The organism is Promicromonospora panici (genome assembly GCF_900608595.1).
GTDB classification, from domain to species: Bacteria; Actinomycetota; Actinomycetes; order Actinomycetales; family Cellulomonadaceae; genus Promicromonospora; species Promicromonospora panici.
In genome coordinates, this window is record NZ_UWYY01000006.1 from 227168 (window position 1) to 282941 (window position 55774).

Annotated in this window: 52 protein-coding genes and 1 pseudogene (1 of these 53 only partly in view); 21 read left to right on the top strand and 32 right to left on the bottom strand. The window is 71.8% G+C overall.

All coding sequences use genetic code 11. The annotated features are described in order from the left end of the window. On the top strand, positions 1-452 hold the end of the coding sequence (locus EW117_RS08915; protein ID WP_207211810.1) for a glycosyltransferase family 4 protein. Its footprint begins 901 nt before the window's first position; the window shows 452 of its 1353 coding nt (coding positions 902-1353); its start codon lies beyond the left edge, outside the window; the stop codon is at positions 450-452. Here the strand turns inward: EW117_RS08915 and EW117_RS08920 are convergent. Together EW117_RS08920 and EW117_RS08925 are read right to left on the bottom strand one after the other, a co-directional pair. Next, complete coding sequence (locus EW117_RS08920) at positions 418-837, bottom strand: molybdenum cofactor biosynthesis protein MoaE (protein ID WP_129785928.1); 420 nt, start codon at positions 835-837, stop codon at positions 418-420. The genes EW117_RS08915 and EW117_RS08920 overlap by 35 nt on opposite strands. 44 nt (positions 838-881) lie before the next feature. Further along, entirely contained in the window at positions 882-2120 is a 1239-nt protein-coding gene (locus tag EW117_RS08925; RefSeq protein WP_129785781.1) for a molybdopterin molybdotransferase MoeA, read from the bottom strand. 102 nt (positions 2121-2222) lie between these two features. Here EW117_RS08925 and EW117_RS08930 point away from each other — a divergent pair, with 102 nt between their 5' ends. After that, a complete protein-coding gene (locus tag EW117_RS08930) occupies positions 2223-2861 on the top strand; it encodes a hypothetical protein (RefSeq protein WP_129785783.1) in 639 nt (212 codons plus the stop codon). A gap of 49 nt (positions 2862-2910) precedes the next feature. Here the strand turns inward: EW117_RS08930 and EW117_RS08935 are convergent, their stop codons facing one another. Continuing rightward, a complete protein-coding gene (locus tag EW117_RS08935; RefSeq protein WP_165362601.1) occupies positions 2911-3399 on the bottom strand; it encodes a dsRBD fold-containing protein in 489 nt (162 codons plus the stop codon). A gap of 175 nt (positions 3400-3574) precedes the next feature. On the opposite strand from EW117_RS08935, the gene EW117_RS08940 reads away from it, so the two are divergent. After that, positions 3575-4870, top strand: a complete 1296-nt coding sequence (locus tag EW117_RS08940) for an XdhC family protein (protein WP_129785785.1) — start codon at positions 3575-3577, stop codon at positions 4868-4870. A gap of 123 nt (positions 4871-4993) precedes the next feature. On the opposite strand, the gene EW117_RS08945 is transcribed toward EW117_RS08940, so the two are convergent. Further along, positions 4994-5347, bottom strand: coding sequence for a VOC family protein (locus EW117_RS08945; RefSeq protein WP_129785787.1), 354 nt, complete (start codon positions 5345-5347; stop codon positions 4994-4996). Positions 5348-5406: 59 nt separating this feature from the next. On the opposite strand from EW117_RS08945, the gene EW117_RS08950 reads away from it, so the two are divergent. The 3 genes from EW117_RS08950 (at position 5407) to EW117_RS08960 (ending at position 8508) form a co-directional block, all read left to right on the top strand. Beyond that, the gene (locus EW117_RS08950; RefSeq protein ID WP_207211811.1) at positions 5407-6408 is read left to right on the top strand and encodes a S66 family peptidase; all 1002 of its coding nucleotides are present in this window, start codon (positions 5407-5409) and stop codon (positions 6406-6408) included. 90 nt (positions 6409-6498) lie between these two features. Then, positions 6499-6918: an Hsp20/alpha crystallin family protein gene (locus EW117_RS08955; RefSeq protein ID WP_129785788.1), complete on the top strand. Its 420-nt coding sequence runs from the start codon at positions 6499-6501 to the stop codon at positions 6916-6918. A 264-nt stretch (positions 6919-7182) separates the two neighbouring features. Continuing rightward, a complete protein-coding gene (locus tag EW117_RS08960) occupies positions 7183-8508 on the top strand; it encodes a family 16 glycosylhydrolase (RefSeq protein ID WP_129785789.1) in 1326 nt (441 codons plus the stop codon). A gap of 62 nt (positions 8509-8570) precedes the next feature. On the opposite strand, the gene EW117_RS08965 is transcribed toward EW117_RS08960, so the two are convergent. From EW117_RS08965 to EW117_RS08985, 5 genes are read right to left on the bottom strand one after another with little or no spacing between them, the layout of a single operon-like run. Continuing rightward, positions 8571-9506 (bottom strand): ROK family protein, encoded by a 936-nt coding sequence (locus tag EW117_RS08965; RefSeq protein ID WP_129785791.1) that lies wholly within the window; start codon positions 9504-9506, stop codon positions 8571-8573. Continuing rightward, positions 9506-11284 (bottom strand): dipeptide ABC transporter ATP-binding protein, encoded by a 1779-nt coding sequence (locus EW117_RS08970; RefSeq protein WP_129785793.1) that lies wholly within the window; start codon positions 11282-11284, stop codon positions 9506-9508. Before EW117_RS08970 ends, EW117_RS08965 begins: the two co-directional genes overlap by 1 nt. Continuing rightward, entirely contained in the window at positions 11281-12117 is an 837-nt protein-coding gene (locus tag EW117_RS08975; protein ID WP_129785795.1) for an ABC transporter permease, read from the bottom strand. Before EW117_RS08975 ends, EW117_RS08970 begins: the two co-directional genes overlap by 4 nt. Further along, positions 12114-13094: an ABC transporter permease gene (locus EW117_RS08980; protein ID WP_165362603.1), complete on the bottom strand. Its 981-nt coding sequence runs from the start codon at positions 13092-13094 to the stop codon at positions 12114-12116. Before EW117_RS08980 ends, EW117_RS08975 begins: the two co-directional genes overlap by 4 nt. Before the next feature lie 58 nt (positions 13095-13152). Then, positions 13153-14961 (bottom strand): peptide ABC transporter substrate-binding protein, encoded by a 1809-nt coding sequence (locus tag EW117_RS08985; protein ID WP_129785799.1) that lies wholly within the window; start codon positions 14959-14961, stop codon positions 13153-13155. A gap of 297 nt (positions 14962-15258) precedes the next feature. Between EW117_RS08985 and EW117_RS08990 the strand changes: the two genes are divergently transcribed. Beyond that, a complete protein-coding gene (locus tag EW117_RS08990) occupies positions 15259-16467 on the top strand; it encodes an ROK family transcriptional regulator (RefSeq protein ID WP_242504175.1) in 1209 nt (402 codons plus the stop codon). A gap of 72 nt (positions 16468-16539) precedes the next feature. Next, on the top strand, positions 16540-18042 hold the full coding sequence (locus tag EW117_RS08995) for a M81 family metallopeptidase (RefSeq protein WP_129785804.1): 1503 nt from the start codon (positions 16540-16542) through the stop codon (positions 18040-18042). A 79-nt stretch (positions 18043-18121) separates the two neighbouring features. Here the strand turns inward: EW117_RS08995 and EW117_RS09000 are convergent, their stop codons facing one another. Together EW117_RS09000 and ddaH are read right to left on the bottom strand one after the other, a co-directional pair. Beyond that, positions 18122-19150 (bottom strand): ornithine cyclodeaminase, encoded by a 1029-nt coding sequence (locus EW117_RS09000; RefSeq protein ID WP_129785806.1) that lies wholly within the window; start codon positions 19148-19150, stop codon positions 18122-18124. Further along, positions 19147-20085: a dimethylargininase gene (gene ddaH / locus EW117_RS09005; protein WP_129785808.1), complete on the bottom strand. Its 939-nt coding sequence runs from the start codon at positions 20083-20085 to the stop codon at positions 19147-19149. Before ddaH ends, EW117_RS09000 begins: the two co-directional genes overlap by 4 nt. Positions 20086-20187: 102 nt before the next feature. On the opposite strand from ddaH, the gene EW117_RS09010 reads away from it, so the two are divergent. The 3 genes from EW117_RS09010 (at position 20188) to EW117_RS09020 (ending at position 22733) form a co-directional block, all read left to right on the top strand. Next, a complete protein-coding gene (locus tag EW117_RS09010; protein WP_129785810.1) occupies positions 20188-20625 on the top strand; it encodes an Lrp/AsnC family transcriptional regulator in 438 nt (145 codons plus the stop codon). 87 nt (positions 20626-20712) lie between these two features. Beyond that, positions 20713-21360, top strand: a complete 648-nt coding sequence (locus EW117_RS09015; RefSeq protein ID WP_207211812.1) for a DedA family protein — start codon at positions 20713-20715, stop codon at positions 21358-21360. 149 nt (positions 21361-21509) lie between these two features. Next, on the top strand, positions 21510-22733 hold the full coding sequence (locus tag EW117_RS09020; RefSeq protein ID WP_129785812.1) for an MFS transporter: 1224 nt from the start codon (positions 21510-21512) through the stop codon (positions 22731-22733). Here EW117_RS09020 and EW117_RS09025 read toward each other — a convergent pair. Continuing rightward, a complete protein-coding gene (locus EW117_RS09025) occupies positions 22632-23549 on the bottom strand; it encodes an AraC family transcriptional regulator (RefSeq protein WP_165362604.1) in 918 nt (305 codons plus the stop codon). The genes EW117_RS09020 and EW117_RS09025 overlap by 102 nt on opposite strands. Before the next feature lie 156 nt (positions 23550-23705). On the opposite strand from EW117_RS09025, the gene EW117_RS09030 reads away from it, so the two are divergent. Then, positions 23706-24092, top strand: a complete 387-nt coding sequence (locus EW117_RS09030) for a DUF1304 domain-containing protein (RefSeq protein ID WP_129785816.1) — start codon at positions 23706-23708, stop codon at positions 24090-24092. A 151-nt stretch (positions 24093-24243) separates the two neighbouring features. Here the strand turns inward: EW117_RS09030 and EW117_RS09035 are convergent, their stop codons facing one another. The 3 genes from EW117_RS09035 to EW117_RS09045 all read right to left on the bottom strand — a co-directional run bounded on the left by EW117_RS09035 (position 24244) and on the right by EW117_RS09045 (position 26245). After that, positions 24244-25191, bottom strand: a complete 948-nt coding sequence (locus tag EW117_RS09035; protein WP_129785818.1) for a GlxA family transcriptional regulator — start codon at positions 25189-25191, stop codon at positions 24244-24246. Next, positions 25188-25790 carry a cysteine hydrolase family protein gene (locus tag EW117_RS09040; protein ID WP_129785820.1) on the bottom strand — a complete coding sequence of 201 codons (603 nt, stop codon included), beginning with the start codon at positions 25788-25790 and terminating at the stop codon, positions 25188-25190. Before EW117_RS09040 ends, EW117_RS09035 begins: the two co-directional genes overlap by 4 nt. 68 nt (positions 25791-25858) lie before the next feature. Continuing rightward, entirely contained in the window at positions 25859-26245 is a 387-nt protein-coding gene (locus tag EW117_RS09045; RefSeq protein WP_129785822.1) for a cupin domain-containing protein, read from the bottom strand. A 49-nt stretch (positions 26246-26294) separates the two neighbouring features. On the opposite strand from EW117_RS09045, the gene EW117_RS09050 reads away from it, so the two are divergent. After that, entirely contained in the window at positions 26295-27125 is an 831-nt protein-coding gene (locus tag EW117_RS09050; RefSeq protein ID WP_129785824.1) for a helix-turn-helix transcriptional regulator, read from the top strand. A 6-nt stretch (positions 27126-27131) separates the two neighbouring features. Here the strand turns inward: EW117_RS09050 and EW117_RS09055 are convergent, their stop codons facing one another. Then, positions 27132-27974: an NAD(P)H-binding protein gene (locus tag EW117_RS09055; protein WP_129785826.1), complete on the bottom strand. Its 843-nt coding sequence runs from the start codon at positions 27972-27974 to the stop codon at positions 27132-27134. A gap of 126 nt (positions 27975-28100) precedes the next feature. Between EW117_RS09055 and EW117_RS09060 the strand changes: the two genes are divergently transcribed. Continuing rightward, positions 28101-28490 (top strand): winged helix-turn-helix transcriptional regulator, encoded by a 390-nt coding sequence (locus EW117_RS09060; RefSeq protein ID WP_129785828.1) that lies wholly within the window; start codon positions 28101-28103, stop codon positions 28488-28490. Positions 28491-28530: 40 nt separating this feature from the next. Here the strand turns inward: EW117_RS09060 and EW117_RS09065 are convergent, their stop codons facing one another. Further along, positions 28531-29373 (bottom strand): alpha/beta fold hydrolase, encoded by an 843-nt coding sequence (locus EW117_RS09065; protein ID WP_129785830.1) that lies wholly within the window; start codon positions 29371-29373, stop codon positions 28531-28533. A 121-nt stretch (positions 29374-29494) separates the two neighbouring features. On the opposite strand from EW117_RS09065, the gene EW117_RS09070 reads away from it, so the two are divergent. Both EW117_RS09070 and EW117_RS09075 read left to right on the top strand, forming a co-directional pair. Beyond that, on the top strand, positions 29495-30064 hold the full coding sequence (locus EW117_RS09070) for a TetR/AcrR family transcriptional regulator (RefSeq protein WP_129785832.1): 570 nt from the start codon (positions 29495-29497) through the stop codon (positions 30062-30064). A gap of 77 nt (positions 30065-30141) precedes the next feature. Beyond that, complete coding sequence (locus tag EW117_RS09075; protein WP_129785834.1) at positions 30142-30738, top strand: DsbA family protein; 597 nt, start codon at positions 30142-30144, stop codon at positions 30736-30738. A gap of 4 nt (positions 30739-30742) precedes the next feature. Here EW117_RS09075 and EW117_RS09080 read toward each other — a convergent pair whose 3' ends face one another. Beyond that, positions 30743-31618: an alpha/beta fold hydrolase gene (locus EW117_RS09080; RefSeq protein ID WP_129785836.1), complete on the bottom strand. Its 876-nt coding sequence runs from the start codon at positions 31616-31618 to the stop codon at positions 30743-30745. A 33-nt stretch (positions 31619-31651) separates the two neighbouring features. Here EW117_RS09080 and EW117_RS09085 point away from each other — a divergent pair, with 33 nt between their 5' ends. Next, positions 31652-33628, top strand: coding sequence for an ATP-binding protein (locus tag EW117_RS09085; RefSeq protein WP_129785838.1), 1977 nt, complete (start codon positions 31652-31654; stop codon positions 33626-33628). Between the two features lie 254 nt (positions 33629-33882). Here EW117_RS09085 and nhaA read toward each other — a convergent pair whose 3' ends face one another. Continuing rightward, positions 33883-35283, bottom strand: coding sequence for a Na+/H+ antiporter NhaA (gene nhaA / locus EW117_RS09090; protein ID WP_242504177.1), 1401 nt, complete (start codon positions 35281-35283; stop codon positions 33883-33885). Positions 35284-35404: 121 nt separating this feature from the next. On the opposite strand from nhaA, the gene EW117_RS09095 reads away from it, so the two are divergent. Beyond that, positions 35405-36250 (top strand): rhamnogalacturonan acetylesterase, encoded by an 846-nt coding sequence (locus EW117_RS09095; RefSeq protein WP_129785840.1) that lies wholly within the window; start codon positions 35405-35407, stop codon positions 36248-36250. 543 nt (positions 36251-36793) lie between these two features. Here EW117_RS09095 and EW117_RS09100 read toward each other — a convergent pair. The 4 genes from EW117_RS09100 to EW117_RS09110 form a co-directional block, all read right to left on the bottom strand. Then, entirely contained in the window at positions 36794-37204 is a 411-nt protein-coding gene (locus tag EW117_RS09100) for a hypothetical protein (RefSeq protein WP_129785842.1), read from the bottom strand. Positions 37205-37278: 74 nt separating this feature from the next. After that, positions 37279-37632, bottom strand: a complete 354-nt coding sequence (locus EW117_RS30885) for a DUF7957 family protein (RefSeq protein WP_479725109.1) — start codon at positions 37630-37632, stop codon at positions 37279-37281. Positions 37633-38227: 595 nt separating this feature from the next. Next, a complete protein-coding gene (locus tag EW117_RS09105) occupies positions 38228-38746 on the bottom strand; it encodes a hypothetical protein (protein WP_129785844.1) in 519 nt (172 codons plus the stop codon). Between the two features lie 205 nt (positions 38747-38951). Then, complete coding sequence (locus EW117_RS09110) at positions 38952-39779, bottom strand: helix-turn-helix transcriptional regulator (RefSeq protein ID WP_129785846.1); 828 nt, start codon at positions 39777-39779, stop codon at positions 38952-38954. Positions 39780-39879: 100 nt separating this feature from the next. On the opposite strand from EW117_RS09110, the gene EW117_RS09115 reads away from it, so the two are divergent. Both EW117_RS09115 and EW117_RS09120 read left to right on the top strand, forming a co-directional pair. Next, positions 39880-40632, top strand: a complete 753-nt coding sequence (locus EW117_RS09115) for an SDR family oxidoreductase (protein WP_129785848.1) — start codon at positions 39880-39882, stop codon at positions 40630-40632. After that, entirely contained in the window at positions 40629-41495 is an 867-nt protein-coding gene (locus EW117_RS09120) for an oxidoreductase (RefSeq protein ID WP_129785850.1), read from the top strand. Before EW117_RS09115 ends, EW117_RS09120 begins: the two co-directional genes overlap by 4 nt. Before the next feature lie 89 nt (positions 41496-41584). Here the strand turns inward: EW117_RS09120 and EW117_RS09125 are convergent, their stop codons facing one another. The 9 genes and pseudogenes from EW117_RS09125 to EW117_RS09165 all read right to left on the bottom strand — a co-directional run bounded on the left by EW117_RS09125 (position 41585) and on the right by EW117_RS09165 (position 54306). After that, positions 41585-42748, bottom strand: a complete 1164-nt coding sequence (locus tag EW117_RS09125) for an MFS transporter (RefSeq protein WP_129785852.1) — start codon at positions 42746-42748, stop codon at positions 41585-41587. A gap of 1187 nt (positions 42749-43935) precedes the next feature. Continuing rightward, positions 43936-44718 (bottom strand): annotated as a pseudogene (locus tag EW117_RS30775) (GTP-binding protein); the annotation flags it as partial. Between the two features lie 303 nt (positions 44719-45021). Beyond that, the gene (locus EW117_RS09135; protein WP_129785854.1) at positions 45022-46161 is read right to left on the bottom strand and encodes an FAD-dependent monooxygenase; all 1140 of its coding nucleotides are present in this window, start codon (positions 46159-46161) and stop codon (positions 45022-45024) included. Between the two features lie 27 nt (positions 46162-46188). Continuing rightward, positions 46189-46692, bottom strand: coding sequence for a hypothetical protein (locus tag EW117_RS09140; RefSeq protein WP_129785855.1), 504 nt, complete (start codon positions 46690-46692; stop codon positions 46189-46191). Between the two features lie 78 nt (positions 46693-46770). After that, entirely contained in the window at positions 46771-47916 is a 1146-nt protein-coding gene (gene solA, locus EW117_RS09145; RefSeq protein WP_129785856.1) for an N-methyl-L-tryptophan oxidase, read from the bottom strand. A gap of 29 nt (positions 47917-47945) precedes the next feature. Further along, the gene (locus EW117_RS09150; RefSeq protein ID WP_242504178.1) at positions 47946-50036 is read right to left on the bottom strand and encodes an MSCRAMM family protein; all 2091 of its coding nucleotides are present in this window, start codon (positions 50034-50036) and stop codon (positions 47946-47948) included. A gap of 185 nt (positions 50037-50221) precedes the next feature. Then, positions 50222-51913: an NAD(P)/FAD-dependent oxidoreductase gene (locus EW117_RS09155; protein ID WP_129785857.1), complete on the bottom strand. Its 1692-nt coding sequence runs from the start codon at positions 51911-51913 to the stop codon at positions 50222-50224. A gap of 48 nt (positions 51914-51961) precedes the next feature. After that, positions 51962-53869 carry a heavy metal translocating P-type ATPase gene (locus tag EW117_RS09160; protein WP_207211813.1) on the bottom strand — a complete coding sequence of 636 codons (1908 nt, stop codon included), beginning with the start codon at positions 53867-53869 and terminating at the stop codon, positions 51962-51964. Further along, positions 53866-54306, bottom strand: coding sequence for an ArsR/SmtB family transcription factor (locus tag EW117_RS09165; protein WP_129785859.1), 441 nt, complete (start codon positions 54304-54306; stop codon positions 53866-53868). The genes EW117_RS09160 and EW117_RS09165 overlap by 4 nt, the downstream gene beginning before the upstream one ends. A 55-nt stretch (positions 54307-54361) precedes the next feature. Between EW117_RS09165 and EW117_RS09170 the strand changes: the two genes are divergently transcribed. Next, positions 54362-55717 (top strand): sulfatase family protein, encoded by a 1356-nt coding sequence (locus tag EW117_RS09170; RefSeq protein WP_129785861.1) that lies wholly within the window; start codon positions 54362-54364, stop codon positions 55715-55717. Positions 55718-55774 lie beyond the last annotated feature (57 nt).

Here is a 55774-nt window from a genome sequence, read left to right on the forward strand (position 1 = left end):
TCATCCCGGGGTCCCGCGCGGGCGCCGTCGACGACGACCTGCGGGCCGCGTGCCTCGCCGCGCTCGACTGCTCCCGCGAGGACACCCGCCGGTACGCCGAGCACTTCTCGTGGCGCGCGTGCGCCGAGACGTTCTACGCGCAGCTCGACGTGCCGCCCCCGCCGGTCCGGGAACGTATCTGGCGGCGCGGGATCCAGCGGCTACCGAGCATCAGCCTGAGCATGCCGACCCTGACGATGCCCAGCTTCACCGTGACGGGCCTGTCGCGGCCCGGCCTGTCGAGGCCGAGCCTGACGCTCCCGCGGGCGCGGGAGCTGACCCAGCGGATGCACCCGGCACGACTCCCGGAGCTGTTGCCGGGCCGCATCCCCGGCACGGGCACGGTGCGCCGGGCGGCCACCCGGGTGCACCGGCTGGTTACAGACCGACCCACTCGGACTCGCCGTCGGTGAACTGCTGCTTCTTCCAGATCGGCACCTCGGCCTTGATGCGCTCCACCAGCAGGGAGCACGCCTCGAACGCCTCCTTGCGGTGCCCGGCCGACGCCGCGGCCACGAGCGCGACGTCCCCGACCTCGAGGTGCCCGTACCGGTGCGTGGCGGCGACTCGCAGGCCGGTCTCGGCGGCCACGGCCTGGCACACTTTTTGCAGGACGTCGGTAGCGGAGGGGTGCGCCTCGTAGTCGAGGCTCGTCACGGCGCGGGCGCCGTCCTCGTCGCGGACCACGCCCCGGAACGTGACCACGGCCCCGCACTCGGGCGCGGCGACCGCGGCCTCGACGGCCCGCCCGACGGCGTCGTCGAGCACCTCCTGCGTCACGCGCACGACCTCGTCCACCGGCACTCCCTCGTCGTCCGTCGATCTGTCCGTCGGGTGCGGCATCACAGCGGCCACGTGGTCACCTCGGCACCCGGTGTGAGCGTAGTCGTGGCCGCGGGGACGTCGATCAGCACGTCCGCCGCCGCCATCGATGCCACGAGGTGCGACCCCGGCCCGCCGACGATGGCGACCCGCGAGCGCTGCCCGTTCTCCCGCAGCCAGCGCCCGCGCAGGAGCTGCCGCTTCCCGGCCGGTGAGCTGACGGCGCCGTCGAGCACCGCCGGGACCTGCTCGACCGGCGGCAGGCCGCCCGCCCCGCGCAGGACGTCGCGCAGGAACACCACGAACGAGACCTGCGCGCTCACGGGGTTCCCGGGGAAGGCGAGCACCGGCGTGCCCACCACGCGGCCGAGACCCTGCGGCCCGCCGGGCTGCATGGCCACGGAGCGGAACGTCACCTCCGGCAGCGCATCCTTGACCACCTCGTAGGCGCCCTGGCTGACGCCCCCGGTGGTCAGCACGAGGTCGCACAGCGCCGCCGCACGCTCCAGGGCCACGCGCACGAGCTCCGGGTCGTCGGGGACGGTCAGGCGCAGGTCGACCCGCCCGCCCGCGGCCCGGACGGCGGCCACCAGCGCCGGCCCGTTGGCGTCCCAGATCTGGCCGGGACCCGGTTCGCCGTCCGGCGGGACGAGCTCGCTGCCCGTGGACACCACGGCCACCGAGACCGGCACGAGGACCGTCAGCCGCCCGATGCCGCACGCGGCGGCGGCCGCCACATGGTGCGGCGCGAGCACGGTGCCGGCGCGCAGCACGACGTCGCCCGCCGCGACGTCGGACCCCGGCTCCCGGACGAACTCCCCAGCGGTCCGTCCTCGCGCCACCTCGACGGTCGCCGCCAGGTCGCCCGGCGCCCCGTTGAAGGTCACGTGGTCCGTGTCCTCGACGGGGATCACGGCATCGGCGCCCTCCGGCACGGGGGCGCCCGTCATGATGCGGACCGCGGTACCCGGCGCGAGCGGGACCGGCTCGCCGGGCGCGGCGGCGACGTCGCCCGCCACCGGCAGGGTGACGGGCGCACCCGGGCCGGCCGCGGCGACGTCCGCCGCGCGGACCGCGAAGCCGTCCATCTGCGAGTTGCGGAAGCGGGGCAGCGGCCCGGGGGCCACGACGTCGCGCGCCAGGACCCGCCCCAGCACTCCCCGCTGGATGGACATCTCCTCTTCCGACCGGTCGGCCAGCCCGGCGAGGAGCTCGGCCACGTCGGTCCGATGCTGTTCTACGTCCACACGATCAGCCATGCAAGCAACCTATCCCGGCGCCTCGGGTGCGTTCGTCGTCCGGCGGACGGAACACGCGGCGCGGCCCTGTACGGCTCCGGCGGGGCGGAGCGAGAATCGATCATGCACATCCATGCGCTGAGCAACAACGGGACCACGCCCGACGGCGTCCTGGTGCGCCGGGATTCGCAGACGCACGACAACCTCCGGGTGCTCGACTCGGTGCTCGCCATGCGCCCCACGCCCGACGTCGTGCTGCGGGCGCGGCAGCGCGTCGAGTACGACGGTGACGTCCGCCGCTGGGTGCGCTACTCCCTGCAGCGCGAGCCCGGCGGCGTGGACGTCGCGTTCGAGCGCGCCGACCTCCCGCCCGGCGTGGGGAACGGCGTGCCGTCCTTCGCCCGCTACCTCCTGGTGCTGGAGCTCGCGACGGTCGGCGCATGGGTCGAGTACACCCAGCTCGACGACGCGGACCCGACCCGCACGCAGCACGCCCTCATGGTCCGCACCGACACCCAGCCGCTCATCCTGCCGGACGGCATCTCGACGTCGGCCATGCGGATCGACCAGCTGCTCGACGGGAGCCCTGCGAACGCCTTCTGGTGCGACAACTTCGGCGTGCTCCAGGCCGACTACATCGAGACGTTCCCCGACGGCAGCCAGATCACCGGCGTCTCCTGGCGCACCACGTGGGAGGACATCGAGCCGCGGCTCGACGCCGAGGTGCGCCGCGCCCTGGACGCGTCCGGCATCCTGGCGTAACGCTCCGTCGAGCCCGTGCCCGTGCCGCTCCGGTCGGCGCACCATGGGGCTACTTGTGCAGGTGCGCCTTGTGCCCGACGGCGGCCGAGACATCCGCCTCGGCCACGGTGAGCAGCCGGTCGGCCAGCCGCCGCAGCGCCCGTCCGGCGGCGATCTCGTCGCCGATCAGCGGAACCTCGGGATCCTCCGGCGCCTTCCTGGCGTGCCCGACGGCGCGCAAAGCATCCGGCGGGCCGTTCATCACGGTGGCCTCGGCCGTTGTGCTGCCGCCCGACTCGACCACGGTGATCCGCACGTCCCAGGTGAGTGAACGGGCCTGCCGTGCCTCACGCCACTCGTCCGAGCCGGCCTCGACCTGCCGGTCGACTATCGTGTCCGCGCCGGGGTAGACGAGCGTCTCCTCGCCGGTGTCGGACCACTTCACCCGAAAGGGCGGCGAGCCGTCGCCGTGCGGACACTCGGTCACCACGCCGTCCCGCACGGCGCCACCGACCACTCCCGAGGCGGTGACTATCCGGTCGCCCACTGCTGCCTTCATGGGGTCCTCCTCGCGTCGTTGCGTTCCTTCCATCATCGCCCAGCACGGGCCCCGCTGTCAGACGCAGCGGTAACTCGCACGACATCAGCGCTTGACGCGTGCGTGCGATTCTGAGACCGGAGGGTGTGAGCCGGGACGCGTGGCCCGGACGTGCGATCGAGGAGAGGGGTGTCGCGTGCGGGATCTGCTGCCGCAGCTGCTGGCCTGGTGGCGCGCCGACGAGCGCGCGGCCGTGGCCACGGTGGTGCGCACCTTCCGGTCCGCGCCCCGCGAACCCGGCGCCGCGATGGCGGTCGGGCCGAGCGGCGAGGTGATCGGGTCCGTGTCCGGCGGCTGTGTCGAAGGCGCCGTGTACGACCTCTGCCTGGAGGTCGCCGAGACCGGCCGCCCGGTCCTCGTCCGGTACGGCGTCTCCGACGAAACCGCTTTCGACGTCGGCCTGACCTGCGGCGGAACCATCGAGATCTTCGTCGCGCCGCTCTCGCGCACCGCCTGGCCGTCGTTCGACCGGTTCGCTTCGCGTGTGCTGGGCACGGACCCCACGCTGCCCGACGGCGCCCCACCCGCCTCGGGCGTCTGCCTCGCCACGGTCATCGCGACGCCCGACGGCGAGGGTTCGGCGCTCGGCCGGACGCTGGTCGTCGGGAGCGGTGAGCCGAACCGAGCCCCGGGGTCGCCGTGCGTACCGAGTGATTGGGCCCAAGAAACGCCGTTCTTCGGGCCCAATCACTCGGTCACGGACGGGCTCGGGGACGACGGGCTCGGCGACGGCGGGCTCGGGGACGGCGGGCTCGGGGACGGCGGGCTCGGCGACGGCGGGCTCGGCGCGGCGGTGGGCGCGGACGCCGTCGGGCAGATTGCCGCCGGGCTCTCCGCCGTGCGGGAGTACGGGCCACGCGGCGAGCGGACCGGGACGGGGACGCGGGTGTTCCTGCAGGTCTTCGCGCCGCGCCCGCGGCTGCTGGTGTTCGGCGCCATTGACTTCGCCGCCGCCATGGCGCGCGCCGGGCGGCTGCTCGGGTACCGCGTCACGGTGTGCGACGCCCGCCCGATCTTCGCGACGGCGGCCCGCTTCCCGGAGGCGGACGAGGTGGTCGTCGACTGGCCGCACCGGTACCTCGCCGCCGAGATCGAGGCGGGCCGGGTCGCCGAGCACGACGCCGTGTGCGTGCTGACGCACGACCCGAAGTTCGACGTGCCGCTGCTGCGCACGGCGCTCACGGAGCTGCCGGCCGGCACCTACGTGGGCGCGATGGGCTCGCGCCGGGCGCACGAGGAACGGGAGGCCAGGCTGATCGAGGACGGCGTCCCGCCCGAGGCGCTGGCCCGGCTGCGCAGCCCGATCGGGCTCGACCTCGGCGCGCGCACCCCGGACGAGACCGCGGTGTCGATCGCCGCTGAGATGATCGCGGCCCGGTCGGGCGCCTCGGCCCGGCCACTGCGCGAGACGGACGGCCCGATCCACGGCTGACCTGACCGCCGGTCCGGCCAGCCAAGGACTGACTCTGGTTGACAAGGCGCCGGGCGACCGTTATCGGGCAGGTTGTGGCTCTGCCAAGGCCTGCTGAACACGAGTCAGCTCGCCGTCCCCGGCTCAGTCACGGTGCTGCACGATGTTGATCACGTTGCCGTCCGGCGCCCGGACGAGGAACCTGCGCACGCCCCATGACTCCGTCGTCAGCGGGTGCACGATCACGTAGCCGAGCGCCCGCGCCTCGTCGTAGGCGGCGTCGACGTCGACCGCGTGGACCGAGACGACCGCGTCCTCGGGCGCTGTCGAGTCGCGTGTCAGGAGCTGGACGTTCGCCCCGCTCTCGGACGAGGTGAAGCGGGCCACCCAGCCCAGGTTGAACTCCTCGGTGCGCAGCCCGAGGTAGTCGGTGTAGAAGCCTTTGGCAGCATCGACGTCGGGCACCCGAAGGTTGGCCGTGATGCGTGTGGCGCGCATGGTTCCTCCTCGCGGAAATACGGACGCCGGCGCCGGAGGCCCCGACCTATGCTGCGGGCATGTCAGCGCACGTTCAGGCCATCGTCCCGCCCAAGCTCCGCCACGGCGACACCATCCGCGTGATCGCGCCCGCACGGTCGCGGGCCCTGGTCATGGAGCACGACAACACCCGGTGGATCGACGAACGGCTCGCCGGCATGGGACTCACCCTCACGTTCGGTGAGCACGTCGACGAGGACGACCAGTTCCGCAGCGGCTCCATCGAGCACCGGGTGGCCGACCTGCACGCAGCGTTCGCCGACCCCGACGTCGCCGGGATCCTCACCGTGATCGGCGGGTTCAACAGCAACGAGCTGCTCCCCCACCTGGACTTCGACCTCATCGCCGCCAACCCCAAGGTGTTCTGCGGCTTCTCGGACATCAGCGCACTGCAGAACGCGATCCTCGCCCGCACCGGCCTGGTCACCTACTCGGGCCCGCACTGGTCGAGCTGGGGCATGCGCGACCACTTCGAGCCCACCGGAGACTGGTTCCGCGCGGCCGTCATGGACGACGCCCCGATCACCGTCGAACCGTCGCGGGCCTGGACCGACGACCTGTGGTTCCTGGACCAGGACACACGCACCGCCGTCCCGAACGAGGGCTGGTGGCCACTGCGCCCCGGGCAGGCCGCGGGCCGGATCGTCGGCGGCAACCTCGCCACGCTCAGCCTGCTCCAGGGCACCGCGTACATGCCGTCGCTCGACGGCGCGCTCCTCTTCCTCGAGGACGACTTCGAGTCGGACGCCGCGCACTTCGCGCGCTACCTCACCTCGCTGCTCCAGCTGCCCGACGCCGACGGCGTCACCGGGCTGGTCGTCGGCCGGTTCCAGCGGGCCTCCGCCGTGACGCGCGAGGCGCTCGACGAGATCGTCGCCCGTCAGCCCGCGCTGAGCGGCAAGCCGGTGCTGGCCGGCGTGGACTTCGGGCACACCAGCCCGCTGCTCACCTTCCCGGTCGGCGGGACGGCGGAGGTCGCCGTCGGCCCGGTCGAGGCCGGCCTGACGATCACGCGGCACTGAACCGACGTCGTCCGCCGTCGGCGAACCCGGAAATTGAGTCGGGTCGACTCAGGTTGAGACTGACATCAATCCCATCCGGAGGAGAACACCATGACCACCGTTCTGACAACTCGTTCCCCGTTCGCCCGCACCTGGCTCCGCGACCCGTGGAGCCAGCAGCTCGCCGCCGAGGGCCCCGTGCCCGCGGCCGACGTCTACCGTGAGGGCGAGGACCTCGTCGCCCGCCTCGACCTGCCGGGCGTCGACCCGGCCGGCGACATCACCGTCGAGGTCGAGGGCCGCAGGCTCGTCGTGCGCGGCGAGCGCAAGGACCAGCGCTCGGAGGAGTCCGAGGGCCGCCGCATCTCGGAGGTCCGCTTCGGCGCCTTCCGCCGCACCGTCACGCTGCCGAAGGCCGTGGACGGCGACGCCGTCCGCGCGTCCTACGACGCTGGCGTGCTGACGGTCACCGTGCCGGGCGTCTTCGCCGGCACGACGCCACAGCGCATCGAGGTCACCACCGCCGCCTGATCACCTCAGCCGGCTTCCCGACGGCGCCCGACCGCACCCGCGGTCGGGCGCCGTCTGCGTTGCCGTGGGACGACGTCGGGGAAAACCCGTATGTGCTGGTCCGCCCGTTGTGCGCCGCGGGACGGCCCCGAATACTTCTCGTGAGCACCGTTTCGTCAACACTCACGCATCGCCCGTGGCACAGGGGGCACGCGCGACTGCTGCAGCTATGCCTGTCGCGCTGTTCCGTGCGGCGGGAGGGACATGTTCGCGAAGGAGCGTTCGATGCGTAGCACGAGACACCGCACCACCCGCACCGCACTGACGGCGGCCGCCGCCCTGGCACTGGTCCTGTCGGCCTCGCTCGCGGCCTCGGCGGCGGCGCCCCGGACGGGCGCCGGAGTGGCGCCCGACGGCGGAGGCGGCCGAACCGCTCAGTCCGCCGAGTCCGCCCAGTCCGCCGAGTCCGCCCAGTCCGCCGAGGCTGTCACGGCCGCCCTGACCTGGTCCGACGAGTTCAACGGCGCCGCGGGCAGCGCACCCGACGGCGCGAACTGGAACTTCGAGACCGGCGCCGGCGGCTGGGGCAACAACGAGCTGCAGAACTACACCAGCTCCCGGCAGAACTCCGCACTGGACGGCAACGGCAACCTCGTCATCACCGCCCGGCAGGACGGCAACGGCGGCTACACCTCCGCCCGGCTGACGACCAAGGGAAAGGTCCAGCCGCAGTACGGCCGCCTCGAGGCCCGGATCAAGATCCCGCGCGGGCAGGGCATCTGGCCCGCCTTCTGGATGCTCGGCGGCCAGTTCCCGGGCACACCGTGGCCCAACTCCGGCGAGATCGACATCATGGAGAACATCGGCCGCGAGCCGCACCTGGTGCACGGCACGCTGCACGGCCCGGGTTACTCGGGCGGCAATCCGATCACCGGGCACTACATGCACCCGCAGGGCTGGTCGTTCGCCGACGACTTCCACACCTTCGCGATCGACTGGAGCCCCAACTCGATCACCTGGCTCGTGGACGGGAACGCTTACCAGACGTTCACCCCGGCGAACACCGGGAGCAATCCCTGGGTCTTCAACCAGCCGTTCTTCTTCATCCTGAACGTCGCCGTCGGCGGCAACTGGCCCGGGTACCCGGACGGCACCACGCAGTTCCCGCAGCAGATGGTCGTCGACTACGTCCGCGTCTACGACTCCACGGGCGGCGGGGGCGGCAGCCGCACCGGCACGGTCACCGCGAGCAACGGGATCTGCCTCGACGTCGCCGGTGCGAACACGGCCAACGGCACGCCCATCCAGCTCGCAACCTGCAACGGCAACGCGGCCCAGCAGTGGACAGTCGGCTCGGACGGCACGGTCCGGGCGCTCGGCAAGTGTCTCGACGTCGCAGGTGGGGGCACCGCGGCGGGCACCCCTGTCCAGCTGTGGGACTGCAACGGGACGGGCGCCCAGCAGTGGACCCACACGAGCGGCACCCAGGCGCTGCGCAACCCGCAGTCCGGACGCTGCCTGCAGCCGGTCGGCCGGGTGCAGAACGACGGCACCCGCACCGAGATCGCCAACTGCGACGGGAGCGCCGTCCAGCGCTGGGCCCTCCCATAAACCCAGTGGTTGTGGGCGTGATCGTTGCGCCTAAAACGGGCAGAGATTCGCAACGATCACGCTCACAACCAAGAAGTGGCGGAAAGGGCGAGGGCGGCGGCGCCCACCACGGTCGCGTCGGCTCCGAGGAGCGCCGGGCGTACCTCGATCGTGTGCCCCGACACGGGCGGCTCGTCACGCAGCCGGGCCAGGAGCGCGGGTTCCAGCAGGTCCCAGGCGCGGGCCAGCCCGCCGCCCACCACCACGTGCCCGACGTCGAGCAGCGCCGCCAGCACGAGCACCGCCGAACCGACGGCGTGGCCGGCGTCGGCGAACACCCGGGCCGCCGTCGGGTCCCCCACACGGGCGCGGGCCTCGATCTCCGCGGCGCCGACACCACCGGCGCCGACCCCACCGACGCCGACCCCACCGACGAGCTCCCCGTACCGGCGCTCCACCGATCGGCCCGAGGCCAGCGTCTCGAGGTGCCCGCGCTGGCCGCACGTGCACGCCGCGTCACCGAACCCGGGCATGTGCCCGATCTCCCCGGCCGCTCCCGCACCGCGGTACAGCGCGCCGTCCAGCCACAACGCTCCTCCCACGCCCGTGCCGAGCGCTATGCCCGCCGCCGAGCCGACTCCGCGGACCGCGCCCCAGGTCGCCTCGCCCACGAGGAAGGAGTCGACGTCGTTCGCGACGACGACGGGCAGCCCCGTGCGGGATCCGAGGCCGGTGCGCACGTTCGTGCCGATCCATCCGGCAAAGGTGTCGCTCGCGGCCAGCACCTCGCCCGTCGCGGGGTCGACGACGCCGGCCGCACCGACGCCGACCGCCGCCACCCGCACGCCCGCCGAGGCCGCCGCCCGTTCGACCAGCGCGGCGGCGACGTCGAGCATCGCCGCGCCGCCCGACGGCGTCGGCGCGGTCGCCGAGGTGAGCACCTCGCCGCCGGGCATGACGACTGCGGCGCGGATCTTGGTTCCGCCGATGTCGACGCCCGCTGTGGGCCCGTCCGTCATCAGGCGGCGCCTGAACCGGGGGCAGCGCTCGAACCGGGAGCCGTGTCCGGGCCGACGCCGACCACCACGCCGGACGCGAGCCGGTGCCGGGCCGCACGCCGCTCCCGCTGCGCCGCCGGGTCCGGCGTCGGGACGGACGCCAGCAGCTCGGCCGTGTACAGCTCGCGCGGCGCGCCGAACACATCGGCGGTCGGGCCGCTCTCGACGAGGCGCCCGGCGCGCAGTACGGCCACCCGGTCGGTCAGCTCGTGCACGACGCCGAGGTCGTGGCTGATGAACAGGCAGCCGAACCCCAGCTCGTCGTGCAAGTCGCGCAGCACCTGCAGCACCTCCGCCTGCACCGACACGTCGAGCGCGCTGGTGGGCTCGTCCGCCACGAGGAGTCGCGGCCGCAGCGCCAGGGCGCGCGCGAGGCCGATGCGCTGGCGCTGCCCGCCGGAGAACTCGTGCGGGTAGCGGCGCTCCGCGCCGGCGGGCAACCGCACGGCGTCCAGCAGCTCGCGCACCCGCGCGTGACGCTCGGCGGCCGACAGGCGCCGGCCGTCACGGCCGTGGATGGCCAGCGGCTCCGCCACCGACTCGCCCACGAGCTTGCGCGGGTCCAGTGAGGCGCCCGGGTCCTGGAACACGACGCCGACGTCGGCCAGCAGGCGCCTGCGCGCTCGGCCCCGGGCCTTCGCCACGGACGTGCCGAGCAGCAGCACCTCGCCCTCGGACGGCGCCAGCAGCCCCAGGCAGGCGCGCCCCGCCGTCGACTTGCCCGAGCCGGACTCCCCGACCAAGCCCAGCATCTCGCCCGCCCGCACGGTCAGGTCGAGGGCGTCGACCGCGCGCACGTGCCGGCCCTGCACCCGGTAGTCCAGGCTGACCCCCCGCAGGTCAAGCACCACCTCGCTGGACACACGCTCAACTTCGCGAACCCTTGCTTCGCGGCTCGCCGGCGGGACCGCCGGGACGGCGTCGAGCAGGGTGCGCGTGTACTCGTGCTCCGGCGCGAGCAGCACCTGCTCCACCGGCCCGTGCTCGACGATCCGGCCGCCCTTCATCACGGCTACATCGGAGGCGATGTCGGCGACCACGCCCATGTTGTGCGTGACCAGCAGCAGCGCGGTGTCCCGCTGCGCGACCAGCTCGCGCAGCAGGTCGAGGATCTCCGCCTGTACGGTGACGTCGAGCGCCGTCGTCGGCTCGTCGGCGACGATCAGGCGTGGCTCGCAGGCCAGCGCGATGGCGATGACGACCCTCTGCCGCTGGCCGCCGGACAGCTCGTGCGGGTACTGGCGCGCGCGCCGCTCCGGCTCCGGGATGCCGACCGACCGGAGCAGCTCAACGGCCCGTTCCCGCGCGGCAGCGCGCGGCACGCGCTCGTGGTTGAGCACCGCCTCGGCGATCTGGTCGCCCAGGGTCATGGTCGGGTTGAGCGCCGTCATCGGCTCCTGGAAGACCATGGACACGACGCGCCCTCGCAGGTCCACGAGCTCGTCCTCGGCGGCCGCGGCGACGTCGCGCAGCCGGCCGCCGTCGGCGAGCTCCACCGAGCCGGTGATCCGCGCCGTCGACGGCAGCAGGCCCAGCACGGAGAGCGAGGTGACGCTCTTGCCGGAGCCCGACTCGCCCACCAGCGCGACCACCCGGCCGCGCCGCACCTCGAGGTCGATGCCGCGGAGGGCGGGCACGTCGCCGGAGCCGGTCGTGAAGGTGACGTTCAGGTCCCGGATGCGCAGGACGACGTCGTCGGCCGGCGTCTCCCCGCCGGTCCCTGATGTGGGCGCGCTCATGCCGTCCTCCCCTTCACGTCGACGACGTCCCGCAGCCCGTCGCCCACGAAGTTCAGGGCGCAGACGACGATCACTATCGCGAGGCCCGGCGGCAGGATGAGCCACCACGCGCCCTGGTAGATGTAGTTGATGCCGTCGTTGAGCATCGCGCCCCAGTCGGTGGTGGGCGGCTGGATGCCCATCCCGAGGAAGCTGATGTACGCGACGAGCAGGATGGCGTCGGCCACCTGGAAGGTCGCGTTCACGACCACGGTGCCGACGGTGTTCGGGATGACGTGCGACAGGACCGTACGGCGGTGCGTGGCGCCCATCGCGCGGGCGGCCACGACGTAGTCGCGGGTCTTGACCGACAGCGCCTCCGCCCGGATCAGCCGGGCCGGCACCAGCCACGACACCAGGCCCAGCACGACGATCATCATCCCGACCGTGGGCCGCACGATCGTGGAGAGCACGAGCAGCAGGAAGATCGCGGGGATCGCGATACCGGCGTCGACCACCCGCATCATGACGGCGTCCACGACGCCGCCCACGTACCCGGCGACCGCGCCCCAGAGCGTGCCGACCACCGTTGCGAGCGCCCCCGCCAGGACCCCGACCAGCAGCGACACCCGGCCGGCGACCATGAGCCGGCCCAGGTTGTCGTAACCGAGCGCGTCCGTGCCCAGCGGGTGCCCGTCGACGCCGGGCGGCAGGTTGGCGGCACCGAGGTCGGTCGCCACCTGCTCCGTGGGGTAGACCAGCGGGCCCAGCACGGCGAACAGCACCAGGACCGCGAGCGCCACCGCGCCCACGACGGCGAGCCGGTTGGTGGCGAACCGGCGTAGGGCGGTCATCGCATGCCTCCGCGGGTGCGCGGGTCCAGGAGCGCCTGTACGACGTCGGCGAGCAGGGAGCCGACCACCGTGGCCACCGAGATGACGAGCACGCAGCCGAGCAGCACCGGGAAGTCGCTGCTCTGCGCGGCGCTCCAGAACAGCAGGCCCATGCCGGGGTAGTTGAAGAGCTGCTCGACGACGAGCGCGCCGCCGAACATGACCGGCAGGTAGTAGCCGAGCATCGCGACCACCGGCGTCAGCGAGTTGCGCAGCACATGCCTGAGCACCACGGCCCGGTAGGCGGTGCCCTTGGCTCGGGCGGTGCGCACGTAGTCCTCGCCGAGGTTGTCCAGGGTCGACGACCGCATGTAGCGGCTGAAGGTCGCCACGATCGGCACGGCGCCGGTGAGCACGGGCAGCACGAGCCCGGCGGGCTGGGACAGCACGTCCAGGACCCCGTTGCCCTGCGGCGCGGCGGCCGGGAACAGCCCTGCGGTCTGGCTGAGCAGCAGGATCAGGAGCATCCCGAGAAAGAACGTGGGGGTCGAGTAGGCGACGATCGCGAGGGTCGAGAGCCAGTAGTCGACGGCGCGGTTGCGGCGCACGGCCTGGTAGACGCCGACGGGCAGCGCGACGAGCACCGCGACGACCAGCGACAGACCGGTCAGCAGCAGGGTCTTGGGCAAGCGCAGGCCGATCGCGTCGGCGACGGACTGGTTCAGCAGGTACGACTCGCCGAGGTCCCCGGTCAGGGAGCGTCCCAGGAACGACAGGTACTGCAGGACCACCGGCTGGTCCAGGCCGTTCGCGGCCTCGAACGCGGCGATCTGCTCGGGCGTGGCCTGCTGGCCGAGGACGCCGCGGGCCGGGCCGCCCGGCAGCGCGTGCAGCAGCGCGAACACGATCACGCTGACCACGAGGACCACGGCGAGCGCCTGCAGCACGCGCCGGATCAGGAAGCGGCCGAAGCCGCCGCGCTGCGCCCTGACGGGCACTGGCGCGGCAGCTTCGGCTCCGGGGGTTCCGGACGCAGCGGGTATGGCTGTCGTCATCTCAGCCGGCCCAGCTCCAGCGCTGTGGGTGGAAGCTGGCGAGCGGGTCCTGCGTGGTGCCCTCCAGGCCGTCCTTGATCACCGACACCTGGTACACGGGGTTCGGCAGCCACATGACCGGCAGGTTCTCGGCGCCGTACTTCGAGTACTCCCGCATCACGGACGCGTCGGTGCTCTCGGTGGAGTCGCGCATGAGGGTGTCGAGCTCCTCGTCGGAGTAGGAGCCAAAGTTGGACGCCGCCTCCGTGCCGAACACCCGCTCGCCGCTCGGGTAGCCGCCGAAGTACCAGCTGCCCGCCGTGCCGAAGAACGGCAGCTCCCAGTCACACTCGGGCTGGTCCGCGGTGCACCGGGGAATGGACGAGAGCACCGTGTTCAGGGGCGCCGTCTCGATGGCGACGGCGACGCCGGCCTGGTCGAAGGTCGACTTGATCTCGGCGAACATGTTGTCGGTCTCGGCCGAGCCGCTCTGCGCCAGGATGGTGATCGCGAGCTTCTGCCCCTTCTTGACGCCGTCGCCGCACTGGTCGTCGCCGTCACCCGGCGATGTGCACTCCAGCACGCCGTCCGAGCCCTCGGTCCAGCCGTGGTCGGCCAGCAGCGTGGCCGCGGCCTCCGGGTCGAACGGGTACGGGTTCTCCTTCTGCTCGTCGGAGAGGAAGTCGCTCTCGGGGTTCTGCGGCACGGGGCCGTAGCCGGGCAGGGCGGCGCCCTTCCAGATGACGTCGGAGATCTGCTCCTGGTCCACGAGGTGCTGCAGCGCCTGGCGCACGTAGAGCTGGCGGTACACCGGGCCCATCTCGGGGTGGTTGAAGTTGTACGGCATGTACGTGATCGACCAGCCCGCCCACGGCTCGACCGTGTAGCCGAGCTGCTCGTACTGCTCCGGGGCGTCCAGGCCGGTCGTCGGGATGTAGCCGTAGTCGACGGCGCCGGAGCGGACGGCGTTCACCTCGGCGTCCGTCGACGTGTACGGCAGGAGGTTGACCGTGGTGATCGAGGCGGCGTCGTCGCCGTCGTACTTCTCGTTCTTGGTCAGCTCGACCTGGCCGGCGTCGGTGAACCCGGTCAGCGAGTAGGGCCCGTTGATGGTCTGCCACAGGGGGTTGGACTCGTAGGTGCTCAGGTCCTCGCTCTGCGTGACCAGGTAGTCGAAGATCGCCTTCGCGCCCTTCTCGGTCTCCGCGAGTGCCGGGTCGGGCTCTTCGTCGTCGGTGGTCTTGGCCCAGGCGTGCGCGGGCAGTGGCACGACGAGGGTGAGCTGGGAGGCCTGGAGCCACTCCGGGTTGTAGACCTTGTCGAAGGTGAGCTCGACGGTCTTGTCGTCGAGGGTGGCGACGTCGGTGACGTTGTCGGGCATGCGGCCCTCGGAGTAGCTTGCCCAGACGTCGGTGTTGGCCTTCACGAGGTCGAACCAGAACTTCACGTCCGCCGAGGTGACGGGCTCGCCGTCGCTCCAGGTGCGGTCGTCGAGGGTGATGGTCGCGGTGCGGCCGTCCTCGGAGAAGGTGATCTCGTCGGCGAGGTCTGCCTGCGCGACCCGCCCCACCTCACCCTCGGAGCCGTCGTACGCGACGAGCGGCTCCCAGAGGGTGCGCATGATGGCGGAGTTGTGCGTCGCGAGCTTGCCCGCGATGCCCAGCGGGACTATCCAGTTCGGGGTCGCGTTGGCGGGCAGGGCGTAGTTCACGTCGGTGCGGCCGGCCGCCCCGTCCGCACCGGAGGACGTCGAGCATCCGGCGAGGAGGGCGACGGCGGCGACCGCACCGACGGCCAGCCGTGTGGCCCGTCCGGCATGCGTGGTGCGCATCTGGGTCTCCTTGAGTTGCGGCGCCGTCGATGCAAGAGCCTCGGGTCGTGGAGACTTGATTCGGCGGCCGAATAATCCAGAACCGTAGACGTACCAAGTTGTGGGGATCTATGCCGGATCCGTAACAAGCCTGTTAATTCGCCCCCGCAAAAAGCCCCCGGGGCCGGGACCTGCTGCGACGTGGTGCAGACTCGTGCCAGCAGTTGTTCCAGATCTGGCCAAAGTTCGGGACGCGGTCCCGGGCGCGCTCTGGTGCAGTTTCCGGACGAGGCTCCGGACGAGAGAGGGAGGATGTCCGTGGCGCAGTTCGCGCGTCCCCGCGTCGCCGCCCCGCGGCTCGAGCGGGAGATTTTCGTGCTCGTGTCGAGCGGGCGCGCCCGGTCCCGCAAGGAGATCGCCGAGTCGCTCGGCATCGCGCCGTCCACCGTGTCGCAGCGCGTGCAGGCGATGCTGGCGTCCGGCGTCCTGGAGGAGACGGGCGAGGGCGCGTCCAGCGGCGGACGGCGCCCGCGGGCGCTGCGCGTGCCGGGCAGCACCGGCTACCTCGGCGTCGTCGACGTCGGCGGTACGCACGCCCGCCTCGGGATCCTGCGGCACGGCGGCGAGCTCGCCACGACGACGGAGGTCGCGCTCGCGATAGCCGACGGCCCCGAACCGGTGCTGACGCAGGTCACGACCGCGCTGCGGGAGCTGGCGGGCACGCTCGGTTCCGAGGCGGGCGCCGGCGCTCCCGGCAGCGGGGCGAGCGCGGACGGTGGCCGCCTGCTCGGCGTCGGCATCTCCCTGCCAGGCCCGGTCGACGTCGCCCGCCGCGCCCTCGACTCCCCGTCGCGGATGCCCGGGTGGTCGGGATTCGACGTCGGCTCCTGGCTCGAGGATGCCCTGGGCGTCCCCGCCGTGGTCGAGAACGACGCCAACGCGATGGCCGTCGGCGAGCACTTCGGGCACCCGCGCCGGACCCGGCACACCGTGTCCGTCAAGGCGGGCAGCGCGATCGGCGCCGGGATCCTGGTCGACGACCGGCTGCACCGCGGCGCGGGCGGCGCCGCGGGCGACATCACGCACACGCGGATCCCCGCCGCGGGCGACACACCCTGCTCGTGCGGCAACCGCGGCTGCCTGGAGACGGTCGCCTCGGGCGCGGCGCTGGTGCGGCTGCTCCGCGAGCAGGGGTACGACGTCGCCGCGACCGCCGACGTGCTCGACCTCGTCCGCGACGCGGAGCCGGTGGCGACCACCCTGACCCGCACCGCCGGGCGGCACCTCGGCGAGGTGCTGTGCGCGGTGGTCAACTTCTTCAACCCGGGCGCCGTCTACCTGGGCGGCGCCCTGTCCACGCTGGAGCCGTTCGTCTCGGCGATCCGCAGCCAGATCTACGAGGGCGCGCACCCGCTCATGACCCGCGACCTGGTGATCGCGCCGTCCGCCCTGGGTGCCGACGCGAACCTCGTGGGCGTGGGCCGCCTCCTGGAGGACGCACTCGTGCCGCACGCCCTGGCGGGCTGACGCCGTCGGGCGCCGCTGCTCCGTCTTATCCCCGCCCACCGCCCACCGCCCCCACAAACCGGAAGGACCACGATGACGAACACCCGCCCGCGGGTCGCGATCGCCGGCATGTCGATCGAGTCCAGCACGTTCTCGCCGCACCGCTCCGGATGGGAGGCGTTCACGCTCCGCCGCGGCGGCGAGCTCGTGGCGCACTACCCGTTCCTCGCCGACGGCGCCCCGCTGCGCGACGCCGCTGCCTGGACCGGCGTGCTGCACGCGCGCTCGCTGCCCGGCGGCGCCGTGCCCGCCGACGTCTACGCGGCGGTGCGCGACGAGATCGTCGCGACCCTGCGCACCCAGCAGGCCGAGCACGGCGCGTACGACGGCCTGCTGCTGGACATCCACGGCGCGATGACCGTCGTCGGCATGGACGACGCCGAGTCGGACCTCGCGGCGGCCGTGCGCGCCGCCGTCGGGCCCGGGACGCTGATCAGCACCACCATGGACCTGCACGGCAACGTGCCGCGGGAGCTGGCCGAGGTGAGCGACCTGATCACGTGCTACCGCATGGCCCCGCACGAGGACGCGTGGGAGACGCGCGAGCGCGCGGCCGCGAACCTGCTCTCCCGGCTACGGGAAGGCGGCGCCCCGAGCAAGGCGTGGCTGCAGGTGCCCGTGCTGCTCCCGGGCGAGAAGACGAGCACCCGGATCGAGCCGGCCGCGTCGATCTACGCGGATGTCGCGCGCGTGGCCGAGCTGCCGGGCGTGGTCGACGCCGCGCTGTGGGTCGGGTACGCGTGGGCCGACGAGCCGAGCTGCCGGGCCGCCGTCGTCGTCACGGGCGACGACGAGGACGTGATCGTGCGAGAGGCCGAGCGGCTGGGCCGGCGGTACTGGGACGCGCGGGACGAGTTCGCGTTCGTCGCGCCCGCCGCGCCGTACGAGGCGTGCGTCGCGACGGCCCTGGCGAGCACCGCGCGGCCGTACTTCCTGTCCGACTCGGGCGACAACCCGACCGCCGGCGGCGCAGGGGACGTCACCTGGACGCTGGCGCGGCTGCTGGCCGAGCCGGCCTTCGCGGCCTCGCCGGAAGAGGGCGGCCACACCGCGATCTACGCCTCGCTGCCCGACGCCGCGGCCGCGCGCGAGGTCGCGAAGGCCTGGGCCGAGCACGGCCCGGGCGCGGCCGTCGACGTCGAGGCGGGCGCCCGGGTCGACGACGGCCCGCACGGGCCGGTCCGGCTGGGCGGCGTCGTCGAGCACGTCAGCGAGGGCGACCCGGACGCCGGTATCGTCGCCGTCGTGCGGGTCGGAGGACTGCGCGTGATCCTCACGGAGCGGCGCAAGCCGTACCACCTGGAGTCCGACTTCACGGTGCTGGGCCTGGACCCGCGCAACACCGACGTCGTCGTCGTCAAGATCGGCTACCTGGAGCCCGACCTCTACGACATGGCCGCCGACTGGATGCTCATGCTCACCCCGGGCGGCGTCGACCAGGACCTGCTCCGCCTGGGCCACCACCGCCTCACCACCCCGACCCACCCGTTCCACGAGTTCGCGGAAGAACCTCCGCTCCGCGCCACCCTCCTCTAACCCCGGCTTTGTTGTGGGCGGGATCGTTGCGCCTAAAACGGGCAGGTAGTCGCAACGATCACGCCCACAACAAAGGGGGTCAGGAGTTCGCGACCAGGGAGAACAGGTCCTTCGGGTTCTCCGGTTCCGCGATCAGGTCCAGGTGGCCGAGGAGCTCCGGGGCGTTCGCCGTCACGTCCTCGAGCACGAACTTCAGCGCGGTCCAGTCCTCCACGGCGAAGCCGACGGAGTCCCACACCACCAGCTCCTCGGCGCTCTGCCGCCCCGGCGCCGCACCCGTGACGACCTGCCACAGTTCGGTGACGGGGAAGTCGGGCGCCTGGCGCTGGATCTCCCCCTCGATCCGGGTCTGCTCCGGGAGCTCGACGAACACGCTCGCCCGCGCGACGATCGCCGGGTCCAGCTCGGTCTTGCCCGGGCAGTCGCCGCCGATCGCGTTGATGAACACCCCACCCGACACATCGGCGTCCTGCAGCACCGTCGCGTTCTGCTTGTCCGCGGTGCACGTCGTGATGACGTCGGCGCCGCGGGCCGCGTCGGCGGCATCGTCGGCCAGGACGACGTCGAAGCCGAGTGCCTTGGCGTGCCGCGCCAGCTTGTCCATCGCGTCGCGGTCGACGTCGAAGATCCGCAGCGTCTCGATGCCCAGCTCCGCGCGCATGCCGAGCGCCTGGAACTCGGCCTGCGAGCCGCAGCCGATCAGGGCCAGCGTCCGGGACTCGGCCGGCGCCAGGTACCGGGCGGCGAGGGCCGACGTCGCGGCCGTGCGCAGCGCGGTGAGCAGCGTCATCTCGGCGAGGAACGTCGGGTAGCCGTTGCGCACGGAGGCGAGCATGCCGATCGCCGTCACCGTCTGAAACCCGAGCGACGGGTTGAGCGGGTGCCCGTTGACCAGCTTGAACCCGTAGGTCTCCGCGTCGGAGGTGGGCATCAGCTCGATGACGCCCTCCGTCGAGTGCGACGCGATGCGCGGCCGCTTGTCGAGCTCGGGCCAGCGCGCGAAGTCGCGCTCCAGCGCGTCCGTGAGGGCGGCGATCGCGGCCTCCGGGCCGCGGCGGGCCACCCACCGGGCGGTGGCGGCGACGTCGAGGTACGGGACTGTGGTCATCGCTGGGTCTCCTCAGGGTTGACGGTCATGGCACCGGCGTCGTCCGACGCCGGACGCAGCTCGAGCGTGCAGCACTTGACCGAGCCGCCGCCCTTGAAGATCTCGGACAGGTCGATGCCGACGGGCACGAACCCGCGCTCCTTGAGCGCGTCGGCGTAGTCGCGGGCACGGTCGCTGAGGAACACGTGCAGCCCGTCGGAGACGACGTTCAGGCCGAGCACCGCGGCGTCGTCGGCGCCGACGAGGATCGCGTCGGGGAACAGGCCGCGCAGCGTCTCCTGGGCGGCGGGGCTGAACGCCTCCGGGTGGTAGGCGACGACGGTCTCGCCGGAGACGGCGCCGTCGTCGAGCACGGACAGCGCCGTGTCGAGGTGGTAGTAGCGCGGGTCGACCAGCTCGAGCGGGACCAGCTCGATCCCCTGCGCCGCGAGCTCCAGGCGCTCGGCGACCTCGGCGTGCCCGGCCGGCGTCGTGCGGAAGCCGGTTCCCGCGAGCAGCACCTTGCCGACGAGCAGCAGGTCGCCCTCGCCCTCCATGGTCTCGACGGCCTCGCCCAGCCGGCGGTAGGCCGACGCCGGCGCGGTGTCGAACCAGCGGTCGTACGCGGGCCCCTCGGCCGCGCGCTCGGGGAACGTGAACCGGGCCGCGAGCGCCCGCCCGCCGACGACGATGCCCCCGTTGGCCGCGTAGACCATGTCGGGCAGGCCGGGCTCGGGCTCGATGACGTCGACCCGGTGGCCGCGGGCCTCGTAGGCGGCGCGCAGCGCCTCCCACTGGGCGAGCGCCTTGGCGGTGTCGACGGGCGAGGACGGGTCCATCCACGGGTTGATGGCGTAGACGACGTCGAAGTACGTGGGCGGGCACATGAGGTAGTGCCGCGGCGTGGCGGTCCGCTGCGCGGTGGTGTGCGGCAGCTGCGCGGTGGTCTGCGTCATGCCGCGAGGCTAAGGCAGCACCGATTCACAACAGGTGTGCATTCGTTGCGCATCCAGCCACGGATTCTTGCGGAATCGCACGCCATGTTGAACGATTCGTTCATGGATGCCGTGAACCGCGCGATCGTCGGAGAGCTGCTGCGCGACGGGCGCGCCACCTACCAGGAGGTGGGCAGCGCCGTCGGGCTCTCGGCGCCCGCCGTGAAGCGCAGGGTGGACCTCATGCTGGCCCGCGGGGAGATCGCCGGGTTCACCGTGCGCGTGGACCCACAGGCGATGGGCTGGATCCTCGAGGGGTACGTCGAGATCTTCTGCTCCGGGATCGTGTCACCCAAGGTGCTCGAGCGCGACTTCGCCCCGATCCCGGAGGTGGTCCGGGTCTCCACGGTGACCGGCGACGCCGACGCGATGGTGCACGTCATGGCCACGAGCATGGAGGAGATCGAGCGCACGGTGGAGCGCATCCGCACGGTCACCCACGTGGTCAAGACCCGCACGGCGCTGGTCATGTCCCGGGTCGTCGACCGGCCGGGCGCGTGACGTGACGGGCGCCACGGACGGGGCGGTCTCCACAGCAATTAGGCTGTCCTAACCAGGATGTTCCGCGAGGACCGGAGGACGCCCACGATGATCCGAACCACGGTGTCCGACGACGTCGCCGGCTGGCTGGACGTGCTCGGCCCGCTGGCGTTCTACCTCGTGGTCTGGGGCCTCGTGTTCGTCGGTACGGCGTTCTTCGTCGGCGTCTTCATCCCGTTCCTCACCGGCGACGGCCTGCTGTTCGGCGCGGGCATCGTGGCCGGGAGCACCGACCGCATAGACATCTGGGTGCTCGCGATCGGCGTCGGCGTCGCCGCCGTGGCGGGCGACCAGGTCGCGTTCCTGCTCGGCCGCAAGTACGGCCGGCCGTACCTGAGCTCCCGCAGGGGCCGCTGGGTGCAGGCCACGGTGGTGCGCACGGAGAAGTTCTACGACCTGTTCGGCTGGTGGTCCGTGGTGATCGGCCGGTACATGCCCTGGGCGCGCGTGTTCGTGCCGGTCATCGCGGGCGTCGCGGGGATGCCCTACCTGCGGTTCCTCACGGCGAACATCTTCGGCGCGGTGACCTGGGGCATGCTCATCACGGTGCTCGGGTACTACGCGGCGTCGGACCCGTCGGTCCGCCCCATCGCGTACGTGGTAGCGGGCGTGGTCATAGCGGCGTCAGTGGTGGCAGGCATCCGCGCCTACCGCCAGGACCGCGCGGGGCGCGCGGCAGAAGCGCCGGCCGAGTGATCGGCAGAAGGTCAGGTAGCCGGCAGTCCGAGGTACCGACTACCTGACGTTCTACCGATCGCTCGGACATGTGCCGCTCTCGGCCGGGAGATCAACAGCGAGCGTCAGGGGATCAACCGCCGTGCACGCGCGGCGCCCAGGCTTGGACCATGCCAACCCAGAGCACAACCTCGGCCGGCGTGCCCGCACAGCCCTCCCCGCCGGACACCCCGGCCGACGTACTAGTTGCCCCGTCGAGCTCCCCGCCCCGTACGACCTGGTCACCTGTCATCGCGCTCGCCTCCGGGATCGCGATCCTGGTCGCGAGCGAGTTCCTGCCCGCGAGCGTCCTGCCGGGCCTCGCGGCCGACATCGGCGTGAGCGAGGGCACGGCGGGCCTCGCCGTGGCCGCCACGGCGATCGCCGGGGCCTTCACGGCGCCGAGCATCGCGGTCCTGCTCCCCCGGGCCGACCGGCGCAAGGTCATGCTCGGCCTGCTCGCCGCCGCCACCCTGTCGAACCTCGCAGTCGCCGTCGCACCCAGCTTCGCCGTGCTGCTGATCGGCCGCCTCCTGCTCGGCGTCGCGATCGCCGGGTACTGGTCGTTCGCCTTCGGCGTCGGCACCCACGCCGTCCCCGGCAAGGACCGCCTCGTGTCGTCCGCGATCTCGTTCGGGGTCAGCATCGCGACAGTGCTCGGCGTCCCGCTCGGCTCGATAGTGGGCGACGCCGTCGGCTGGCGGACGGCGTTCGCGGGCGCCGCCGTCCTCTGCGCGATCAGCGCGGTCGCGCTCGCCGTGACCATGCCCTCCGTCCCCGCCCACCCGACGGCGGGCCTGCAGATGCTGCGCGAGGCCCTACGCAACAGGAAGCTCCTGGCCGGCCTCGGCTGCGTGGTGCTGGTCGCCCTCGGCAACTTCGCGGCCTACCCGTACATCCGCCTCGCGATCGACCGCATCGATCCCGGCGCCACCACCTGGATGCTGCTGGCATGGGGCGTCGGCGCCGTCACGGGCACGATCGTGGCCGGGATGCTCGCGCGCTGGCTGCGACCGCTGGCCGCGGCCGCGCCGATCGCGCTCGGCGCCGCGCTGGTGCTCAGCGCGACCGCCTCGTCCGTACCGGTGCTGACCGTCGCGGTGGTCCTGTGGGGCTTCGCGTTCAACATGGTCCCCGTGATGGTCCAGCTCTGGGGCGCGCGGGTCGAGCCCGCACGGAGCGAGTCGGCGATGTCGCTCATCGTCACCGCCTTCCAGGTGGCGATCACCGTCGGCTCCGCACTCGGCGGGGCGCTACTGGACGGGTACGGCGTCCGGTCGCTGCTGCTGGTCGGCGCGGGAGCCGCGGTGGCGGCGGGCCTCGGCTGGGCGTTCCTGCGGATACCCCGCGACTGACGCCCTGGCGGCGCCTGGCAGGGCCGGGCCCGACGCCGCGGCGTCGGGCCCGGTACGCCACGCGAGCGGCGAGACGCCGTGGTCCGCGGCGAACGCCCGGCTGAACGCGGCGACCGATCCGTACCCCACCTCGAACGCCACCCGCGTGACCGCCAGGCACTGCTTGGTGAGCAGCGTGCGGGCGCGGTTCATCCGCACCTCCCGCAGCATCCGCATGGGGCTGTGCCCGGTCGCGCGGCGGAACCGCTCGGTCAGTGCAGAGCGCGACAGGTGCACCAGGCCGGCCATCCGGTCCAGCGTCCACGGCTCTCCTGGCCGGGCCGCGAGGGCCGCCACCACCTCGGCGACCTGCGCGTCTCCCGCCGGGCCTCGCCCGTCGCTGGCCGGGCCGCGCCCGTCGTCCACGTGGCCGCCGTCCTCGGCCGGGTGCCACAGCGACAGGATCGCCGCCCCGAGAAGGCTCGCGTAGGCCGCCGCGAAGCGGTCCACCTTGCACTCCACCGACAGGGGGCAGGTCGTCACGAGGGCGACGATGCCGGGGTGCTCCTCGCCGAAACCGCGCTGGACCAGCGGGCTCGGCAGCGGCGTGGACGGGACGGCTCGGCGCAGGTCCCCGTGCACGAGGTCGGTCTCGACGTCGGCCGTGAGCCGGTGCGCCGTCCGGGCGTCGACGAGCGCCGCGTCGCCGGGCAGGATCGTCCGGCGGTCACCCGCCGTCTCGAGCGTCGCGGCGCCGGACAGGACCAGGACCCAGAGCGCGCCGGGCCGGACCAGGCTCGTCTCAGCGGGCAACCGCTCGCGCCGCAGCGCGGTCATCTCCCATTCCATACGAGTCCGAGCCACGAAGACGCGCTGCCTATTCCCGGCGGGCGCTTCCGGGCCCGGGCCAACCTGCCCGGGGGCCGGCACGCCGACCCGGCCCTCCCCCTGACATACTGCCGATCACACGCCCGCCTCGAGAAGGAATCCACAGTGCTGATCGCCGGACTTGTCCTCTCGGGTTTCGCGGCCCTGATCCACGTCTACATCTTCTATCTGGAGTCCTTCGCCTGGACGGACCGGAAGACGCTGGCGACGTTCGGCATGACGGCGGAGCAGGCCGAGGCGATGCGCCCCCTGGCCCTGAACCAGGGCTACTACAACCTCTTCCTCGCGATCGTCACGGTGGTGGGCATCGTCCTGGCCGCCGCCGGGTCGACGGCGGTGGGCGCGGCGCTCGTGTTTGCCGGCGCGGGCTCCATGGTCGCGGCGGCGCTCGTCCTGGTGATCTCGGACCCGTCCAAGCGCGGCGCGGCGCTCAAGCAGGGCCTCGTCCCGCTGCTGGGCGTCATCGCCCTGATCATCGCCCTGACGATCTGACCCGCCCCAGGCCGGGCACGTTGTTGTCCTACTGGCCGTCGAACCGCAAGACACGCCGACGAATCGCCGCGGCATCGGCGTGTCGTTTCGGTTCGGCGCTTGGCTACACGGCCAACTTGCGGTTCGACGGCGGCGGGCCTTGTCGTCAGGCCTAGCTCCGGAGCCGCCGCAGCATGCGCGCGTCCTGGAAGCCGACGGCGTGCGCGGCCGACTCGACCGTGGCGCCGTGGCCGATCAGGTGCTCGGCGCGCTCCAGGCGCAGCTGCTGCTGGTACCGCAGGGGCGTCACCCCCGTGGCCCTGGTGAACAGCCTGGTCAGGGTGCGATCGGCGACCCCGGCGTGCGCGGCCAGATCGGCGAGCGGCAGATTGCTCGCGAACTGCTCGTCGATGCGGTCCTGGACGCGGTGCACCGTGTCGTCGACGTGCGACCGGTGCCGCAGCATCGCACTGGCCTGCGGCTCCGTCCCGTTGCGCCGGGCGTAGACGACCATCTCCCGGGCAACGCGGGCGGCGAGCGCCGGCCCGTGCCGCATCGCGAGCAGGTGCAGCGAGAGGTCGATACCGCTGGCGATGCCTGCGGAGGTGACGACGCCGTCGTCGGTCGTGAACAGGACGTCGCGCACGACATGCGCCCGCGGGTGCCGGGCCGCGAGGTCGTCCTGCACGGCGTGGTGGGTGGTGCAGCGCCGGCCGTCGAGCAGCCCGGCCTGGCCGAGCGCGTCCGCCCCCGCACACACGCTGGCGACGATGCCGCCCGCCGCGTGGTGCTCGGCGAGCCGCTCGCACATCGCCGCGCTGAGCCGGGGCCAGGCGGCCGGGTCGCTCCCGATGCGCCATCCGGGCACGACGATCAGGTCGTCCGGGCCCAGCTCCGGCCGGTCCGAGCCGGCGACCAGCGGGAGGCCCTGCGCGGAGGCGACCACTCCGGCGTCGGCCCCGGGTTCGCCGCCCGTTCGGATGCCCGACGCCGGAGCGCCCGACACGTACCGCAGGTCGTAGCGGTGGCCGAGGTCCCCCGCCGTGAAGAACGCCTGCGCGGGGCCCGCCAGGTCGAGCAGGTGGACCCCGGGCAGGAGCACGAAGACGACAGTGGTCATCTTGCCGATGCTGCCACCTCGGGCTGGGGTGCGGCGCCGGGCACCGAGCCGGACTCGGTGCCGGCGTCCTCCGCCTCGAGCTGCGCGACCGTGGCGATGCGCGCGAAGCGGTCGCGGAGCACGGCCTCGGTGCGCTCCAGGATGTCGGCGGCGCTGAACCGGCCGAGCGGGTCGGTGCTGGTAGCGTCGCTGACGAACGTCATGGCGTACCCGAGGTCAGAGCCGACCCGGGTCGTGGTCTCGACGCACTGCTCGGCCCGGATGCCGCAGACCCGCAGCTCGCTCACGCCGTGGGCGGTGAGGATCTGCTGCAGGTCGGTCGTGGTGAACGCGTTGTGCGAGGTCTTGTGCAGCACGGGCTCGCCGGGACGGGGCTGGCTCAGCTCCTCGAACAGCCGGACGTGACCGGACTCGGGGTCGAACGGATTGCCCGACCCGGGCTCGGTGTGCAGCACCCAGACCACGAGGTCGCCGGCCGCGCGGGCGAGGTCGACGAGGCGGTTGACGGGCTCGGCGACCGTCGGGTTGAGCGTGTCGGCCCACTGCGGGCGGGCGCGGAAGGACTCCTGGACGTCTACGACGATCAGTGCTCGGTTCATGGCCCCAGTCTGGTTGCGCCGGAGCCCGGGCGGGAGGCCGGATCAGGTCCCGGGGCGGACGGATCTGGTCACCGCCGCCCCGGTCCGAGCGGTTCGGCCTCGCGGGTGCGCGGGCCGCCGGCGTCGCCGGTGTTCTGCGTCTCTGTCGGCTCGAACAGCACCATCGACGTCTCCTCGTCCGCGATGGGGCAGTGCTCCACACCCCGCGGCACCACGTACAGCTCGCCCGGCCCGAGCGTGACGTCGCCGTCACGCAGCTGGATGGTCAGGCGACCGTCGACTACGAGGAAGAGCTCGTCGGTCTCAGGGTGCGCGTGCCACACGAACTCGCCGAGGATCTTCACCACCCGAACGTCGTAGTCATTGACGGTGGCGATCCGCTTGGGGGCCCAGTGCTCGGTGATCCGGTGCAGGCAGTCGGTGATGCTGATCGCGTTGTTCGCAGCCTTTGTCATGGCGGCACTCTCGCCCCCGCCGCATGGTCCGATCTTGTACGTTCCTGACATGCCGTCATCCCTCGACACCCGCGATCGCGGGAAGCCACGCGCGACGGTGGCTGCGTGGCGGCCCCGCGTCCCGGGGATCTCCGAGGTCTTTCACGCCCAGTTCCGAACACACGCCTATCCGATGCACACCCACGACACGTGGGACCTCATGCTGCTGGACGACGGCTTCGTCGACTTCGCGCTGGACCGTCGCCGGCACGACAACGGTGACCCTGACAGGGTGATCCTGCTGCCGCCCGGTGTGCCGCACGACGGGCGTACCGTCGAGACGCACGGATTCCGCAAGCGCGTGCTCTACCTCGACACATCGGTACTACCTGCGGACCTGGCCGACGCCGCCGTCGACACCCCGATCCATCGCGACCGGGGCCTGCGCGGGCAGCTCTCTGCCCTTCACGATGCCGTGGCCCGGCCCGGCAACGAGCTTGAGGCCGAAACCCGCCTCGCCTTCGTGCGCGACCGTCTCCTGACCCGCCTCGGGCACCGGGCTCGGACCGTCGAACGCCCACGGGCGCTCGTCGCCTCGAAGCTGCGTGAGTTCCTGGACGCCAACGTCACCGACTCCGTGACGTTGGTCGAGGCGGCACGAGCCCTCGACGCGAGTCCGACCCATCTGGTGCGATCGTTCCGCGCTGCGTTCGGCCTGCCGCCCCACAGTTATGTGATCGGTCGACGAGTCGACCACGCCCGGGGCCTCCTGCTCGATGGCCTCCCCGTCGCCGAGGCGGCCACCGCTGCGGGGTTCTATGACCAGGCACACCTGTCCCGGCATTTCACCCGCTACCTGGGCGTCCCGCCGGGCAAGTACGCATCGCAGATGCGGCCGTGATGACGATCAGGCCCCGAAAGCCGCCTCGTTCCGGCCCGCCCAGTCGGCGAACGTCCTCGCCGGGCGCCCGAGCACAGTCTCGACGTCCGGGCTGACCGCCCGCTCCTGCGGCGTCGGGTCGCCGAGGATCGAGAGCGTGCCGTCGGCGATCTCCTCCGGCATGACCTCGCGCATTCCGGCGTAGGCCTGATCGCGGGTGAGCTCGACGAAGGTGAGCGGCACGCCGAGCGCCAGCGCGAGCGCCGCGGTCCGGCCCCGGGGTGTGGTTGCCTCCGGACCGGTGAGCTCGTAGCTGCGGCCCGCGTGCCCGTTCTCCGTGAGCGCGACCGCCGCGACATGGGCGATGTCGAGCGGGTCGATGCCGGGCAGCGCAACGTCGCCGAACGGTGCCTGGACGGTGCGCTCGGCGCGAACCGTCGAGACCCAGGCGAACGCGTTGGTGTAGAAGCCGGCGGGCCGCAGAACGGTCCAGTCGAGCCCGGAGCCCCGCACGAGCTTTTCGAGCTCGGCCATGGGGCGGTGCGAGAGGGACTCGGGGCGAGTGCCGGCCGCCTGGGACGACACCAGCACGAGGCGGCGCACCCCGGCGTCGGCTGCGGTGGCGATGATCCGCTCCCGATCCAGGTGGCTACCGGCGCCCGGCACGAGGAGAAGCATCGCGCTCGCTCCGCTGAGGGCGGCGCGTAGGCTGGCCGGGTCTGCCAGGTCGGCGCTCACCGCGTGGACCCGGGGGTCATCGAGCGGTGCGGTGCCCGCGCGGGATACAGCGGTGACATCCTGGCCCTGCCGGGCAAGCTCGGCGACGAGCGGCCGCCCGATATTTCCGGTGGCTCCGGTGACGACGATCATGGGGTGCTCCTGGTCCGTACGGCGGGGGCCCTCGAGGGGACCAGGCGGCCGGTGCGGCCGCCGTGCCGACGACGTTACGAGCCCCAGTACAGTAGGTTCCCTCAGGAAAGTATTGGAGGCCGTGTCATGGCCCGTACCAGCACCTGGTGCCCGCAGCCCGACGACGACCCGGCCGACGCCTGCCCGATCTCGCCCGTGGTCGATCTGGTGTTCAGCCGCTGGACCACGCCGATCCTCTGGGTGCTGCACGAGCACGGGACGCAGCGATTCGTCGAGCTGGAGCGGCGCATCGGCGTCACGCCCAAGGTGCTCACGCAGCGCCTGCGACAGATGGAACGCGACGGTCTGGTGCGGCGCGAGATCTACGCGGAGGTGCCGCCGCGCGTCGAGTACGAGATCACCGAGCTCGGCCGCAGCCTCCAGACGGTGTTCGCCGCCCTGGGTGACTGGTCCGGCGAGCACATGGCCGACGTCGAAAGAGCACGCGCCGGCTACGCGGGCCCGCTCCCGCGCTAGCGCCGTGCGCCGCGCGAGAGCGGGTGCCCGCCGTCTGGCGTCAGGCCTTGACGAACCGCAGCAGCGCGTCGTTGACCTCGTCCGCGTGGGTCCAGAGCAGGCCGTGCGGCGCGCCCTCGATCTCGACGTACTCCGCCTCGGGGAGCGCCTTGTGGAACGGGCGGGCCGTGGCGTCGATCGGGAGGATGTTGTCCTTGGTCCCGTGCAGGATCAGGGACGGCTTGCCGGCGGCCCGGACGGCCTCGACGTCGGCCCGGAAGTCCTCGATCCAGGCCGAGACGACGGCGTAGGCCGCGACCGGGGCGCTCCGCGTCGCGGTGTTCCAGCTCGCCGTGACGACCTCCTGGCTGATCCGGCCGCCGAGGTTCTCGTCCAGGTTGTAGAAGTCCTGGTAGAAGTTCGTGAACCAGGCGAAGCGGTCCGCACGAGCCGTCTCGGCGATACCGTCGAAGACCGACTGCGGCACGCCGGTCGGGTTGTCGTCGGTCGCGACGAGGAACGGCTCCAGCGAGGCGAGGAACGCGAGCTTGGCGACGCGCTCGTGACCGTAGTTCTTCACGTAGCGGGCCAGCTCGCCGGTACCCATCGAGAAGCCGACCAGGATGACGTCGCGCAGGTCGAGCGTGTTCAGCACCGCGTCGAGGTCCGCGGCGAAGGTGTCGTAGTTGTAGCCGGCCCCGACCTTGCTCGACTGCCCGAACCCGCGGCGGTCGTAGGTGATGACGCGGTAGCCCGCGGCGATCAGCTCGCGCGACTGGCGCTCCCAGCTGTTGCCGTCCAGCGGGTAGCCGTGGATGAGGACGACCGGCTGACCCGAGCCGTGGTCCTCGTAGTAGAGCTCGGTGCTGGTGCTGTTCTCGGTGCCGACCTTGATGAACCCCATGATCCGTTCCTCTCCTGATCTTTCGACCTAGGGAGAACGATCGTTCTCCCGATGTCAGCTACAGTAGAGAACGATCGTTCTCCGCGCAAGTCGTGCGGGACAGAAAATGGGGTGAGATCGCATGATCGACGAGAAGACTGCACGGCAGGCCGTGATCCGGGCCGCGGACGAGCTGTTCTACACGCGCGGCGTCCAGGCCGTGGGCATGGACGCGGTACGGACAGCGGCGGGCGTGTCCCTCAAGCGGATCTACTCGCTGTTCTCCTCGAAGGACGAGCTGATCGTCGCCGTCCTCCACCACCGCACCGCCGTCTGGGACTCGGGGCTCGCGTCGGCCTCCCAGCGGGCGACGTCGGCCCGTGAACGCATCCTCGCGATCTTCGACTTCCTGGACGCCTGGTTCCGGGAGCCGGACTTCCGCGGGTGCGCGTTCATCAACACGCACGGCGAGCTGGGCGCCTCCTCGACGGCGGTAGCCGACGCCGTCCGCGAGCAGAAGCGCAGCTTCCAGGAGTACGTCGCCCACCTCGTGGCCGACGCGGGCGCCCCCGCCGCCCTTGCCCCGCAGCTCGCGATCCTCGCCGAGGGTGCGCAGACGACGGCCGCCATCGCGGGCACCCCGGACGCCGCGCGCGACGCGCGGGCCGCGGCGGAGACGCTGCTCGACGTCGCGACGGGCCGCCCCCGCTGAACCCCGTGTTTGACCACAGCAGCAACTGCTGTGGTCGTCTGCCAGCTCCGTCAACCAGCCGGTGGGAGGATGAGGCCATGACTGACGAAGAGTCCGACGGCGGTACGCGGGAAGCGACCCCGCTCGCCGCCCAGATCGACCCGCACGAGGGCGACTTCGCGTTCCGCTGGGCGTACGGCAACCCGGAGGCGCCGTTCACGATCGTGGAGTTCGGCGACTTCGAGTGCCCGTACTGCGGCGCGGCCAAGCCCGTGCTGCACGAGCTCATCAACGGCTCCGAGGGCCAGGTCCGCCTGGTGTGGCGGCACTTCCCCCTGTTCGAGCCACACCCGTACGCGCTGACGGCGGCCCTCGCCGCCGAGGCCGCCGGTCATCAGGGAGCGTTCTGGCCGATGGCGGGCCTGCTCTTCAAGAACCAGAACAGCCTCGACGACGCCTCCATCGTGCGGTACGGCGAGCAGCTCGGGCTGGACACCGCCGCTCTGGTGGGCGACCCGGCGCAGCGGTTCTCCCACGCCGTCCGCAAGGACTACCAGGCGGGCATCGACGCCGGTGTGCACGGCACGCCCACGCTGTTCATCAACGGCGAGCCGTACAAGGGCGACGTCACGGTCACCGACCTGCGGGACACGATGTCGATGTCGCGCAAGCGAGCCCGCTTCCTCCGCCGGTAGCGGGCTACCTCGCCAGCAGCGCGCGCAGGTGGGCCACCACCTCGCCCGGCGACTGCTCGGCCATGAAGTGGCCCGCGTCCAGGGTGCGGTGCTCGAGGTCGGCGGCCCAGGCAGACCACAGGCCCGCCGCGTCGTACCCGAGCGCGGCGCCCCAGTCCTGCTGGAGCACCGTGACCGGCATGGTCAGGCGCCGTCCCGCCGCCCGGTCCGCCCGGTCGTGCTCGACGTCGATCCCTGCCGACGCGCGGTAGTCCGCCACGATCGAGGGCACCGCCTCGCGCGACGCCCGCAGGTACTCCGCCCGGACCTCCGCCGGGATCGCGTCCGGGCCGGTGCCCCAGGCATCGAGGAAGAACCCGAAGAAGTCGTCGGCGGAGGCCTCGATCATCCGCTCCGGCAGGCCGGGCGGCTGCGCCATCAGGTAGAGGTGGAATGCGACGGCGGCATCCGCGCCCTGCAGCACGTCCCACATGTCGAGGGTCGGCAGCACGTCGAGCACGGCGAGGTGCGTGATCCGGTCGGGATGGTCGAGGCCCGCGCGGATGGCGACGAGCGCACCCCGGTCGTGGCCGGCGAGGGCGAACGTCTCGTGGCCCAGCGCTCGCGCGAGCTCGACGACGTCCTGGGCCATCGTCCGCTTGGCGTAGGTGCTGGTGTCACGCCCGGCGGGCTTGTCGCTCGCACCGTAGCCGCGGAGGTCCGGGACGATCACGGTGTGGTCCCGGGCGAGGTCCGCGGCGACGTGCCGCCACATCAGGTGCGTCTGCGGAAAGCCGTGCAGCAGCACGACCGGGCTTCCGGAGCCGCCGACCGCTACGTTGAGGACGACGTCGCCCACGGCGACGCGCTGATAGTCGAAATCGGGGATCGTCTGTGTCATGCCCCGAATCTCCAGGACGTGGATGAGCAAGTGATGAGTGACCGTGTGCGGATCGGGGTGCTGGGCCCGGTGGTGGCGTGGGTCGACGGCGCCGAGGCGGCCCTGGGCGGCCCCCGGCAGCGGGCGGTCCTCGCGCGCCTGGTCGCCGCCCGGGGACGGGTGGTGACCGCCGACCGGCTGGTCGGGGACCTCTGGGACGACCCGCCCCCTGGCGCGCTGCCCGCGCTGCGGACGTTCGTCGCCGCCCTGCGCCGGGGCATCGAGCCCGGACGGCCGCCGCGCACCCCGGCCCGGCTGCTCGTGACCGAAGGGCCCGGCTACGCGCTGCGCGGCGTCGACGTGGACGCCTGGTCGTTCGAGACGACGGTGGCCGGTGCGCGCGACCTCGCGCCTGCCGCCGCGCGGACGACGCTCGACCGCGCGCTCGACGCCTGGCGCGGCACCCCGTACGCCGGCCTGGACCAGGCGTGGGCGGTCGCCGAGCGTGCCCGGCTGGCCGAGCTGCGGCTGGTCGCGATCGAGCGCAGCGCCGAGGCGGGGATCGCGCTCGGCGAGGCAGCCGACGTCGTCCCGTGCCTGGACGCACACGTGACCGAACATCCCTGGCGCGAGGACGGATGGCGGCTGCTCGCGCTCGGGCTGTACCGGTCGGGGCGGCAGGCGGACGCGCTGGCCGTGCTGCGCCGGGCGCGCGCGATGCTGGCCGGGGAGCTCGGCGTCGACCCGGGGCCGCGGCTCGCCGAGCTGGAGGCCCAGGTGCTGCGGCACGAGGTGGGCTCGGCGCCCGCGCCGGACGACGTCTGGCGCGACACCGCATCGGCCTACGAGCGCGTGGTCGCGGCGGGGGCGCGCACCCGGCTGGAGTCGACGGCGACACTGCTGCGCACGCTGGCGCTGACCGGCGGCGACGGTCTGGCCGCCGCGCGGTCGCAGCGGGTCGCCGCCGTCCGGGCGGCGGAGCAGCTCGGTGATCCGGAGCTCACGGCACGGGTGATCGGCGCGTTCGACGTGCCGGGTTCCTGGACCCGGTCGGACGACGCCGACGCGGCCGCGCAGGTGGCCGCCGCCGCCGAGCGCGTGCTGGCTGCCCTGCCCGAAGGTGCGCCCGACGCCGTCCGGGCGAGGCTGCTGGCGACGGTCGCGATCGAGTCGCGAGGGCTGCCGGGGCCTCGGGGTCCGGAGGCCGCGCGCCGGGCCGAGGAGCTCGCGCGGCGGGCCGGCGACCCCGCCGTGCTGGCGTTTGCCCTGGCCGGACGGTATCTGACCTGCTTCTCGCGTACGGGCCTGGCGCCGGAGCGGGACGCGATCGGCGTCGAGCTGATCTCGCTGGCGACCCGGCACGGGCTGTCCACGTTCGAGATCCTGGGGCACCTGGTGCGGATGCAAGCGTTATCGGCGCTCGGCGACTTTGCTGCGGCGCAGCGCCACGCGGACGCGGCCGCCGGACTCGGTGTGCGGTACGAGCGGCCGCTGGTCGAGGTGTTCACGGGGTGGTTCGCGGCGGTGCGTGTTGCGACGTCGAGCGACCCGGCCGACGGCGTGACCGGCCCCACGGGCCGCGGCGCGGTGGACGCCGCGGAACAGGCGTACCGCCGGGCCGCCGCGGCGCTCGATGGCTCCGGCATGCCTGGGCTGGCTGAGGGGCTGCTTCCGCTGGCGGTGCTCGCCCTGCGGGTGTGGCACGGCTTGCCCGCGGACATTGATTCGCGGGACGACGACGGCTGGGGCCCCTATGAGCCCTGGGCCCGGCCGCACCTGCTCCTGGCCCGCGGAGCTGACGCCTCTGCCGCCGTCCGCCGTATCCCGGGCCCGCCGCCCGGCCTGCTCACCGAGGTGCTCTGGATCCTGGCCGGACGCGCGGCGATAGCGGTGGGCGACCGCCGGATCGCCGAGCGCGCCCGCGCGGCGCTCGTTCCGGCCGCCGACGAGGTGGCCGCGGGGAGCGGCGTCCTGACCGCTGGCCCTGTCCGAGAGCACCTGGCGGCACTGACGGGGTTCCTCGCTGGCTGATCCGACTTCGGTCCCTTGCACCGCGTCCGATCCGACTTCGGTCCCATGCACCGGCGCCCGTTCCGACTTCGGTCCGTTGCTCTGAGATCGGTCAATCAACCGACCGATCTCAGAGCAACGGACCGATCTCAGAAATCCAGACGTGCATGGGACCGAACTCGATGATCCCTCTGACCCACCGACCCAGCCGAGCGATTGTGCCCGGAAGTCGCGGGTTCTTTGGGCCCAATCGCTCAGTGCGGTCGGCAGGGCCCTTACGCCGGCGGGCGCCACGCCCCCTCCGGGAGCGGCGGCGGGCCACTGGCCTCCTGCGGCGAGCACAGCGGCAGGCGGTTGCCGAAGTACCGGAGCACCACCGCGCCGATGACGCCGGACACGATCGAACCCACGATGACGCCGACCTTGGCCTCGTTGATCAGTGCCTCGTCGTCGAAGGCGAGCTCGCTGACGAACAGCGCGATGGTGAAGCCGATCCCGCACAGGAACGCACCGCCGGCGAGGTGCCCGTACCGCACCTGGCCGGGCAGGGTGCCGAGCCCCGTCACCAGCGCGATCATCGCCCCGAGGAAGACGCCGATCCCCTTGCCGAGCACGAGGCCCACGAGCACGCCGAGTGTCACCGGACTCGAAAGGGCTGCGCTGATCGACTCGCCGGACAGCGCGACGCCCGCGTTGGCGAGCCCGAACACCGGCACGACGACGTAGGAGCTGAGCGGGTGCAGCCCGTCAAGGATCCGGTCGCTCGTCGGGACCGCCGACCTCGCTGCGCTGACTGCGAGGCGCGAGCGGGCAGGGTCGAGCTCCTCCATGAGGGCGCGCGCGTACCACCCGAGGTGCCGGCGCGCCTCCTCGTCCTGTCCCCGGCGGGACGTCGGGATGGAGAGTCCGACGATGACGCCCGCGAGGGTCGGGTGCAGCCCGGACTCGAGGACCACCACCCACAGCACCAGGCCCACCAGCAGGTAAGGAGGGATCTGCCAGATCCCTATCCAGCGCATCGCGAACAGGACGACGGTCAGCAGGGCGGCCAGGACGAGCGCGCCCATCATCAGCGCGTCGGAGTAGAAGAGCCCGAGCAGGGCGATGGCGCCGATGTCGTCGAAGATCGCCAGGGTCAGCAGGAAGACCCGGAGCTGGTCCGGACAGCGCGGCCCGACCAGCGCGAGCACGCCGATCACGAACGCCGTGTCGGTGGACATCGGCAGGCCCCAGCCGGCGGCGTCGGGACCGGACGGGTTGATCAGGAGGTACATGCCGATCGGGACGGCCAGCCCGCCGATCGCGCCGAAGAGCGGAACGGACGCGGCGCGGAAGCTGCGCAGCTCGCCAACGGTCAGCTCGCGGTTCACCTCGACGCCGACCACCAGGAAGAACACGGCCATCAGGAAGTCGTTGACCCAGTGGTGCAACGACAGGTGCAGCTCCCAGGTGCCGACCGTGAGGTTGACCGGCGTCTCCCACAGGTCGTGGTACGAGCCGCCCGCCACGTTCGCCCACACGAGGGCGATGGCCGACGCCGCGAGCAGGAGCGTCGCGCCCCCGCCTTCGGTCGCGAAGTAGTTGCGCAGCCCTGGAGACAAGCGGGGATACGGGATGTCCACCCGGGGCCGGGGTCCCGGCCGGGTAGGCACGCCGGTGGGGATCCGGTCTGTCACGGGTCAAGTTTGACAGACGCTGGGGGACGGCTGTTCTCACGTCCACCGGGTTCCACATCGGGGCCCCCTTCGACCTGCTAGCATCTCGGGAAACCGCTTACCGAGGAGAGGCAAAGACGCCATGAATCGAACGTCCGACCCGAGCCGCCGCGCCTTCCTGACCGGCCTCGCTGCCGCGTCGCTAGCAGCCACCGCAGGACCCGCGGCGGCGGCACAGGCCGTGGCGCAGGCGCCCCGGACCGCCGCCGGCAAGACGTCCCCCGTCGGCACCATCTACATCGCGGGCGACTCCACCGCCGCGCCCAAGGATCTGGCGAACGGCCCCGAGACCGGCTGGGGCATGGCCCTGCCGTTCTACCTGTCAGGACGCATCGCAGTGGCCAACCACGCGCGCAACGGCCGGAGCTCCAAGAGCTTCGTCGACGAGGGCCGCCTGGACGCGATCGCCAGGACGATCACGGCAGGCGACGTCCTGGTGACCCAGTTCTCGCACAACGACGAAAAGATCGCGGACCCCGCGCGCGGCACCGACCCCTGGACCACGTACCAGGAGTACCTGACCATGTACGTCGACGTGGCCCGGTCCGCCGGCGCCCTGCCTGTGTTCGCAACCAGCGCCGAACGCCGCCGGTTCGACGCGAGCGGGAACGCCGTCGAGACCCACGGCGAGTACCCGCACGCCATGCGTGCCCTCGGGGAGCGCCTCGACGTGCCGGTGATCGACGTCCAGGTCCAGACCCTCGCGCTGTGGCAGGAGCTCGGGCCGGAGGAGACCAAGAACTACTTCCTGTGGACCGACACGAAGCAGGACAACACGCACTTCAAGCCGCGTGGTGCGTCCGCGGTCGCAGTCATGGTGGCGCGTGGGCTGGGCCGGACCGGCCTGCTGGGCCCGCGTGACCTGCGCCGGCTGGAAGAGGTGCCCGCCGACGACTGGTTCACCTGGCTTCCCGAGCCGCCTGCGTGACCGGCGAATGACGGCGCGGGGGACGCCTACCGAACGTCTCGCATGTGGACACCAGTGACCCCAAGTCGGGCCTGAACCACGACTGGCCATGGGCCAAGACCGCCGCCATCGCCTGGCAGCGACTGGACGACCTCATGCTCCCTGTGACCACCTGACTGCCGGACCCCGTCCCGAGACAACGAGAGGAGCGCCCGGGCCCCTGGAACCCGGCGCCGCGGCGACCCGCGGACCTCCGCCACGCCCCGACCCCGGAGACGACGCCCCACCAGCCCGATCAACCAGCGATGTCATCCCGCTGACTCATCGAGGCCGATCTACCTACTACCCGAACAATCGAGGTTAACGATCGACGCGGTCGAACCGGACCAATTGGTCCACATCCGCATTCTCCACGCCTGGATTTATTGCTATACGTGACCAGTCAGGCCCAGACCCGAGCTTTCCCGCCTTTGGCCAGATCGCCAGATGTGAATCTCCACTGGAGACTTCGATCCATCCCTGATCGCCAGGATCCCAGTCGTATACACCGTTCGGAACTCGGTTCTATTCACACTCTAAGCGCGCCCCGAAGTCGACCAGACCGGTCACTTCAACCCCGCTGCCCATCCAGCGTCGCGATCTCCGCCTCAAGCCCGTCACTGGGGTCGGCAGGCTGAAAAGACCAACAGCATCCGGCGGGCCGGCGGCTTCATTTGCCGCCCCGCCACGCGATGCGATCAGCATGGCAATTTGCGATCCAACAACAATCTGCACCAGATGCCGACTGTGCACCACACGACTCCACCTGCATAGATCCGGAGATCGTTCCAGTTTTCCTCGCTCGCTGTAGTAGACCATCCACCGATCCGACTCAGGCACCAAGCTGTAGGGCTCGTCGACGTCCGTCCCGATGCTGCACGCGCCACTCGGGACGTTGTGCAACCGCAGAGCAGTTTCAAGGTCCTGGATGGTCACCAAAGGTCTCGTCAAAGATTCCTACCGGGAGCGACTCGGACGGCGCCTCCCGCCACACTCATTTGACGAAAGTGCTACCCGAGTCTTCCAGATTTACCAGAGAGGCGGACCCGGTACCCACTCCAGGTTGAGGCCATTACGTCGCCGTCGCTCGTCAGCGTAAATCCCACGAAGCAGTCATTAGGTCCACCGTCAGGCAACTCAGCACGCCAGAGAATGTCCGAGCCAGATCCAATCTTCACTAGGTTGCGAACCTCTCCCTCGCCCACAGGAGGATCGAGAAGCACAATGGACGAGTTATGGTCAGGCAATACTTCCACCTCCACGACTGGTAATCCATCAGGTCGGCCCCTCCACTCAAGAGGAGGGAGATCACGCGAAATGCGCAGATCGCCGTCCTCCAAGGAGAAATGGGTTCTAGTCGTCATTGAAGCGGCACTTCCTTGCCAAACCTTGAGGGGGTGTTTGGTAGCAGCGGAAATTGAAGGGCGTCGACCGCAACGTCATTGACCACGCCCGCGCTTTCGCTCTGCGCGCTTCATCAACCAATAAACCGCGAGAGCGACAACCACGACCGCTCCACCGACGAAGACCACCCCAGTAAGGCCGATGAGCAGTACGATCCCATCATATTCCCACTCCATGTCGGAGCCCTACCCTTGATCTGAAAAGGTGCTGGCCAGCATCATTGAACAGCGCGATACTGCGTCAATCTGTTCAGGCTCACGAGACAACCGGCCCAAAAATACATCATCAAACAACCCATGATCAGAAATCCTATCCCGACCTTCATTGCCGTTCGACCCACATTCGGCTTGCCGAACGCGGAATCCATTGTCTCTCGAAAACCACGCGGAATCGGCCGATCCCCCTTCGGTTCGAACCAGCGATCATTTCTCTGATTGAATAGCAGGCTGAGAATTCCGGCAGCAATCTATGCCGTAGCTGCAATAAAGATCACGGGATGCACGGGCATCCCCAACTACGTCCGTCAAGGTTTGATTCACGCATTCTTATTCCCGATCACGCGCTAGCCCATGGCTCACGGTTCTCGCGTCGTCGCCGTCGACGACTCCGCCTGACCAGCACAGATATCGGCACCATGGCCACGACGAGAATTGTCCCGAGCGCGGCGAAGAAAGCGCCGATCTCAGCACCAAGAAGCGCGATGATGGACTGATCATCCATGCCTGCGGACCGCGGCCCGAGCTGCGCTTCCAGCTCCGCATACGAGGCGACCGTCACCTCGTCCTGATACTCGATGAGCAGCGTATCGAACCGCACCGGCAACTCATTCCAGATCAATGTGGCGGCACCTTCCCGCGCGGCATCGTCGTCCATGGGATCACCGACCAGAACCACCTCGACCCTGTCCTCCGACCGCTTCGTGCCTTCGAAGTGGCGTACGTGCACGCCGGCATCGTCGAACCCGAGCGCTATGAGCTCACTTCGGATCTGCGCCAACTCCGAATACGAAGAGCACCCGGCGAGTATCCCGAGAAGGGCGATCGCCACAACGAGCCAACCAGAACGTTTCGGCATCACGATCCTCCCCAACCTCACTAGGTTTCACGAGAGACCGAGAGCCAAGACCGTTCTCGCGAACTGGCATGGATCGAACCAGGCCCTACACAGTTCGCGCCAGTACCGAAGCAGGTGAATGACCTGGTGGTGCGGCGATGTGCTTGTCATACGGTGCCGTTGGACAACTTTGGCAACGCGACCGACCCAACGGATGCGACCGCTCTCAGCCCACCGCCCGCGTAGCCGCGATCGTCCCCAGCAACGACAGCGCCTCCGCCGCCGGCGAACCCGGCGTCGCGTGATAAACCACGAGCTCCTGCCCTGGCGCCCCACGCACGTCGAATACGTGCACGCGCAGCTCCATGTGACCGACCTCGGGATGCAGGAACCGCTTCGAGGTCAGCCGCTTCCCCCGCGCGTCGTGCTGGTCCCACATCGTCACGAAGTCCGGGCTCTTCACGCGCAGCTCGTCGACCACGCCCCGGATGGCGGGATCGCCCGGCGTCAGCCCGTCGGCCAGGCGGAGCCCGGCGACCGTGTTCTCCGCGACCAGGTGCCAGTCCGGGTAGAAGGTCCGCGCGCCCGGGTCGAGGAACGTCGCACGCGTCAGGTTCCGCGAGAACGGAAAACCCCCGAACAGCGCCTCGCCGAGCGGATTGGCCGCGAGCACGTCGAACGCCCGCCCGAGCACGATCGCCGGGCTGTCCCGCCACGAGAGCATGAGCTCCAGCAGCGACGCGTCCGCCTCCTCGACCGGCACCGGCGGCTCCGGCCGCGGGCTCAGGCCGGCCAGCCGGTACAGGTGCTGCCGGCCGTCGTGGTCCAGGCGCAGCACCTCGCCGAGCGAGTCCAGCACCTGCGGTGACGGGCTCACCTCGCGCCCCTGCTCCAGCCGGACGTAGTAGTCCACACTGACGCCGGTCAGCATCGCCACTTCTTCACGCCGCAGGCCGACGACGCGGCGCCTCCCGTACACGGGCAGGCCGAGCGCCTCCGGCGTCAGCTGGGCCCGCCTGCTGCGCAGGTAGTCGCCGAGCGGTGATGAGGTCATGCCTTCGACCGTACTCGTCCCGCCGGGCGTATCCAGGGTGTGTGGCACCCAGGAAGACCGCGTCCTTCCTGGGCTCCGTACGGCACCGCAGCCTGGAGCCATGACAACCAAAGCAGACACGAACACCCAGACCGCCAAGGTCGTCCTCGTCACCGGCGCCAGCAGCGGCATCGGCGAGGCCACCGCGCTCCGCCTGGCGGCGGAGGGCCACCAGGTCGTCCTCGGCGCCCGCCGCACGGACCGCCTCCAGGCACTGACAGAAAAGATCAAGGCCGACGGCGGCCAGGCCACCGCCCAGCGCCTCGACGTGACCGACCGCGACGCCGTCCGCGACGTCGTCGACGAGGTCGTCGAGGAGCACGGGCGCATCGACGTCATCGTGAACAACGCCGGGATCATGCCGCTGTCCAGGCTCGACGCGCTCCTCGTGGACGAGTGGGACCAGATGATCGACGTCAACGTCAAGGGACTGCTGCACGGGATCGCCGCGGTGCTGCCGCACTTCGCGCGGCAGGGCGGCGGGCACGTCGTGACGGTCGCGTCGGTCGGCGCGCACGAGGTGTATCCGACGTCCGCCGTGTACTCCGCCACCAAGTTCGCGGCCTGGGCGATCACCGAGGGTCTCCGCATGGAGGCCGACCCGAGCATCCGCACCACCACGATCACGCCCGGCACGGTCGAGAGCGAGCTGGCCGAGCACATCTCCGACCCCGGGGCGCAGACCTACATGAAGACCTTCCGCCGCAACCTCATCCCCGCCGACGCGATAGCCCGCGCCATCTCGTTCGCCCTCGACCAGCCGGCCGACGTCGACGTGAACGAGATCATCGTCCGCCCGGCGGCCCAGCGATGAACGCGGGGACCACCGGACGGCCCAAGGTCTGGTTCATCACCGGCGCATCCCGCGGCTTCGGCCGCGAGTTCGCCCGCGCGGCCCTGCGCCGCGGCGACCGCGTGGCCGCCACCGCCCGCTCCCTCTCGGCGCTCGACGATCTCGTGGCGGAGCACGGCGACCGGCTCCTGCCGCTCCAGCTCGACGTCACCGACCGCGCCGCCGACGAGGCCGCCGTCCGGCAGGCGCACGAACGGTTCGGGCGGATCGACGTCGTCGTCAACAATGCCGGGTACGGACACTTCGGCGCCGTCGAGGAGGTCACCGAGGCGGAGCTGCGCGCCCAGCTCGAGACGAACTTCTTCGGTGCGATATGGGTGACTCGGGCAGCCCTGCCGATCCTGCGCGGGCAGGGCAGCGGGCACGTGGTGCAGATGTCGAGCATCGGCGGCGTCGGTGCCTTCGCCAACCTCGGCGCGTACCACGCCTCGAAGTGGGCCCTGGAGGCCATCAGCGAGTCGCTGGCGATCGAGGTCGAGCCGCTGGGCATCCACGTGACCCTCGTGGAGCCCGGCGGCTTCGACACCGACTGGGCGGGGCCGTCCGCCCGCACCTCCGCGCCCTCGGAGACCTACGACTTCGTCCGTGAGGCCGCTGCCCGACGCCGGGGCGCGCAGGCACCCGGCTCCCCCGCCGCGGCCGCCGCCGCGCTGCTGGAGGTCGTGGACAGCGAGCACCCGCCGCTGCGCGCCCTGTTCGGCGCGCAGGCCCAGCAGATCGTCACCGGGATCTACGAGCGCCGCCTCCAGACCTGGCGGGACGGCGCGGACCTGGCCCGGCTTTCGCACGGCGAGACCTCACAAGGTGCTCCCGCTGGCGGGTGAGGTATCCGCCACGGAAGTCGGGCCTGTGCCTCGGACCCTGGCCAATACGAGCACTCCTGCGCTCACCGCGAGGAGCGAGGCGGCCAGGGTCACCGTGGTTCCCGACCCCACTGCTCCCGAGACCGCGGCAGGCTGGAAGCACAGACAATCTCGCCGATGTACTCGGCTTGTGCCAAGAAGGAATGGGTCGTGGCTCGAATGTCGTTCGTTGTGCGGCGATTGACCCAGATCGTGGTGATCGTCCGAATCAACGGCATGGCGATGCCGTTCGCGATGACGACGCCCACGATGGCGCCTGTGAGGTTCGGCGCCAATCCGACCAGCGCGAAGCTGATCAGTCCCGTGACGCATGAGAGGGCCAATGCTGTGCGGGCCCCGCGATCGTCATGGAGCCGATTCTGGGCGACGGCAAGGGCGAGAACCGCGAGCGCGTAGCCGGCCAAGGAGATGGCGGTGAACCACACCGTGCCGGACGTGCCCGAAGGAAGACCGAGGCTGGACAGCCGCACCGGATAGATCCGAGCAAACGAATCACCCGCGCCGTTCACCAGGACCGTGACGACAACCAGGACACATACGGTGCGGTCGGTAACCGCGAGCCGCGCTCCCCTACGGGCGATGCCAAGCGCGACGCGGAGGTGGTCCTTGCGCACCCGGACGAAGTTGTTCTCGGGAACAGCCGCGGTGAACCATGCTCCAAGCACGAGCATCAGAACGCCCGCGCCGACGATGGCGGCCGGTCGGTCGAGGATCGTCGCGAACGCGCCGAAGACGACGATGCCAGCCCCTGCTCCGATCATCTGCCACCGCCCCTGGGCGGCGATCAGCAGATGCATGCGCTCGGGCTGGTTGATCTCGTCCGTTGCCCACGCCACGTCCGATCCGCTGGCGAATGTCCAGGAGATTCCCCACAGCACCTGCGCCAGCATCAGCGGCAGGAAATCGGAGGACAATCCGGTCGTGATCATGGCGGCGGCCATGAGTACGTGTGAGGTGACGATCGCCGACTTGCGGCCGATGGTGTCGGACAGCACCCCGGCCGGAATCTCGAAGATGGTGCTCGCCACGCCCTGTGCGGCGGCGATGACAAGGAGCTGTGCCGGGGACAGACCCGCATCGACCGCCATGTACAAGCTGGTGACGAGCCACCAGCCGTTGTGCAGCACAGCCCGAAGAAAGTTCCAGACCAGGAACCGGCGCGCGAGCCGTTGCGAACCGCGGTGTGCGGAACCCCGGCGCGCCGGGGGCTTCACTGCCGCCTCCTGCCGGTGGTGCGCACGGGTCGGTAGTGGTCCGGGGCGGATTCGAGGACGCCCTCTCCGTGAGCCGCGCCGTACAACCCCGCACGTACCGCGTTCACCTGTGCTTTCCGCAGGGTTCCGGTGATCACTGCGATGGTCCCGGAGGTTTGGAGGGCCTCGGGGACGGCGCCGTGACGGCCTAGCAGAACGAGCACAGGGGACAGCTCGTCCGCAGGCGCTTCGAGCACGAACCGGTCGATGGGCTCGCAGACAGCCGTGCCCGCCCGCCTGAGTGCTTCGCGGACGACCAGGTCGGTCGTGCGTCGGACGTCTACGGCGCGCGGGCCCGCCGGAGGATAGTCGCTGTCGGTGACCGTGACTCGTATGTCGGCCACCTGCCACCCGTGCGGGCCGACCGCCAAGGGTTCGCGGAGGTACTCCTGGATCGCGGCCCGGTATCCGTCGACATTGCCGTAAACGTGCAGGGGTAGCGTTGCCCGGTCCGCGGTGATGACGAGCTCTGCACCAGCGCCGGGCACGGCCGGTTCGACGGTCACTGCGAGGGTGTAGTTGTACAGGTGGCCGGCTTCTCCCATGCGCAGCGCGGCACTGCCGGTTCCCGACGGCCGTTCGATGCAGACCACGCCGGTGTCGCGGAAGTCGACGTCGATGCCGTACTCGGCTGCCAGCGTGTCGGCCAGGACCTCCTGCTGCACTTCGCCGTAGATCCGAATCCGTGCAGCACCGCGCTCGGGCCGCAGGGCGATGAGCGGATCGATGTCGGCGAGCTCGGTGAGAGCCTGGTGCACCTCGCCCTGCCGAGCGGGATCACGGGCAACCACCCTGGTCTCGAAGCCCGGTTCCGGCAGCGCCGTTGGCGCGGCGGTGGCGGCCGGGCGGGAGCCGATCCAGTCTCCGATCCGAGCGCCGTCGAGGCCCCGGACGCGCGCGATCTGGCCGGCCGTCGCGCAAGGGCGCTGGACGGTACCGCCGGGTTCGAAAACCTCCACGGCTGTCACGGTCGCCGACCGGTCACCACCGAGCGACACCCGACCGCGGACGCCGAGCGTTCCGGCACGCATCCGCACCGTACAGACCCGCTGCCCTCCTGGTGGCCGTTCGACCTTGAACACCTGCGCCGCCACCGGGGCATGGTCGTCGCCGGGGGCTACGGGCAGAAGTTCGGTGACGGAACCGATCAGAGACCGGACGCCGGCACCGGTCCTGGCCGAACCGAACAGCACCGGATGGACGGTACCGGCACGCGTGAGGCGTCCGAGGGTCGCGCGGAGCCGCTGCGGTTCAACGGGGCGATCCCGGGCGAGCCAGTCCTTGAGCAGATCCTCGTCGTGATCCGCGATCAGCCCTGTCAGACGCTCGGCCTCGGTGGGGTCGTCCCACGTGCACGGAGCGGTCTCTGCTGCGGCCGTTCCGGGGTTGTGCACGTGCCCGAGCGGTACGAGAGCCGTGCTCAGACGCCTCCGAATCCCCTCGAGGACCGTCTCGGGCGCGGCACCGGCCCTGTCGATCTTGTTGACGAAGAAGACCACGGGGATGCCCAGGCGGTGCAGCGCCCGATACAGCACGATGGTCTGGGCCTGCACGCCTTCCACGGCGGACAGCACCAGGACCGCGCCGTCGAGGACCGCCAATGAGCGGTCGACCTCGGCGATGAAGTCGGGGTGGCCCGGAGTGTCGACAAGGTTGACGGTGACGTCATCGATCTCGAACGTCGCGACGGCAGAGCGGATCGTGATGCCCCGTCGCCGCTCCAGGGACAGGGTGTCGGTCTGAGTCGTGCCGTCATCAACCCGGCCGGCCTGTTCGATGGCACCACCGACGTGCAGCAGTGCCTCGGTCAGGCTGGTCTTACCGGCGTCGACGTGGGCGACCACGCCCAGATTGAGCCGCCGGGCGCCGGGCGACGCGCCGGCAGCGGCAGTGTCATGGCGTACAGGGACTGCGGAGTGCGGACGGTTCATGGCTCCTCGTGTGCAGGTCGGCGATGGCGGGGCACACGAATTCGCGCATGATGGGGTCCGTTTCTGTCGGCTGATCGCGGAACGACTTGTCAGACGCGATGTTCCAAGAGGCCATCCGGCACTGTCAACGCAATTCCGCGCGAGCGGCGGCTGTAGACCTGGCAGGACGGCACGGAGCTGGCTCGCCGATCCCACGGCAAGACGGACTGACCCGTGTTCAGCAGGCTGAGCGGGACCGTAATCTCGAGGATTCCGGCCCCTCTGAGCCTGCTGAACACGGGTCAGGAAGGGTCGTCGACCCGGTCAGGGTTCCGCGTGCAGACCCCGGTAGTTCGCGTGGAACAGCCGCTTGCCGACGGTGCGCAGCAGGACGTCGCGTACGGCCGGGTGCATACCGCGTGTGCGGTCGCGGCGGCGGGTCTGCTGTTGCACCCGCTCGATGCGCGGCCGCCTGCGCTGTTCGTACTGACGCAGCGCGGCGGGGATCGAGGCCGCCGAGCCGAGGGTGTCGGCCAGCACCAGGGCGTCCTCGAAGGCCATCGCAGCGCCCTGCGCCATGTTCGGCGTGGTGGCGTGGGCCGCATCGCCCATGAGCAGCACGTTCCCGCAGCTCCACGAGTCGAGCGAGACCTCCTCGATCGGCCCGCTGTGCGCCACGGTGGCAGCAGCGGCCAGCTCCGAGACCGGCGCCGCGAACCTGGCGACGAGCCCTGCCAGGCCGGCGTCGGCGTCGTCCGCGCTCACGTCGCAGTAGTAGTAGGCCAGGTCCGGGCTGATCGGAAAGGTCAGGAACGACGCCCCGCGGCCGAGCCGGACCGACCACACCGGCTCGAGGTCGCCGCGCGGGGCGAGCAGACGCCAGGCATGCAGGCCCGAGGCCCGCAGGCCGACGTCGCCGAACGCCAGGCGGCGCACGGTCGAGTGCGCGCCGTCGGCGCCGATGACCAGGTCGTAGCGGCCGGTGGAGCCGTCGTCGAACGTGACGTCCACGCCCGGACCGTCCGGGACCACCGACTCCGGGCTGGTGCTCCACCGGATCTTGACGTCCTCGGCGCCGTCGAGCAGGGCGCCGTGCAGGGCCGCGCGATGGGTCGCGACAGTCGGCGCGATGCCCTGCCACAGGTCCCCGGTGCCCACCTCGTAGAGCACGCGGCCGCTGTGGTCGGCCACACGTTGCCGCTCGATCCGCACGGCCGAGCCCACGACGGCGTCCTCGAGCCCGAGTGCCCGCAGGCCGCGCGCCGCGTTGGCCGGCAGAAAGATGCCCGCTCCGCCGACGTCGGGCGTGGCGGTCCGCTCGACCACCTCGATCTCCGCGCCCCAGGCGCGCAGCACCCGCACGACGGCGAGGCCGGCCACACCCGCGCCGACGACCAGCAGTTTCCGCCCGCCGCCGGACTGCCCAGAGGGTTCGGCGGAACCGCCGCCACGTGGCCGGGACATACGACTGCCTTTCGATGTCAGGGAGCGTCAGCGACGCCGGGGCAGCGGCCTCGGCTCGTCCGGGTTCGCGTCGGCACCGGCCTCGACCCCGCCGGCCGGCGCCATGGCGGCCGCCAGCTCGCTCTCGTCCGCCGTCGCCCGGCAGTAGACGCGTGTCCCGGTGCCCTTGCACAGCTCGTGCAGGCCGGCGGCGAAGGCGTTCAGGTCCTCCGGATCGGCGCGGCGGAACCGCCGCGACAGCGACCAGTGCCGCACGACGTCGTCCAGCGTCGTCGGCCGCACCATGCCGAACAGGGACACCAGGTGGTTGGACAGCCGGATCACGAGCCGGGCGCCGTCCGGGCTCTCGGCGACGAGCTGTGCGCTGCGCAGGCCGTCGTCCCCGACCGGGCCGCCCAGCAACCGCTCCAGCTGGCCAAGCACCGAGGCGGGGTCGACGACGTGGGATGACACGCTTCCGTCGATCTCGCCGCCGTCGATGGTCAGGGCCGCTGTCTCGTCGTCCGGGACTGCGAAATACTCGAACCTCATGCGCGCATCTTTCCGCATGCCAGGGGGTGCTCCGCGCCACATTCGGCCTGTGGCGGTTTCACCCCACGAAAATGTGACCTATACCGCAAAACGGGTGGGATCCAGGAAGCCGATGTCTCCGTAGGTCTGCTCCCCCACGGCGATCTGGGTCAGCAGCTCACCGACGCCCGCCGCATGCTTGAACCCGTGACCGCTGTCGCCGCCGGCCACGACCAGGCGCGGGTCGCCGTCCGGCCGGCCGACGAGGAACTGCTCGTCCGGCGAATCGGTGATCATGCACGGGATCGCCTTGACCGGTACCGGGTCCACCTGCGGGAACGCCGTCCCGACGGCGTCCGCGAGCCGGTCGACGTCGATCCGCGGGTGGATGTAGCGGTCGAGCTCGTCGGGGTCGGTGTAGTCCGAGCCGTGGTCGCCCAGACCGATCTTGATGTGGAAGCCGTCGCCGCTCCCGTGGCCCCACAGGCTCCGGCCGTCGCCGAGCTCGTAGATGAACGACGGGAAGGCCGACAGGTCGAACGACTGGGTGGCGTCCGCCCGGGGTGCGAACCAGTACAGCGGGGTGCGGCGCGGCCGCAGCGGCAGGCCGGGCAGGAGCTTCGGGTTCCACGCCCCGGCGGCGACCACGGCCTGCGCGGCCTCGAAGACGACGGTCGGCGTCACCACGCGCACGCCGCCGTCCACCAGCTCCACCGACGCCACCCGCGTGCCCGGGTACACCCGCGCTCCGGCCTCGGCGGCCGCGCGCACCTGCGCCCGGACGTTGCGCTCGGGGAAACAGAGGCCACCCTCGGGGTCGAGCACGCCGACGGCGTCGTCGGCGTAGCCCGCGAACTGCGGGTAGCGCTCGACGAGCTCGTCGTGGGTCAGGTGCGCCACGCCGATCCCCGCGGCGTCGGCCGCCGTCGTCGTGCCCTGGACGGGACGCGAGCCCGGGCGGCCCACGCTCAGGCACCCGATCTGCTCGACGTACGTCTCGCCGTACCGCTCCCCCAGGCCCGTCCACAGCTCCAGGGACTTGCGCGCCACAGCGGCCAGGCCGGGGTGCTCCATGCAGGCGACCCGGAACAGCCGCGTCACACCGTGCGATGACCCGAGGTTGTGCCCGACGTCGAAGCGGTCGATCCCGGTCACGTCGACGCCCCGCTCGGCGAGGCGCCAGAGCGCGGCGCTGCCGAACCCACCGAGACCGACGACAACGACGTCCGAGGTGATGGTTTCCATGCGGACCTTTCTACCCGACGCCACCCACATCAACCGTCGGCGTTCGCATCTCCGGCCGTCGCGGCTGCCGGACGCCGGGACGCCCGGACCGTCGCGATACCGAGGGCCACCAGGACGGCCGCGGCGAGCGAGATGGAACCGATCGTCGCGCCGGTGGCGGCCAGGCTGCCCTGGTCGGTGGGCCCGCTCCCGCCCGGGCCGGGTGACGGCATCGGGCCCGGTGTGGTCGTCGGGGTTGCGCTCGGGGTAGGCGTCGGGCTCGGGCTGGGCGCGAGCAGCGCGTCGATCGCGAAGTCCTCCTCCAGCCAGTTCTCCCCGGCTCTGGTCAAGGCGACCGAACGCTTGGTGTCGTCCGCGGCGTATCCCTCGGGCACGGTGAGCTCGATCGCGTAGTCGCCCGGGGGCAGGTCGCCGGTGTAGTACCCGCCTGCGGCGTCGGTGACGAGCGTGGCCGTGGTGTCGGGGCCGGTCACGGTGACCGTCGCGGCCGGCACCGGGTCGCCCGCGTCGGTCACCGTGCCACCGATCGAGCCGGGGTGCGACAGGGCGAAGTCGACGCCGGTCACGTCCTCGACGCCGACCGTGACGTCGCGCGTCTCCGGCCCGTCGGCCTGGTGACCGTCCGCGACGGTGATCCGCACGGTGTGGTCACCCGGGGGCACGTCGTCGAAGGCGTAGGTGCCATCGGCGGCCGTCGTCGTGCTGAGGGTCCCGCCCGGGCCGCCCAGGCGCACGACGACTCCGGCGACCGGCTCGCCCCCGGCGGTCACCGTGCCGGAGAGCGCAGCGGGTGCCCGGACGACGAAGTCGTTGCCGGTGCTGGGCTCCTCCTGGCCGACCTCGATGGTGATGCCGTCCGGCGTCGCGGCCGTGGTGTACCCCTCGGGCAGGTCGCTGAGCAAGAAGGTGTGGTCCCGGGGCTGCACGGTCACGGTGTTCCACCGGACGCCGTCGAGCAGGTACTCGCCCTGCGAGCTCGTCACTGCGGTGAGCGGCGCGCCGCCCCCGGCCGGCGCGAGCGTGACGGTCGCGCCGTCGACGGGGGCTCCGTCGTCGGTCAGGACCGTGCCGCTCACGGCGACCGGCCGGATGTCGCGTGCGGCGAAGTCGACGCCGGTGGCGTCCGCGTCGCTGAGGTCCACCTCGCCGACCACGCGCTCGCCGTGGGGCACGAGCCCGTACGGGTGCTCGTCGTCGGCGTCCGGCAGGGTCGTCAGCTCCACCCGGTAGCCGGACGCCGCGGTGTAGCCGGAGCCGGAGAAGATGTACTGGCCGCTCTCGTCCGACGTCGTGGTGTCCAGCTCGGTGCCGTCCGGGCCGAAGAGTGTCAGCGCGGCGCCGGGGAGCACGCCCTGCGGTGCCCCGGTCTCGTCGACGAGGCTGACGGTCCCGGCGACGTCCCGCGCCAGGGAGGCGAACCACGTCTGATACACCGGGGACCCGCTGCGCTGGTAGAACTCGACGGTCAGGCTGGTGATCGGCGTGGTGGGCCGGAACCAGCCGGCGGCGCCCGACGCGTCTGCCGCCCGGACGTTGCCGATCAGCTCGCCCGTCGCCGGGTTCCAGGTCGGCACGTCGTCCGGCTCACCCGTGCAGGACGGCGACCCGTCGACCGCGCAGTAGTTGAACCCGCCTTGCCAGCCGAGCTCCGCGCCCGTGAGCAGCCGGCCGTCCGCCGACCGGGCCGTCACGACCGCACGGTCCGCGTCGATGTCGCCGAGCACGAAGGTCCAGCCGCCCGATGGCGTGGGGCGCTCGAACGAGTACGTCGTGGTCGACGGCGACGTCGGCCGGTCGGCCTGGGGGCGCAGGTTGAGGTACTGCTGGCCGCGGCTCGACCCGTAGAGCCCGCCCGGCGGCGTCGCCGCGCTGAGTCGGGAGGACGCGCCGGAGATCACGCCGACGCCGCCCCTCGAGTCGGAGGTCACCGTCGCGGCTGGGAAGCCGCCGGCCGGGAGCCGCATGGTGGTCGACCAGTCGCCCGCCGACCCGGTCAAGGAATCCCAGTCGGCCCATCCGGGGCTCATCTCTGCCGACGCCGAGATCGCTGGAACGACGGCGGCGATCGCGACCAGCACAGCAGCCGCGAGTGCGCCCAAGCCCCCTGGGGTGCGCTTCACGTTCGAAACGGTAAGAGAGAACCGGCGGAACCGCGCGAGGGCGCTTGGTTGTGCGCATACCGCTGCGGGCACTGGCCAAGGGCATGGCCGCCATCGGCGTCGAGCTGGCACGGCTCCGCCAGACCGATCACTGAGTGCTGGATATCCGCCCTTTCAGCGCTGTCGCAGGGGCGAAGATCCCGCACTCAACGGGGCTCGAACTCGCGGGCGCGGATACGGGCCAGGTGGGCGTGGACGAGGGGGAGAACACTCGCGCCCTCGCCGCTCGCCGACGCGACCCGCTTCATGGACCCGGCGCGCACGTCGCCGACCGCGAAGATGCCCGGCACCGTCGTCTCGAGGCTGGCCGGCGGGTGGCCGTCGACCCACGCCTCGCGCGGCACGTCGCGGCCCGTGAGCACAAACCCCCGCTCGTCGAGGGCCACGCCGTCGGGCAGCCACGAGCAGTCGGGCTCGGCGCCCAGCAGGCAGAACAGGCCGTCGGCGAGCGTCTTGAACGGCTCGCCGGTGTCCAGGTTCTCGAGGCGCAGCCACTGCAGCCGGCCGTCCCCGCCGCCGTCCGCGACGACGGTCCGGGTCCACACCTGGATGTTCGGCGTCGCGTCGATCTCGCGCACCAGGTAGGCGGACATCGTCTCGGCGAGGCTTGCACGCCGGACCACTATCGTCACCGCGCCCGCGAACTTGGCGAGGTGGACGGCGGCCTGGCCCGCCGAGTTGCCGCCACCGACGACGTAGACGTCGCGGTCCTGCATCTCGCGCGCCATCGACGTCGCCGCGCCGTAGTAGACGCCGGCGCCCACGAGGTCGTCGACACCGCGCACGCCCAGGCGCCGATACTTCACCCCGGTCGCGATGACGACGGTGCGGGCGCACATCTGGGCGCCGGCGACGTGCACGTGCTGGTGCTCCGGCTCGTTCGCCGGGCCCGGTTCGATCCGGTTCACCGGGCGCCCGGTGAAGAAACGCGCGCCGAACCGGCCGGCCTGGATGCGGGAGCGCTGCGCGAGCCGCATGCCCGAGATCCCGCGTGGGAAGCCGAGGTAGTTGCGGATCATCGAGCTCGACCCGGCCTGGCCGCCGATGGCGTCCCGTTCCAGCATGACCGTGGCCAGCCCCTCGGACGCCGCGTAGACCGCCGCCGCGAGACCCGCCGGCCCACCGCCGACGATGGCGACATCCGCGATCACACCCTCGGGGATCGAGTCGAACCCGCCGTAGATGGCCTCGGTGACCGCGGCGGGCGTCGCCGCCGACAGCACCCGGCCGGTGAAGGTCCGGACGAGGGGCAGCTCCGCGCCGACCCCGGCGGCCTCGACGATCTCCTGCGCCTCGTCGGCGCCAGGTCCGAGCGGACGGTACGGGAAGCCCAGGCGCTCCAGGAGGTCCCGGACCGCCGCCGCGCCCCGGTCGCCGGGCTCGGCGACCAGGTCCGTCACGGTCACCAGCGGCCGTCCGACCGACCAGCCCCACTCCGACAAGAGCTCGATCAGCGCGGTGTGGAACTCCTCGTCGCGCGGGCCGCGCGGGATGAGGACGAACGTGTCCATGTCCCGCCGCAGCGCCGCCGCGCGCAGGTCGTCGATGGCGTCGGCGAAGTCGTCGAACCAGACGAGCGCCACGCGCCGCGCCGTCGCGACGATGGCGGGCACGTGGTGCAGGAACTCGATCGACGTGCCCTCGTCCAGGAGGTGCTCCGCCGCGACCATCGCGATCGGCGCGCCCTCGGCCACGAGGTCCCGCGCACGGTCCAGGCCCGCCGAGAAACCGGTGGCGGCCTCGATCCGGTAGTCACGGTCGTACCGGGCGCGGAACTCCTGCTCGACGACGTCGGCGTGCTCGCCGACGACCAGGAGGATGACTGGCCTGTCGTCCATGGCGCTCAGCGTAGACGGTGGCCACCGCGCCGGGCGGGGGAATCCGGGCTATCCGCGCCGTCCTCCGGACCGTCCGGGGACGAGGCGCGCGGAGTTCAGGATGAAGGCCGTCTCGCTGCCCACGTGCACGAGCGCGGCGAGCACGGGGCCGAGCAGGCCGAACGCGGCGAGCACGATGCCGACCACGTCCACCGCCACCGTGCCGACGAAGTTGGTCAGCACGATCCGCCGCGCCCGGCGGGCGATGAGCAGGGTCCTGGTCAGGTCCGCCAGGTCCGAGCTGATGAGCACGATGTCGGCGCTCTCGCGCGCGACGTGGGTGCCGCTGCCCATCGCGATACCGGCGTCGGCGCGGGCCAGGGCCGGTGCGTCGTTGACGCCGTCGCCCACCATGGCGACCTTGCGGCCCGCCGCACGCTCGGCGTCGATGGCGGCCAGCTTCTGCTCGGGCAGCAGCTCCGCGCGCACCTCGTCGATGCCGAGGTCGGCGGCAACGGCGTCCGCGGTGGGCCGGCCGTCGCCGGTGAGCATCACCACCCGCAGACCCATCGCGTGCAGGTCCGCCACGCACTGCCGGGCCGAGTCGCGGACCGTGTCGGAGAGCCGGACGGTGCCCACGAACGCGCCGTCGACCGCCACGTACACGTCGGTGGTGCCCGGCCGGCCGGGTTCGCCGTCCGGGCCCGGGGCGCCGGCGTCCGGACCCGGTACGAGCGCCGCGTTGCCCACCTGGACCAGGCGCCCGTCGACGTGGGCCGACAGCCCGCGGCCGGGCTCGTACTCGAACGTCTCGGGCGTGCCCAGCGGCAGCGAGCGCTCGCGCGCGGCCCGGACAATCGCCTGCCCGAGCGGGTGCTCGGAGTACAGCTCGGCGGTGGCCGCCCAGGTCATCAGCTGGTCCTCGGAGGCGTCGCCGGCCGGACGGGCGCCCGTGACCTCCGGCGTCCCCTCGGTGAGCGTGCCGGTCTTGTCGAAGATGACGGTGTCGACGGCGGACAGCGACTCCAGGTGCGCGCCGTCCTTGATGAACGCCCCCGTGCGGGCCGCGCGCCCGATGGCCGCGAGGACCGCCAGCGGGGTGCCCGCCGCGATGCCGCACGCGCCGGCCACCACGACCACCGAGATGGTCGCCGTCACGTCGCGGGTGACGACGTAGGTGATGACGGCGCCGCCCAGGGCGAGGTACACGAGGTAGCCGGCGAAGCGGTCCGCGAGCCGCTGCACCGGGGCCTCCGAGGACTGGGCGGCGCGCACGGCGTCGACGATCTGCCCGTAGGACGACGTCGCGCCCACCCGCTCGGCGTGAATCTCCAGCGCGCCGAGATGGTTGACCGCGCCCGCGTACGCGAGGCCGCCCGGGCCGAGCTCGACCGGCATCGACTCCCCGGTGATCCGCGACTGGTCGACGCTGGACGTCCCGGCGGTCACCGTGCCGTCGACGGGCACCCGCTCGCCGGGCGAGACGACGACCGTCTGGCCCGCGCGCACCTCGTCGAGCGGCACCGTGCGCAGCTCGTCACCGTCGCGGACCTGGACCGCCGAGGGCAGGAACGCCATCAGGTCCGTCAGCGCGTCGCGGCCGCGGGCCATCGACAGGTCCTCGAGGATCTCCGCCGCGAGCACGAACGCGGTGATGACCAGCGAGGTCACCCACTCGCCGATCGCCGCCGCCGCGGCGATCGCGATGAGCATGGACAGCTCCATGCTCATCCGCCGGTGCCGCACGTCCTCCCACGCCTCGGCGACGATCGGCCAGCAGCCCACGACCAGCCCCACCAGGGCGATCACCGGCACGGCAGGCCACGGACCGGTGAGCCCGAACCCGACCAGGACCGCACAGGCCGCGACGAACAGCGTACGGGCCAGGTCGCCGCGGTCGATCCGGCGCCAGATCTCGGTCCGTTCCGGGGTGGTCTCGGCGGCGGCCGGCACACCGACGGCCGGTGCCGCGCTCACGACGCCGGCGCCGGGGTCTCGGCAACGACGTCGGCCGGCTCGGGCTCCGCCGTCCCGGCCCCGGCCGGACCGGGCTGGACCGCCCCGGACTCGTCGAGGTGATGGGGCGGCATGCCCTCGACCACGTGCTCGGCCTGGAAGACCGCGTGCGTGACGAGGCTGCGGGCGTGCTCGTCGATCAGGCTGTAGTAGACCCGTGTGCCCTCCTGGCGGGCCCGTACGATCCTGCCCCAGCGGAGCTTCGCCAGGTGCTGCGACACCACGGTGGGGCTCTTGCCGACCCTCTCGGCGAGCTCGCTGACCGGCAGCTCACCGGCGCGCAGGGCCAGGATGATCCGGATCCGCGTCGCGTCCGACAGGAGCGAGAACACCTCGGCGGCGAGGTCCACGTACTGGCTCTCCGCGTCGAATGTGCATCCCTGCTTATCTTCACGCATGCGCAGATATTAGCAGAGGCGGGAAGGGTAGAACCCGCCCGAGTAGATTCCTGCCATGGGTTCCGCGAAGCCGAACATCGTCCTCGTCCACTGGCACGACACCGGCCGCTACCTCGGGGCGTACGGGCTCGAGCACGTGCGCACGCCGAACGTCGACCGCCTGGCCGAGGACGGCGTCGTCTTCGAGCGGTCGTTCGCCACCGCGCCGCTCTGCTCCCCCTCGCGCGGCTCCCTGTTCACGGGCCGCTACCCGCACAGCAACGGCCTCATGGGCCTGGCGCACCTGGGCTGGGAGTACCACGCGAACGAGCACACCCTGCCGATGCTGCTCTCGCGGCACGGTTACCACTCGGTGCTCGTCGGCCTGCAGCACGAGAGCTCCGACCCGACGACGCTCGGCTACGACGAGGTCATCGACCTCAACGCGGACCGGCAGGCGGCTCCCGCCGTCGCCGAGCTCGCGGTGGACCGCCTGGCCACGCTGGCCGCGCAGGACGACCCGTTCCTGATGGTGGTCGGGATGTTCGAGCCCCACCGGCCGTTCCCCAAGCACCGGTTCCCGACGTCGCCGGACCTGGCCGTCGACGTGCCGCCCTACCTGGCGCAGACCGAGGAGGCGCTCGACGACCTTCGCGGCTTCAGCGCCGCGGTCACCTACGCCGACGCGGCGACCGGCCGGATCCTCGACCGGCTCGCGGCGCTCGGGCTCGACGAGAGCACGATCGTCATCTTCACCACGGACCACGGCGCGCCGTTCCCGCGGGCCAAGTCCACGCTGTACGACGCCGGGATCGAGACCGCGCTGATCGTCCGGATGCCCACGGGAACGACACGCCCGAGCCCGCGGACCCGGACGCTCACGAGCCACGTGGACGTGGTGCCGACCCTGCTCGAGCTCGTCGGCGCGCCCGTGCCCGGGAACCTCCAGGGCACGAGCTTCGCCGCCGAGCTGGTCGACGGTGCCGAAGGCGGCGGCCCGGGTGGCCCGGGGCGCGAGGCGGTCTACGCGGAGAAGAACTGGCACGACGTGCGGCAGTACGACCCCGTCCGCTGCGTGCGCACCGAGCGGTACAAGTACATAGTCAGCTACGAGGACCGGCCCGCCGTCCCGCTCCCCGGCGACATCGCCCGCTCGGGCTCGGCGATCGGGGTGGACGACGCCGCCCCGCGGCCCCGTGTCGAGCTCTACGACCTCGACGCCGACCCGCTCGAGCGAGACAACCTCGCCGGGAACGAGGCCCTCGCCGAGGTGGAGAAGGACCTCGCCGAGCGGCTCGCGACCTGGCAGCGCGAAACCGGCGACCCGGCGCTGCACGGCCCGATCCTGGCCGCACGGAGGACGCCGACGGTCCGCCCCGGCCGCGTGAAGCGGACGGCGCTCATCGACCCGCAGTTCGTCCAGCGCGGCTGAACTTTGGTTGTGGGCGTGATCGTTGCGATAACACGCCCGCTTTAGGCGCAATGATCG

Coding starts and splice junctions, on each gene's coding strand:
- EW117_RS08925 (WP_129785781.1), bottom strand. CDS start 2,120: ATGGCTGATCGTGTGGACGTAGAACAGCATCGGACCGACGTGGCCGAG.
- EW117_RS08930 (WP_129785783.1), top strand. CDS start 2,223: ATGCACATCCATGCGCTGAGCAACAACGGGACCACGCCCGACGGCGTC.
- EW117_RS08935 (WP_165362601.1), bottom strand. CDS start 3,399: ATGAAGGCAGCAGTGGGCGACCGGATAGTCACCGCCTCGGGAGTGGTC.
- EW117_RS08945 (WP_129785787.1), bottom strand. CDS start 5,347: ATGCGCGCCACACGCATCACGGCCAACCTTCGGGTGCCCGACGTCGAT.
- EW117_RS08950 (WP_207211811.1), top strand. CDS start 5,407: ATGTCAGCGCACGTTCAGGCCATCGTCCCGCCCAAGCTCCGCCACGGC.
- EW117_RS08955 (WP_129785788.1), top strand. CDS start 6,499: ATGACCACCGTTCTGACAACTCGTTCCCCGTTCGCCCGCACCTGGCTC.
- EW117_RS08960 (WP_129785789.1), top strand. CDS start 7,183: ATGCGTAGCACGAGACACCGCACCACCCGCACCGCACTGACGGCGGCC.
- EW117_RS08965 (WP_129785791.1), bottom strand. CDS start 9,506: ATGACGGACGGGCCCACAGCGGGCGTCGACATCGGCGGAACCAAGATC.
- EW117_RS08970 (WP_129785793.1), bottom strand. CDS start 11,284: ATGAGCGCGCCCACATCAGGGACCGGCGGGGAGACGCCGGCCGACGAC.
- EW117_RS08975 (WP_129785795.1), bottom strand. CDS start 12,117: ATGACCGCCCTACGCCGGTTCGCCACCAACCGGCTCGCCGTCGTGGGC.
- EW117_RS08985 (WP_129785799.1), bottom strand. CDS start 14,961: ATGCGCACCACGCATGCCGGACGGGCCACACGGCTGGCCGTCGGTGCG.
- EW117_RS08995 (WP_129785804.1), top strand. CDS start 16,540: ATGACGAACACCCGCCCGCGGGTCGCGATCGCCGGCATGTCGATCGAG.
- EW117_RS09000 (WP_129785806.1), bottom strand. CDS start 19,150: ATGACCACAGTCCCGTACCTCGACGTCGCCGCCACCGCCCGGTGGGTG.
- ddaH (WP_129785808.1), bottom strand. CDS start 20,085: ATGACGCAGACCACCGCGCAGCTGCCGCACACCACCGCGCAGCGGACC.
- EW117_RS09010 (WP_129785810.1), top strand. CDS start 20,188: ATGGATGCCGTGAACCGCGCGATCGTCGGAGAGCTGCTGCGCGACGGG.
- EW117_RS09015 (WP_207211812.1), top strand. CDS start 20,713: ATGATCCGAACCACGGTGTCCGACGACGTCGCCGGCTGGCTGGACGTG.
- EW117_RS09020 (WP_129785812.1), top strand. CDS start 21,510: ATGCCAACCCAGAGCACAACCTCGGCCGGCGTGCCCGCACAGCCCTCC.
- EW117_RS09025 (WP_165362604.1), bottom strand. CDS start 23,549: ATGACCGCGCTGCGGCGCGAGCGGTTGCCCGCTGAGACGAGCCTGGTC.
- EW117_RS09035 (WP_129785818.1), bottom strand. CDS start 25,191: ATGACCACTGTCGTCTTCGTGCTCCTGCCCGGGGTCCACCTGCTCGAC.
- EW117_RS09040 (WP_129785820.1), bottom strand. CDS start 25,790: ATGAACCGAGCACTGATCGTCGTAGACGTCCAGGAGTCCTTCCGCGCC.
- EW117_RS09045 (WP_129785822.1), bottom strand. CDS start 26,245: ATGACAAAGGCTGCGAACAACGCGATCAGCATCACCGACTGCCTGCAC.
- EW117_RS09050 (WP_129785824.1), top strand. CDS start 26,295: ATGCCGTCATCCCTCGACACCCGCGATCGCGGGAAGCCACGCGCGACG.
- EW117_RS09055 (WP_129785826.1), bottom strand. CDS start 27,974: ATGATCGTCGTCACCGGAGCCACCGGAAATATCGGGCGGCCGCTCGTC.
- EW117_RS09060 (WP_129785828.1), top strand. CDS start 28,101: ATGGCCCGTACCAGCACCTGGTGCCCGCAGCCCGACGACGACCCGGCC.
- EW117_RS09065 (WP_129785830.1), bottom strand. CDS start 29,373: ATGGGGTTCATCAAGGTCGGCACCGAGAACAGCACCAGCACCGAGCTC.
- EW117_RS09070 (WP_129785832.1), top strand. CDS start 29,495: ATGATCGACGAGAAGACTGCACGGCAGGCCGTGATCCGGGCCGCGGAC.
- EW117_RS09075 (WP_129785834.1), top strand. CDS start 30,142: ATGACTGACGAAGAGTCCGACGGCGGTACGCGGGAAGCGACCCCGCTC.
- EW117_RS09080 (WP_129785836.1), bottom strand. CDS start 31,618: ATGACACAGACGATCCCCGATTTCGACTATCAGCGCGTCGCCGTGGGC.
- EW117_RS09085 (WP_129785838.1), top strand. CDS start 31,652: ATGAGTGACCGTGTGCGGATCGGGGTGCTGGGCCCGGTGGTGGCGTGG.
- EW117_RS09095 (WP_129785840.1), top strand. CDS start 35,405: ATGAATCGAACGTCCGACCCGAGCCGCCGCGCCTTCCTGACCGGCCTC.
- EW117_RS30885 (WP_479725109.1), bottom strand. CDS start 37,632: ATGACGACTAGAACCCATTTCTCCTTGGAGGACGGCGATCTGCGCATT.
- EW117_RS09105 (WP_129785844.1), bottom strand. CDS start 38,746: ATGCCGAAACGTTCTGGTTGGCTCGTTGTGGCGATCGCCCTTCTCGGG.
- EW117_RS09110 (WP_129785846.1), bottom strand. CDS start 39,779: ATGACCTCATCACCGCTCGGCGACTACCTGCGCAGCAGGCGGGCCCAG.
- EW117_RS09115 (WP_129785848.1), top strand. CDS start 39,880: ATGACAACCAAAGCAGACACGAACACCCAGACCGCCAAGGTCGTCCTC.
- EW117_RS09120 (WP_129785850.1), top strand. CDS start 40,629: ATGAACGCGGGGACCACCGGACGGCCCAAGGTCTGGTTCATCACCGGC.
- EW117_RS09135 (WP_129785854.1), bottom strand. CDS start 46,161: ATGTCCCGGCCACGTGGCGGCGGTTCCGCCGAACCCTCTGGGCAGTCC.
- EW117_RS09140 (WP_129785855.1), bottom strand. CDS start 46,692: ATGAGGTTCGAGTATTTCGCAGTCCCGGACGACGAGACAGCGGCCCTG.
- solA (WP_129785856.1), bottom strand. CDS start 47,916: ATGGAAACCATCACCTCGGACGTCGTTGTCGTCGGTCTCGGTGGGTTC.
- EW117_RS09155 (WP_129785857.1), bottom strand. CDS start 51,913: ATGGACGACAGGCCAGTCATCCTCCTGGTCGTCGGCGAGCACGCCGAC.
- EW117_RS09165 (WP_129785859.1), bottom strand. CDS start 54,306: ATGCGTGAAGATAAGCAGGGATGCACATTCGACGCGGAGAGCCAGTAC.
- EW117_RS09170 (WP_129785861.1), top strand. CDS start 54,362: ATGGGTTCCGCGAAGCCGAACATCGTCCTCGTCCACTGGCACGACACC.